Annotated in this window: 56 protein-coding genes, 1 rRNA gene and 1 pseudogene; 30 read left to right on the top strand and 28 right to left on the bottom strand. The window is 66.2% G+C overall.

Features of this window, described 5'->3' with window-relative positions; all coding sequences use genetic code 11:
- The 12 genes from VI123_RS18930 to VI123_RS18875 all read right to left on the bottom strand — a co-directional run.
- Positions 1–117, bottom strand: a 16S ribosomal RNA gene (locus VI123_RS18930); the annotation flags it as partial.
- A gap of 590 nt (positions 118–707) precedes the next feature.
- Entirely contained in the window at positions 708–1,004 is a 297-nt protein-coding gene (locus VI123_RS18925; RefSeq protein WP_049919665.1) for a translation initiation factor eIF-1A, read from the bottom strand.
- 146 nt (positions 1,005–1,150) lie between these two features.
- On the bottom strand, positions 1,151–1,387 hold the full coding sequence (locus VI123_RS18920) for a UPF0058 family protein (RefSeq protein WP_336339631.1): 237 nt from the start codon (positions 1,385–1,387) through the stop codon (positions 1,151–1,153).
- Positions 1,388–1,885: 498 nt separating this feature from the next.
- A complete protein-coding gene (locus tag VI123_RS18915; RefSeq protein WP_336339630.1) occupies positions 1,886–2,626 on the bottom strand; it encodes a DUF7289 family protein in 741 nt (246 codons plus the stop codon).
- Complete coding sequence (locus VI123_RS18910) at positions 2,623–3,084, bottom strand: DUF7266 family protein (RefSeq protein ID WP_336339629.1); 462 nt, start codon at positions 3,082–3,084, stop codon at positions 2,623–2,625. Before VI123_RS18910 ends, VI123_RS18915 begins: the two co-directional genes overlap by 4 nt.
- Entirely contained in the window at positions 3,081–3,971 is an 891-nt protein-coding gene (locus tag VI123_RS18905) for a hypothetical protein (RefSeq protein WP_336339628.1), read from the bottom strand. Before VI123_RS18905 ends, VI123_RS18910 begins: the two co-directional genes overlap by 4 nt.
- On the bottom strand, positions 3,965–4,537 hold the full coding sequence (locus VI123_RS18900; protein ID WP_336339632.1) for a DUF7288 family protein: 573 nt from the start codon (positions 4,535–4,537) through the stop codon (positions 3,965–3,967). Before VI123_RS18900 ends, VI123_RS18905 begins: the two co-directional genes overlap by 7 nt.
- Before the next feature lie 2 nt (positions 4,538–4,539).
- On the bottom strand, positions 4,540–5,058 hold the full coding sequence (locus VI123_RS18895; RefSeq protein ID WP_336339627.1) for a DUF7287 family protein: 519 nt from the start codon (positions 5,056–5,058) through the stop codon (positions 4,540–4,542).
- Positions 5,059–5,114: 56 nt separating this feature from the next.
- Positions 5,115–7,151, bottom strand: a complete 2,037-nt coding sequence (locus tag VI123_RS18890; protein ID WP_336339626.1) for a type II secretion system F family protein — start codon at positions 7,149–7,151, stop codon at positions 5,115–5,117.
- Complete coding sequence (locus VI123_RS18885) at positions 7,148–9,634, bottom strand: type II/IV secretion system ATPase subunit (protein WP_336339625.1); 2,487 nt, start codon at positions 9,632–9,634, stop codon at positions 7,148–7,150. The genes VI123_RS18890 and VI123_RS18885 overlap by 4 nt, the downstream gene beginning before the upstream one ends.
- A 137-nt stretch (positions 9,635–9,771) precedes the next feature.
- A complete protein-coding gene (locus VI123_RS18880; protein WP_336339624.1) occupies positions 9,772–10,917 on the bottom strand; it encodes a pyridoxal phosphate-dependent aminotransferase in 1,146 nt (381 codons plus the stop codon).
- On the bottom strand, positions 10,914–11,408 hold the full coding sequence (locus tag VI123_RS18875; RefSeq protein WP_336339623.1) for an Lrp/AsnC family transcriptional regulator: 495 nt from the start codon (positions 11,406–11,408) through the stop codon (positions 10,914–10,916). The genes VI123_RS18880 and VI123_RS18875 overlap by 4 nt, the downstream gene beginning before the upstream one ends.
- A gap of 116 nt (positions 11,409–11,524) precedes the next feature.
- Between VI123_RS18875 and VI123_RS18870 the strand changes: the two genes are divergently transcribed.
- From VI123_RS18870 to dhaM, 5 genes are all read left to right on the top strand, one after another.
- Positions 11,525–11,857 (top strand): hypothetical protein, encoded by a 333-nt coding sequence (locus tag VI123_RS18870; protein WP_336339622.1) that lies wholly within the window; start codon positions 11,525–11,527, stop codon positions 11,855–11,857.
- 68 nt (positions 11,858–11,925) lie between these two features.
- A complete protein-coding gene (locus VI123_RS18865; protein WP_336339621.1) occupies positions 11,926–12,516 on the top strand; it encodes a thioredoxin family protein in 591 nt (196 codons plus the stop codon).
- 137 nt (positions 12,517–12,653) lie between these two features.
- A complete protein-coding gene (dhaK, locus tag VI123_RS18860) occupies positions 12,654–13,652 on the top strand; it encodes a dihydroxyacetone kinase subunit DhaK (RefSeq protein ID WP_336339620.1) in 999 nt (332 codons plus the stop codon).
- Positions 13,649–14,356, top strand: coding sequence for a dihydroxyacetone kinase subunit DhaL (gene dhaL / locus VI123_RS18855; protein ID WP_336339619.1), 708 nt, complete (start codon positions 13,649–13,651; stop codon positions 14,354–14,356). The genes dhaK and dhaL overlap by 4 nt, the downstream gene beginning before the upstream one ends.
- Positions 14,356–14,736, top strand: coding sequence for a dihydroxyacetone kinase phosphoryl donor subunit DhaM (dhaM, locus tag VI123_RS18850; protein ID WP_336339618.1), 381 nt, complete (start codon positions 14,356–14,358; stop codon positions 14,734–14,736). Before dhaL ends, dhaM begins: the two co-directional genes overlap by 1 nt.
- A gap of 53 nt (positions 14,737–14,789) precedes the next feature.
- Here the strand turns inward: dhaM and VI123_RS18845 are convergent, their stop codons facing one another.
- On the bottom strand, positions 14,790–14,948 hold the full coding sequence (locus VI123_RS18845; RefSeq protein WP_336339617.1) for a hypothetical protein: 159 nt from the start codon (positions 14,946–14,948) through the stop codon (positions 14,790–14,792).
- Positions 14,949–15,131: 183 nt separating this feature from the next.
- On the opposite strand from VI123_RS18845, the gene VI123_RS18840 reads away from it, so the two are divergent.
- The 4 genes from VI123_RS18840 (at position 15,132) to VI123_RS18825 (ending at position 19,374) form a co-directional block, all read left to right on the top strand.
- Positions 15,132–16,175 carry a DUF7504 family protein gene (locus VI123_RS18840; protein ID WP_336339616.1) on the top strand — a complete coding sequence of 348 codons (1,044 nt, stop codon included), beginning with the start codon at positions 15,132–15,134 and terminating at the stop codon, positions 16,173–16,175.
- Between the two features lie 43 nt (positions 16,176–16,218).
- Positions 16,219–16,887, top strand: coding sequence for an O-methyltransferase (locus VI123_RS18835; protein ID WP_336339615.1), 669 nt, complete (start codon positions 16,219–16,221; stop codon positions 16,885–16,887).
- A gap of 133 nt (positions 16,888–17,020) precedes the next feature.
- Entirely contained in the window at positions 17,021–17,623 is a 603-nt protein-coding gene (locus tag VI123_RS18830; protein ID WP_336339614.1) for a chemotaxis protein CheC, read from the top strand.
- A 98-nt stretch (positions 17,624–17,721) separates the two neighbouring features.
- Positions 17,722–19,374, top strand: a complete 1,653-nt coding sequence (locus tag VI123_RS18825) for a long-chain fatty acid--CoA ligase (protein WP_336339613.1) — start codon at positions 17,722–17,724, stop codon at positions 19,372–19,374.
- A gap of 4 nt (positions 19,375–19,378) precedes the next feature.
- On the opposite strand, the gene VI123_RS18820 is transcribed toward VI123_RS18825, so the two are convergent.
- Positions 19,379–20,152 carry a hypothetical protein gene (locus VI123_RS18820; RefSeq protein WP_336339612.1) on the bottom strand — a complete coding sequence of 258 codons (774 nt, stop codon included), beginning with the start codon at positions 20,150–20,152 and terminating at the stop codon, positions 19,379–19,381.
- Between the two features lie 126 nt (positions 20,153–20,278).
- Between VI123_RS18820 and VI123_RS18815 the strand changes: the two genes are divergently transcribed.
- Positions 20,279–21,433: an acyl-CoA dehydrogenase family protein gene (locus tag VI123_RS18815; RefSeq protein WP_336339611.1), complete on the top strand. Its 1,155-nt coding sequence runs from the start codon at positions 20,279–20,281 to the stop codon at positions 21,431–21,433.
- Positions 21,434–22,139: 706 nt separating this feature from the next.
- On the opposite strand, the gene VI123_RS18810 is transcribed toward VI123_RS18815, so the two are convergent.
- Entirely contained in the window at positions 22,140–23,468 is a 1,329-nt protein-coding gene (locus VI123_RS18810) for a Cdc6/Cdc18 family protein (RefSeq protein ID WP_336339610.1), read from the bottom strand.
- Positions 23,469–24,096: 628 nt separating this feature from the next.
- On the opposite strand from VI123_RS18810, the gene VI123_RS18805 reads away from it, so the two are divergent.
- Positions 24,097–24,894 carry an N-acyl homoserine lactonase family protein gene (locus tag VI123_RS18805; protein ID WP_336339609.1) on the top strand — a complete coding sequence of 266 codons (798 nt, stop codon included), beginning with the start codon at positions 24,097–24,099 and terminating at the stop codon, positions 24,892–24,894.
- A 17-nt stretch (positions 24,895–24,911) separates the two neighbouring features.
- Here VI123_RS18805 and VI123_RS18800 read toward each other — a convergent pair whose 3' ends face one another.
- Together VI123_RS18800 and VI123_RS18795 are read right to left on the bottom strand one after the other, a co-directional pair.
- The gene (locus VI123_RS18800; protein WP_336339608.1) at positions 24,912–25,091 is read right to left on the bottom strand and encodes a hypothetical protein; all 180 of its coding nucleotides are present in this window, start codon (positions 25,089–25,091) and stop codon (positions 24,912–24,914) included.
- Positions 25,092–25,160: 69 nt separating this feature from the next.
- Positions 25,161–25,880, bottom strand: a complete 720-nt coding sequence (locus VI123_RS18795; RefSeq protein ID WP_336339607.1) for a DICT sensory domain-containing protein — start codon at positions 25,878–25,880, stop codon at positions 25,161–25,163.
- A 266-nt stretch (positions 25,881–26,146) separates the two neighbouring features.
- Here VI123_RS18795 and VI123_RS18790 point away from each other — a divergent pair, with 266 nt between their 5' ends.
- The 6 genes from VI123_RS18790 to VI123_RS18765 all read left to right on the top strand — a co-directional run bounded on the left by VI123_RS18790 (position 26,147) and on the right by VI123_RS18765 (position 33,809).
- Positions 26,147–28,045 carry a 2-oxoacid:acceptor oxidoreductase subunit alpha gene (locus VI123_RS18790; protein ID WP_336339606.1) on the top strand — a complete coding sequence of 633 codons (1,899 nt, stop codon included), beginning with the start codon at positions 26,147–26,149 and terminating at the stop codon, positions 28,043–28,045.
- A gap of 3 nt (positions 28,046–28,048) precedes the next feature.
- Positions 28,049–28,987 (top strand): thiamine pyrophosphate-dependent enzyme, encoded by a 939-nt coding sequence (locus VI123_RS18785; RefSeq protein WP_336339605.1) that lies wholly within the window; start codon positions 28,049–28,051, stop codon positions 28,985–28,987.
- 72 nt (positions 28,988–29,059) lie between these two features.
- The gene (lrpA1, locus tag VI123_RS18780; protein ID WP_336339604.1) at positions 29,060–29,488 is read left to right on the top strand and encodes an HTH-type transcriptional regulator LrpA1; all 429 of its coding nucleotides are present in this window, start codon (positions 29,060–29,062) and stop codon (positions 29,486–29,488) included.
- 35 nt (positions 29,489–29,523) lie between these two features.
- The gene (locus VI123_RS18775) at positions 29,524–31,203 is read left to right on the top strand and encodes a DHH family phosphoesterase (RefSeq protein WP_336339603.1); all 1,680 of its coding nucleotides are present in this window, start codon (positions 29,524–29,526) and stop codon (positions 31,201–31,203) included.
- Positions 31,204–31,242: 39 nt separating this feature from the next.
- Positions 31,243–32,034, top strand: coding sequence for a CBS pair associated ParBc domain-containing protein (locus tag VI123_RS18770; protein WP_336339602.1), 792 nt, complete (start codon positions 31,243–31,245; stop codon positions 32,032–32,034).
- A 71-nt stretch (positions 32,035–32,105) separates the two neighbouring features.
- Complete coding sequence (locus VI123_RS18765; protein ID WP_336339601.1) at positions 32,106–33,809, top strand: methylmalonyl-CoA mutase family protein; 1,704 nt, start codon at positions 32,106–32,108, stop codon at positions 33,807–33,809.
- 6 nt (positions 33,810–33,815) lie between these two features.
- Here the strand turns inward: VI123_RS18765 and VI123_RS18760 are convergent, their stop codons facing one another.
- The 4 genes from VI123_RS18760 to VI123_RS18745 all read right to left on the bottom strand — a co-directional run bounded on the left by VI123_RS18760 (position 33,816) and on the right by VI123_RS18745 (position 36,922).
- The gene (locus VI123_RS18760) at positions 33,816–34,085 is read right to left on the bottom strand and encodes a DUF7520 family protein (protein ID WP_336339600.1); all 270 of its coding nucleotides are present in this window, start codon (positions 34,083–34,085) and stop codon (positions 33,816–33,818) included.
- Between the two features lie 206 nt (positions 34,086–34,291).
- On the bottom strand, positions 34,292–36,073 hold the full coding sequence (gene ctaD / locus VI123_RS18755; RefSeq protein WP_336339599.1) for a cytochrome c oxidase subunit I: 1,782 nt from the start codon (positions 36,071–36,073) through the stop codon (positions 34,292–34,294).
- A 145-nt stretch (positions 36,074–36,218) separates the two neighbouring features.
- Entirely contained in the window at positions 36,219–36,470 is a 252-nt protein-coding gene (locus VI123_RS18750) for a DUF6684 family protein (RefSeq protein WP_336339598.1), read from the bottom strand.
- A 56-nt stretch (positions 36,471–36,526) separates the two neighbouring features.
- Positions 36,527–36,922 carry a DUF7541 family protein gene (locus VI123_RS18745; protein ID WP_336339597.1) on the bottom strand — a complete coding sequence of 132 codons (396 nt, stop codon included), beginning with the start codon at positions 36,920–36,922 and terminating at the stop codon, positions 36,527–36,529.
- Between the two features lie 89 nt (positions 36,923–37,011).
- On the opposite strand from VI123_RS18745, the gene VI123_RS18740 reads away from it, so the two are divergent.
- On the top strand, positions 37,012–39,459 hold the full coding sequence (locus tag VI123_RS18740) for a DUF7527 domain-containing protein (protein ID WP_336339596.1): 2,448 nt from the start codon (positions 37,012–37,014) through the stop codon (positions 39,457–39,459).
- A 9-nt stretch (positions 39,460–39,468) separates the two neighbouring features.
- On the opposite strand, the gene VI123_RS18735 is transcribed toward VI123_RS18740, so the two are convergent.
- Positions 39,469–39,774, bottom strand: a complete 306-nt coding sequence (locus VI123_RS18735) for a hypothetical protein (RefSeq protein WP_004516266.1) — start codon at positions 39,772–39,774, stop codon at positions 39,469–39,471.
- Positions 39,775–39,952: 178 nt separating this feature from the next.
- On the opposite strand from VI123_RS18735, the gene VI123_RS18730 reads away from it, so the two are divergent.
- The 3 genes from VI123_RS18730 to VI123_RS18720 all read left to right on the top strand — a co-directional run bounded on the left by VI123_RS18730 (position 39,953) and on the right by VI123_RS18720 (position 42,209).
- On the top strand, positions 39,953–41,329 hold the full coding sequence (locus VI123_RS18730) for an adenylosuccinate synthase (protein ID WP_336339595.1): 1,377 nt from the start codon (positions 39,953–39,955) through the stop codon (positions 41,327–41,329).
- A 91-nt stretch (positions 41,330–41,420) separates the two neighbouring features.
- Positions 41,421–41,615 (top strand): methytransferase partner Trm112, encoded by a 195-nt coding sequence (locus VI123_RS18725; protein ID WP_336339594.1) that lies wholly within the window; start codon positions 41,421–41,423, stop codon positions 41,613–41,615.
- Positions 41,616–41,648: 33 nt separating this feature from the next.
- The gene (locus VI123_RS18720; RefSeq protein ID WP_336339593.1) at positions 41,649–42,209 is read left to right on the top strand and encodes a DUF7524 family protein; all 561 of its coding nucleotides are present in this window, start codon (positions 41,649–41,651) and stop codon (positions 42,207–42,209) included.
- Positions 42,210–42,212: 3 nt separating this feature from the next.
- On the opposite strand, the gene VI123_RS18715 is transcribed toward VI123_RS18720, so the two are convergent.
- The 3 genes from VI123_RS18715 to VI123_RS18705 form a co-directional block, all read right to left on the bottom strand.
- Positions 42,213–43,283, bottom strand: coding sequence for a DR2241 family protein (locus tag VI123_RS18715; protein ID WP_336339592.1), 1,071 nt, complete (start codon positions 43,281–43,283; stop codon positions 42,213–42,215).
- An 85-nt stretch (positions 43,284–43,368) separates the two neighbouring features.
- Positions 43,369–44,250 carry a CbiX/SirB N-terminal domain-containing protein gene (locus VI123_RS18710; protein WP_336339591.1) on the bottom strand — a complete coding sequence of 294 codons (882 nt, stop codon included), beginning with the start codon at positions 44,248–44,250 and terminating at the stop codon, positions 43,369–43,371.
- Positions 44,251–44,363: 113 nt separating this feature from the next.
- Positions 44,364–44,522 carry a hypothetical protein gene (locus VI123_RS18705; protein WP_336339590.1) on the bottom strand — a complete coding sequence of 53 codons (159 nt, stop codon included), beginning with the start codon at positions 44,520–44,522 and terminating at the stop codon, positions 44,364–44,366.
- A 194-nt stretch (positions 44,523–44,716) separates the two neighbouring features.
- Here VI123_RS18705 and VI123_RS18700 point away from each other — a divergent pair, with 194 nt between their 5' ends.
- The 6 genes from VI123_RS18700 (at position 44,717) to corA (ending at position 49,262) form a co-directional block, all read left to right on the top strand.
- A complete protein-coding gene (locus VI123_RS18700) occupies positions 44,717–45,190 on the top strand; it encodes a DUF7523 family protein (RefSeq protein WP_336339589.1) in 474 nt (157 codons plus the stop codon).
- A 47-nt stretch (positions 45,191–45,237) separates the two neighbouring features.
- Positions 45,238–46,716: a cysteine--tRNA ligase gene (gene cysS / locus VI123_RS18695; protein WP_336339588.1), complete on the top strand. Its 1,479-nt coding sequence runs from the start codon at positions 45,238–45,240 to the stop codon at positions 46,714–46,716.
- Between the two features lie 86 nt (positions 46,717–46,802).
- Positions 46,803–47,324 carry a hypothetical protein gene (locus VI123_RS18690; RefSeq protein WP_336339587.1) on the top strand — a complete coding sequence of 174 codons (522 nt, stop codon included), beginning with the start codon at positions 46,803–46,805 and terminating at the stop codon, positions 47,322–47,324.
- Between the two features lie 66 nt (positions 47,325–47,390).
- Entirely contained in the window at positions 47,391–48,026 is a 636-nt protein-coding gene (locus VI123_RS18685; RefSeq protein ID WP_336339586.1) for a DUF6517 family protein, read from the top strand.
- A 91-nt stretch (positions 48,027–48,117) separates the two neighbouring features.
- Positions 48,118–48,288, top strand: a complete 171-nt coding sequence (locus VI123_RS18680; protein ID WP_336339585.1) for a hypothetical protein — start codon at positions 48,118–48,120, stop codon at positions 48,286–48,288.
- On the top strand, positions 48,285–49,262 hold the full coding sequence (corA, locus tag VI123_RS18675; protein WP_336339584.1) for a magnesium/cobalt transporter CorA: 978 nt from the start codon (positions 48,285–48,287) through the stop codon (positions 49,260–49,262). Before VI123_RS18680 ends, corA begins: the two co-directional genes overlap by 4 nt.
- Here corA and VI123_RS18670 read toward each other — a convergent pair.
- Entirely contained in the window at positions 49,257–50,483 is a 1,227-nt protein-coding gene (locus VI123_RS18670) for a tripartite tricarboxylate transporter permease (protein WP_336339583.1), read from the bottom strand. The two genes, corA and VI123_RS18670, sit on opposite strands and share 6 nt — an antisense overlap.
- Positions 50,484–50,535: 52 nt before the next feature.
- The gene (locus tag VI123_RS18665) at positions 50,536–50,694 is read right to left on the bottom strand and encodes a hypothetical protein (RefSeq protein ID WP_336339582.1); all 159 of its coding nucleotides are present in this window, start codon (positions 50,692–50,694) and stop codon (positions 50,536–50,538) included.
- A gap of 68 nt (positions 50,695–50,762) precedes the next feature.
- Between VI123_RS18665 and VI123_RS18660 the strand changes: the two genes are divergently transcribed.
- The 3 genes from VI123_RS18660 to VI123_RS18650 all read left to right on the top strand — a co-directional run bounded on the left by VI123_RS18660 (position 50,763) and on the right by VI123_RS18650 (position 55,178).
- A complete protein-coding gene (locus tag VI123_RS18660) occupies positions 50,763–51,977 on the top strand; it encodes a molybdopterin molybdotransferase MoeA (protein ID WP_336339581.1) in 1,215 nt (404 codons plus the stop codon).
- Complete coding sequence (locus VI123_RS18655) at positions 51,974–53,854, top strand: molybdopterin biosynthesis protein (RefSeq protein ID WP_336339580.1); 1,881 nt, start codon at positions 51,974–51,976, stop codon at positions 53,852–53,854. The genes VI123_RS18660 and VI123_RS18655 overlap by 4 nt, the downstream gene beginning before the upstream one ends.
- Positions 53,855–53,954: 100 nt before the next feature.
- Positions 53,955–55,178, top strand: a complete 1,224-nt coding sequence (locus VI123_RS18650) for an iron-containing alcohol dehydrogenase family protein (RefSeq protein ID WP_336339579.1) — start codon at positions 53,955–53,957, stop codon at positions 55,176–55,178.
- Between the two features lie 180 nt (positions 55,179–55,358).
- On the opposite strand, the pseudogene VI123_RS18645 reads toward VI123_RS18650, so the two are convergent.
- A pseudogene (locus tag VI123_RS18645) lies at positions 55,359–55,646 on the bottom strand (NAD(P)/FAD-dependent oxidoreductase); the annotation flags it as partial.

Here is a 55,646-nt window from a genome sequence, read left to right as displayed (position 1 = left end):
CTGTAGGGTAGTTTGGCCACGTGTTACTGAGCTATATGCCACGAGTCTAAACTCGTGCGACTAGCATGGCTAAATCGGACTCCGATAGCAATGGCCTCCGGCAGGATCAACCGGAATGTGCTGATATACATCAGCGGCGGAAGTGGTTGCACTCCGTCGGAAGCAAACACACTGGTTCCTACGCCAGTGTTGACTACTGCATGGGTCCGTGGGCTCACATCAGATTCCATCTTGACGGCGGACCGCAGGGGTGGAATCCTCATGGGATGAGACCTCGCCGACCCCAGAAGGGAAAGCGAGAGTCTCTCGTGGCTCGGGCCGACCCAGGTGGCCGGCCGAGCGTGTCGACCCGGGCTTGCTGCCCGGTGCGACCTTCGCATTAGTTCAGAAGACGGGGGAACATATAAATGAATCGTCTCGGACCCGCCCTGTGTAGCACACACACGACGCATACGTAACGTGATGGCGTGACACAGATAACCGCAAGACAGCGACCGACTGTCGATGAACTAACGTATAGTAGTATTCGAGTTCTGACATAGAGCTCGAACCACGAATTTCGATCAGCCATTATATATCAATCGGGAGACGTACGAGCCGCTCGGGACACGCCCGACACAGTCGGGACTACTACGCGATGACTTCCATGCGGGCCGGGAGAGAACTATCTCGCTGTCGTTGCGAACCGAACGTGTCCAGTGGTAAAATTAGGCGGTCAGCGAGTCGATGTGGCCTTCCGAACGGAGCTGGTCGGCGTCCTGCCCCTTGTAGCGCCATTCGATGTTGGCCTTCTCGTCTTGCCAGTCCCACGGTTCGGCGAGAACGATGTCGTCCTCGTTAATCCAGGTCCGGAACTTCATCCGGCCCGGAATCCGGCCGAGTCGGGTCTCGCCGTCCTCACAGCGGATACGGACGTGGTTCCCGCCAAGGTGTTCTGTTACGACTGCGAACATCTCGTCACTTGTAGGCATGCGGAGGTTCCGCCGCCCTGAATCGTCGCTCACACTGGATGTACGGCTGCCTCCCGTATAAGTCGTTTGAGAGTCGGGATAGCGTGTACCATGGACTTTCGAAAACGCCCGCCTCAGGTACGAACACGCAACTATCGGGATGGGAAACGGTGAAAAGACTGCCGACAGTACGAGTCGTCTCAGTCGGCGGTCAGCGCCTGCGGCTCGTCCGCTTCTTCGGTCATGGCACCGGTCAGTTCGGAAGCGAGGGCGAACACCGCCTCCTTGTGGTCCGTCTTCGACTTGTGAATCGATGTCGGTTTGACGCCCAGGTCGGCGTACAGGTCGTGTTCGACGGTGGCGTCCGCTTCGTGCTCGTAGTGGTGCTGTACCTGTGCGAGAAGACTGTGAAGGTGAATGAGTTCTTGCTTCTTCATTAGTGTCCGTCCTTTTGGATTGGAGGGTAATAGTACTACCTTGCCAACGGCTCACACGTAGCTATCGTTCAGTAGCGGGTCCCACCAGTCTCAAATGCGAATATAGAGCCAGATACTGCTGAATACTCGTCTCCACACTCGGTTTGGAATATCGTTCGTAAAATCCGTCACACACGTCCTAACATTAAAATGAGACCACGGTCCGAATCGTGACAGTATGCGGTCACTGTGGTCTGAGGGTGAGTCGGTACTATCGCAGGCCCGTTGACCTGCGAATCTTTCTCAATCACGAAAGACTACGATAAGATATTGGTTTTCAAACACATCATGCTCGCCGGGGACGTACGAACACCTACGATGAACTGGAAGCACCCACGGGACGAGACTGCGACGATGGCGAAACAGGGCGAAACTACCAGCGGAGCCCGGTGGTCGTTCATCGCCGCGCGTACTGACTGGCGCGTAACGGTCTCTTTTACCACTGGGGGAGACTGCCACTCAGGTGACAGTACGGACCTCGACTGTCGTATCGTGGACGACAGCGCGGCTGATGCCCGTACACTGGTAGGTGTGGGGGTCCGAGTGGTTCGACCAGCTCGACAGTTCCTGTTCGAACAAGCGGTGCCACGCGTCCGGGTACGCGGTACCGGAGACGTTGACAGAGACGGTTGTCGCGGACGGCGACCGGCCAGCTCCCGGGGAAACGAGCGTCCTGTTTCGAATCGCGGTCTCGATGGTGACGCGGCCGGACGACGCGAAGTCGGTCCGGCCGTTGAGCGCGAGGACGGCGAGGTACGCACTGTCGGGGCTACACCTGAAGCTGGGCTCTCTCGAGACGACTGACCCCTCCTGCTGGACCCGGTACACCGCGCCGCCGGTGTAGACGATGTCCGTCCCCGCGTCGGTCTCCCGGACGAACGCCCCGGTCGAGATATTCGTCGTGTGCCCGTCGACGGTCACGTTCAACGTCGACGGCCGGAGAGAGAGGCCATGGCCCTGTAGTTTCATACTGGTAGTGCGTCGCGGGGCGTCGCCGCGGATATGGTCGTCCGTGGTCTCCGCGAACCCGACCATCGACGTCTCCGCGACGTCGGTCGTCGCGCCCCGCTGGACGGCGTCGAACGCACCGAGCCCACCGAGCGACACCAGCGCGATGGTGGTGACGATGATGCTGAAGGTGAGCGTAAACGCGAGCAGGTCGGAGACGCCGCGGTCGTGGCTCCGCTGGTCGTCACTCATCCATCGGTCACCGCCATACAGTCGGCCGTCGCGTTGTACGAAACCGCTAGCGGACCGCTAGAGACGACGGAGGGACAGACGCTGGTCTCGTTTCTGAACTGCACGACGGCGTACCGATTCAGCCCGGACGCGTTCGCGTACACGTGCGTGTGCGAACTATCCGATATTACCTCGACGTTGTACGCCTGGTCGGCGATTCGCTCGGGGTACATCGCGCGGAACGACACCGTGGTGTCGAGCGTCCCGGTCTCGAACGCGTCCAGACGGACCAGGTCCCGTGCGACGCCGTCGGCGACGTTCTCCAGCGCCTCCTGGGTCACCCGTTCGCGCTGTGAGTCGACCATCTGGCTCCCGCCGATGAGGAGACCGGTCACCAACAGCGACGTGATGCCGATGGTGAGCGCCTGCGTGACGGCCGGCGAGACAGCGCGGTCGTCGCCACGGAATCGAACGCTCATTCCTCTCCCACCTCCACGAACACAGTTCGGTTGTAGCTCGCAGACGGCGTGTCGTACGTCGCGTCGATGGCAGGGATGACCGGGTACGACGCCGTGTCCCCGGCGTCATAGCTTGTACCGGGGAAGTCGCCGACGGCAGCGAACCGGTACGTACCGCGTGCGCGGTTCCCCTTCTCGATACTGACAGTGTAGGGCGCGTCCAGCGTCTCGGTGAACGACGGGAACGTGCCGGGTGTTCCGCCGATATCACAGGTTCCGGCGAAGAGGTCGACGTCGGCGTCACCGGTCCCCGAGCAGGTAGCCGTCGAGCCGGAGGGTTGAGTGACCGTCACCTCCTTGTCGCCGGGTTCTGTCACGACCATCTCCCAGGTGTCGCCGTTGTCGCCGACCACTTTGACGATGAACTCACGCCCGACCCCGGGGATGCGCGTCACGGTCAGATTGAAGACGACGACGCGGTCAACGCTCCGGGCGATGTCCCAGTCGACGTTCGACCCCGTACCACCAGGTCGAGTGAACCGAGAGGAGGTCGTCTGGTTCACTTCGGTCCCGAGCGACGCCGACTCGTTCAGCGTCGCATTCAAGTAGGACCCACCGCTGTTTGCGACGACCCGGTTGTGCGTCCGCGTGTAGTTCCGAAGGGCACGCTCGTATCGCGCCTCGAACCCGTCGACGTCGTCGCCCCGCGTTTCGGCCGCGAGCCGTCCCAGGTCCCGCTCGACGGAGGCCTCGCGGTCGGCCGACCGTTCGATAGTGTCCGCGCTCCCGGTGGTCGTGATACCGTCGGTGACAGCGAGGCTGTGGGCAAACAGGATAGTGCTGAACACGACGATGGCGACGGCGATACCGCCTATCAACAGCAGCTGCCCGCGGTCGCTGGCTACCATACGACCAGACGCACCTCCACGACGTTGTAGACGACAGAGTCCGGCGTCGCGTCGGGAGCGAAGTACCCGTCGACGGCCGAGATTGGCGGACCGGTCCCGCTGCAGTCGCCGATTCGGGCGGGCATGTCGTCGGTCAGCGTCACCGTTTCAGTGGCAACGGCCGCGGCGACCGGTCGTTCGGCGACGTTCTCGTCCGTTTGCTGCGATGCGAGCGCGGTCCGCCGCGAGTCAGAGACAGGGTCCCAGTAGCTCAGGTAGAGATTGTACTGGGTGCCCTGGCGGTCGAAGGTCCGGTTCAGCATCGACTCGAACTCGGTGGCACTCCCGGTCTGATTGCCGTTAAGCGTCGGCGTCCCGACGCTGTAACAGGCCGTCGCGTTGCGCAACGCGCCGGTCTCGGCCGCCAGCGACAGCGTGTCGCTGGCGCGGGTCTCCAGTGCTGCCGTCCGTTGCTGGGAGCCCGTCTGGAACGGGCCGGTGTCGACGGCCGACAGGCCGTAGACGGTCGCCGTCACGACGACGATGGCCGCGAGAACGCCTTCGAGCGTGTACGCCTGGCCCCGCATCGCTACCACACCCTCACGACGAGCCAGCAGACCGGGTCACACTGGTCCGTGTTCGTCAGTTTCACCACGCGGGCCGTCGACGCGACGTTCTGCTGCCCGGCGACCGACGGTCCCCAGGTGAGCGTGTCGCCGTCGTCGGCCGCTGGAGTCCGTGCCCCGGCACCGAGCGTCGACGCGTTGACTATCGTCACGTTCACGCGCGGGTTCACCCGCCGCTCCGTGGCGACGATGAGCCCGGCCCGCTCTTTGAACTCGCGGAGGTCGTCTGTATCCGAACTGAGCGACGCGTTCATCCCGCCGCTCGCGTTGTAGCGGACGTGGTTGCGCGTGCCCTGGACGGAGTAGTTCTCGACGAGGTACGTCGCCGCTCTGTCCGCAATCGGTTGGTTGCGCTGTACGTCCGGGGATTCGTACACGCCGACCGCACTGCCCTGTACGAACGCTAACACCCCGATGACCGTCACGAGCAGGACGCTCACCCCCACGGCGAAGTCCTGCGGTGTCTGTGCTCTCGTATCCATCTCCCACACACCCTGTTTGCTGTTTGTTACTCAACCGTCGAACCGCGGGCGGGTCGCTAGCCCACGGCTATCCACACCACCAGTGCAATCGTCGACAGGACGACCGCGAACTTCACGCCGGCGACGAGCTTCACTTCCCGGATGTAGCCGGCGATAAACGACGACAGCAGCGCCTGCAGCGTCACCGCGTGGAAGAACAGCATCGACAGCAGTTCCGTGTCGACGCTGCCACCGAACCCGCCGCCGGGAGCGCTCGAACTGCCCGCCCCGGAAGCCTGGGTCGCAAGCCCGGCCATCACGTCCAGGAACTGCGTCTTCAGCAGCGCCATCACGCCCAGCAGCGTCAGGTAGGTCATCAGGATGATGACCGTCTGCATCCGCGTGCGCGACTTCCGTTCCCGTTCGATATCGTCCTGGTTCTCCGAGGCCTGAGCCGCCGTCGAGAGCACGTCCTGAATCTGGCTGGAGGCCTCCTGGGCCTCCGCGATGAGCTTTATCGTCCGTGCCAGCCGCGGGACGTGGTACTTGTTGTTGAACTCCCGGAGCGCGTCCTTCAGGCTCGTCCCGTAGTTGACCTTCGCGTGGATGGTCTCGAACTCGTCGGAGAGCTTCCCAGAGGAGGTCTCCGAGACCACTTTGACCGACTCAAGCAGCGTCATCCCGGTGTCGTTGGCCGACGCGAGCTTCCGGAGGTTCTCCGAGAGCTTCCCAATAATCGCCTTCCGGGAACGCTGGTTCCACTCGTAAAAGACCATCAGCGGGACGAAGTTGAGGTACATCGGCACGTACACCCAGAAGAACGTCGAGCGGACGGGAACGGCTATCATCCCGTCGAGGGAGAGCGGTGCCCACCCGACGACGATGGCCGCGACGACGGCGAGAATCGACAGCGGGACGGTCAGCCACAGCACCAACAGCGGGTGGTCACGGAAGAACAGGTCGGGCCGTTTGAGGATGGCCAGCAGTTCGTGGGTCCCCTCCCGGCTCTTTATCCGGTCGAAGACGCTGTAGGTCCCCGTGTAGCTCTCGATGAGTCCGAGGTTGAACACGCCCACGCCCTCGTCGACGACGAGTTCCTTCTCGCCGGGACTCGAACGTAGATAGCCGTCCCCGATAGAGTCCTGCGTGACAGTCGAGACGAGGACGAGAAACCCCAGGCCGGTCAGGGGAATCAGCCCGTAGACGGTCCCGTAGATGAGCGACTTCTGGGCGTTGCCCATCATCGACATGATGACCAGGATGATGATGAGAAGCAGCGGGAACAGCGAGAGGGTCATGTACATCTCGCCGAACAGCTCCAGCGTCTCCAGCATCTTCTCCTGTTCCTGCCGGGCCGTTCGCATGTGCTTTTCCTTCTGGTCTTCGAGGAACGAGGTCATGTCACCGCCGGAGTTGATGATAGAGAGCATGTCCGTCAGGAACTGCGACAGTTCGTCCGACGGCGTCTGCAGCGCCTGGTTCCGGACGGCGGTCCGGTAATCCGTATCGAAGTACTCCGTCTCCAGCACGATGGACTGGAACTCCTTTGCCACCTCCCCGTACGTGTCTTCGGCCCGCCCCATCGACTGTAGGATTTCGAGCTGGTTCAGTCCCCCCACGGACAGCGCGTACATGAACGAAATCGAGTCGGACAGCAGGACGTTGATTTCCCGCTCGCGGGCGCTCGCCCGGAAATACGGAATCGACACCAGCGACCCGAACCCGATGCCGAACCCGATGGCTCCGAAGACGACCCCCGTCGTGAGCACGAGGAAGGGCAGTTTCAACATGTCCAGGATGGCCGAGACGTTCTCGGGGACGGGGATGCCGATGAGCGTCGGCGCTTCTCCGCCCGCAAAGAGCAACTGGACGAGCAGGTAGCCCAGGAACGTCCCGACCAGCCACAGCGCGAGGCCCGCGATGATGCCGACCGCGAGCGCGCGTGCGAGGAACATCTCCACGTTGTCGGCCATCCGGGCCTCGCCGAGCTTGTTCTCGACGCTGCTGACGAAGTCGCCCTCGTCGTCGAACACCATCTGGTACGCCGGGTAGAACGTGTCACCGAGCGCGCCGCCACTGCCCACCTGTTGCTGGCTCGGTGTGTCGAGGCTCATTCCCTGTCCGCCTCCGCCCCGGCCTTCGGAACGAACTGGCCGAACTCGATGCTGTCTTCGTCGGCGCTGTCGTCGGATTCGTCCATCAGCGCCGAGACGATGTCCGGCGTCTCACGGCTCTTGTACGTGTTAAACAGCGGCTGGGCGTTGTCGAGCACCGCCTTGGTCTCCTCGACCATCTCCGGCGGGGCGTCGGGCCGGGGCACCATCTCCTCTTTCTCCGGGTCGATATCGATTTTGACCGACTCCATCTCCCGGAGGTCCTCAAGCGACAGTTCGAGCTGGTCGTTGGCGATGAGCGTGAGGATGGTGTCGGGGTCGTTGATGAACGCCTGGATGGTCGCCGCGACCTGCGTGTAGGTGTTCAGCCCCTTCTCGATGAGGTACGCGAGGACGACCTTGCGCTTGAACAGTTCCTCGTCGAGTTTGTCCTGGGTCCACCCGCGGTCGAACTTGATTTCTTCGAGGGTGTTGGAGTTCCCCATCTGGATGTACTCGTCCGTCTCGGCGCGCCACTCGTAGACGTCCCGGACGTTGATTTCGTCGTTCTCGGCGGAGTACTCGTTGATCTCGGTCAGGGACTTGTTCCGGCGGACCTTGTTGCCGTCGACCCGGGTCTGGGTCTGAATCGAGACGAGGTCCAGCGCCGTAAACAACGTCTTCGAGACGTTAATCGGTTCGGTGGTGAACCGCTTGATGACCTCGCCGACGGAGTCGGCGTGGAAGGTGGTGTAGGTGGTGTGCCCGGTCGACATGACCTGGAACAGCGTCCGGCCCTCCTCGCCACGAATCTCACCCATGACGATGTAGTCGGGCCGCTGGCGGAGCGCGGCCTCCAGCAGGTCGAACTCGTCGACGTCGCCCTTGTCGTCCTCGCCGAAGGATGGGCGGGTGACGCTGGCCACCCAGTTTCGCTGGGGGAGTTCGACCTCCCGCGTGTCCTCGATGGAGACGATTTTCGAGTTCGATGGGATGAACAGCGAGACGGCGTTCAGGCTCGTCGTCTTCCCGGAGGCGGTACCACCGGCGAAGATGAGGCTCTTGTTGTTCTCGATGCAGAGCCAGAGAAAGGCCATCTCGTCCAGCGAGAACGTGTTCCAGTTGATGAGGTCGATAGGGGTGAACGGCACGTCCTTGAACTGACGGATGGTGTAGTTGGTCCCGTGGTCAGACACCTCCCGGCCCAGGGTCAACTGGGCACGGGACCCGTCCGGCAGCGTCGCGTCGACCTGGGGCTGGCGCTTCGAGATGCCCTTGCCCGAGCGCTGGGCGAGCTTGACGACGAAATCGTCGAGTTCGCCCTCGCCGTGTTCGACGTTCGAGATTATCTGTTCGTAGTCGGTGTGGTAGACGAACACCCGGGAGTTGTACCCGTCACAGGAGATGTCCTCGACGTTGATGTCGTGTTTGACCCCGTCGATACGGGCGTAGCCGACGAAGTCCCGCTTGAGCATGTACAGCAGTTTCTCGACCTGGTACTCGTTTAGCTTCGGCTCGTCGTCTTCAAGGATAGCCGGCTCCGGGCGGGTGGAGATGCCGACGAGCTGTCCGGTCGTCTCGCTCTCGTCCTCGTCGTCGAGGCCGAACAGCTCCTTGACCTGGTCGAGCACGCCCGCTTCGCCGCCGGAGACCGGCCCGTTGTAGAGGTCGTACCGGGAGAGGAGCTGTTCGGCTTCCCGCTGGATGACCTGGGCGCGGTCGGCGTCGGTCCCCTGGACGATGACCTCGTCCTCCGAGTACTTGATGGCGGTCTTGAGCTTGCCCGAGAGGAACTCGCGGAGGTCGAGTTCGATGTCGGTGAGGTACGGCTCGATGACGTAGTACTTCTTCTCGTTTTCCTTCCGTGAGTGGAAGATGACGACGCAGGCGTAGGGTTTGTTTACCCAGTACCGCTCCAGTTCCTTGAAGTGGGACTTCTTCGACTGGGGGACGGCCTTTTCGAGGTCGTAGCGGTTGACGACGGTCGTGTGGCCCTCCCGCGTCGAGAAGAACGCGTCCTCGTCCAGTTCGGGGTTGACGTCGACGGTGTTCTCCTCGACGTACTCGTGTAGCTCGCTGGCGATGTCTTCGGCCGCGGACAGCCTGTTCTCGGTGTGTTCGGGGTCGAACTCCAGGAACTCGCTGGCGTCGAACGGGACGACCTCGCCGTCGCCGTCGCGGGGGAGGTCGCCGTCCTCGTAGTAGTACTCCTGTTTGAAATGCTCCCAGGTGTAGATGTCCTTCGCGACTGGCGTCGTCGTCGGGTCGAGGTACTCTTCAAAGGGGGCTTGCAGTGTCTTGCCGGCGCTCGCCGCGTCTTCGAGTCGCTGGCCGAGTTCCCGTGGCTCGAAGCCGAGGTACGCGCTCCGGTCGAACCGCCCCCCGTCGTGTACCTCCCGGCGGAGGTCGTCCCAGGTGTACTCGCCGACCCGGACGGGCTTGTCGGTCAGTCGGCCCCCATCGACCCCGTCTGCCTCACCTCCCCCGGTGTCATCGATAGCCATTGTTATTCATCTCCCGTTAGGCAGGAAAAAACTTTACCCCCACCTACTGTAGTCGAAAGAGAAGGTCCGGCTGTTCGTATCACGGTCTCCTTACGGTAGTAAGTCGACCATACTGAATGTTTCGCCGTTCTTAATTATCAGTCGAGGAACGACTCTATCCGGGCCATCGCTTCCTTGAGGTCGCCGAGACCGGTCGCGTACGACACCCGCAGGTGACCGGACCCGCCCGCCCCGAAGGCGGTCCCGGGCACGACCGCGACCCGCTCTTCCTGGAGCAGGCTCTCGGCGAACTCGCTTGCGTCGTCCCAGGGGCACTCGGGGAACGCGTAGAACGCCCCGGCCGCCGGGAAACAGTCCAGCCCCATCTCCTCGAAGCGCGTGAGGACGTACTTCCGCCGGCGGTCGTACTGGGCGGCCATGTCAGTGACCTCGTCCCGGCAGTTGTCAAGCGCCTCGATGGCAGCGTGCTGGGCCGTCGTCGGGGCCGAGAGCATCGAGTACTGGTGGATGCGGTTCATCGCCTCGATTGCCGCCGGCGGGGCCATCGCGTACCCCAGCCTGAACCCCGTCATCGCGAAGGCCTTCGAGAAGCCGTTGAACACGACGGTCCGCTCGCGCATCTCGGGGAGCGTGGCGATGGACGTGTGGTCGTGTTCGTACGTGAGGTCGGCGTATATCTCGTCGGCGAACACCAGCAGGTCGTGCTCCCGGCAGAAGGCCGCGACGGCGGCCATCTCCTCGTCGGTCATCGTCGCCCCGGTCGGGTTGTTCGGGTAGCAGTACACGAGGGCGTCCGCCTCGGCCGCGCCGGACGACTCCAGCACCTCCCGGGTGAGTTTGAACTCGTCTTCCGCGCGCGTGGGAACGTCGACCACGTCGATACCGGCGAACGTCGCGCCGGGGACGTACGAGACGTAGCAGGGCTGGGCGATGGCGACGGAGTCCCCGGGGTTCAACAGCGCCCGGAAAGCCAGGTCTATGCCCTCGCTCGCGCCCGCCGTGACGAGGATTTCCTCGTCGGGGTCGTACTGCAGGCCGTGTGTCGCCGCCTCGTAGTCGGCGATACGCTCCCGGAGCTCCCGTTTCCCCCGATTGGCGGTGTAGGAGGTCTGGCCGCGTTCGAGCGACGCGATGGCGGCTTCGCGGGCCGCCCACGGGGCCGAGAAGTCCGGTTCGCCGACGCCGAGCGAGATGATGTCGTCCATCTCCTCGGCCAGTTCGAAGAACCGACGGATACCGGAGGGCGGCACGCTGTCGACCCTGTCTGCCGGTTCGAACGTCATGGTGAGACGGACAGCCGGTCGTCGTCGTCGTGGTCGTCGAACTCCATCCCCTGTTCCTTGTACGACTCCATGATGTAGTGGGTGACCGTCTGCGTGATTTCGGGAATCGGCGCGATTTTGTCGCTGATGAAATGCGACACCTCGCGCATCGAATCGCCCTGGACCTCCAGGTCGAAGTCGTAGTCACCGCTGACGAGGCGCAGCGAGGTCACCTCCGGGAACTTTGCGATGCGGTCCGAGATGTCGTCGTAGCTGGTCTCCCGGTCCAGCGTGACGTTGAGTTCGACGGTGGCGCGGACCCGCTCCTCGTCGCTCTCGACCGCGTTCCAGTCGACGACTGCCTGATAGCCGCGGATGATACCCGCCTCCTCGAACTCCTCGATAATCTCGGCTACCTCGCTCTCGGAGTAGTCGGTCAACCGAGCGATGTCCTCGGTCGTGTAGCGGGCGTTCTCCCGTAGCAGGTCGAGTATCTCGCGGCGACTGCTCATACAGTGGCAGGAGAGTGACGCGGACAAAAGCCTTGCTCAATAGTGGGAGAGGGTCACACCGTCCGCGGACGGGTCACCGGGCAGTTTTAATATCGTTGCGAGTTAGGCTTCGGGTAATGTTCGAAGAGGGTGGTCAGCGCTCGGGGTCCGACACGGGATGGGCACACGTGGCGAACCACGACAAGGCGGCGACGGTCATCGACACGATACTCCGGCTCGACGCGGACGAGACGTACACCAAGACGGCCCTGAGCGAGGCGGCCGGCGTGCCGCTGAAGACGCTGTACCTCGACGGGACGCTCGAAGAACTAGTGACGGTCGGTCTGCTGGAAAAACACGAAGCAGAGGGGCAGGAGACGCTGTTCTCGGTCGACGACGGGAGCGCGGCCTTCGAGGCCGCGAAAGCCTTCGACGCCGCGGCCGCGACGCGCGAGGACGCAAGCGAGTAAGACGGCCGTCACAGCGAGTCGTTCCGGCGTCCGTGGACTTTTAGCGCCGACAACCCTACTGTGTGTCGATGGTCTCAATCGATTCGGAGTCCGACGTACTCGGGCGTGGGGACGAAGCACCGACGTTCGAACTACCGGGGGCGGACGGGGACGCCCACTCACTGTCGGATTTCGCGGACAGGGAGGCACTGCTCGTCGTGTTTACCTGCAACCACTGTCCGTACGCGAAGGCGAAGGTAGACGAACTGAACCGCCTCGCGGCGGCGTACGACGACCTGGCCGTCGTCGGCATCAACGCCAACGACCCCGAGGAGTACCCCGACGACTCCTTCGAGCGGATGCAGGAACTCGTCGACCGCGGTGAGATACAGTACGACGCGTACCTGTTCGACGAGTCTCAGGCGGTCGCGGCCGCGTACGGCGCTCGCTGTACTCCCGACCCGTTCCTGTTCCGGAACGACGGCGGCACGTTCAAACTGGCCTACCACGGCCGCTTGGACGACGCGCCGAACCCGGACGACGAACCGAGCGAGCGGGAGATGGCCGCCCACGTCGAGACGCTACTGGACGGGGGCCAGGTCACGGCCGCCGAGAAGCCGTCCCGGGGCTGCTCGATAAAGTGGAAGCCCGGCAACGAACCGGCGTACTGGAACGCCTGATTCCGACGGCGGGGGAAGGCTCGCGAGCCGTATCGCTGGCGCGGTGGCCCGTGAACGCGGACGGACGTGTTTTTCGGCCAGACAGTCGGCTCTACGAGTACTTTTATGCGACGGTGAGTCATTCGTCAACATGGACCATGAAGAAGCTCATCAACGACGCGGAGACGGTGGTCGACGAGATGCTCGACGGGATGGTCGCGGCGTACCCGGACACGGTTCGTCGGTTGCCCGGCACGCAGGTGCTGGTCCGGGACGACGCGCCAGTCGACGGTGAGGTCGCCGTCGTCAGTGGCGGGGGCAGCGGCCACGAGCCGACACACGCCGGCTACCTCGGCGAGGGGATGCTCGACGGCGCGGCGGCCGGGGAAGTGTTCACCTCCCCGACGGCCGACGAACTCGAAGCGATGATAGACGCCTGCGACAGCGGCGCGGGCGTCCTGCTGGTCGTCAAGAACTACGAGGGCGACGTGATGAACTTCGAGACGGCTGGGGAGATGGCCGAGATGGAGGGCACGGCGGTGGCCGAGGTGGTAGTCGACGACGACGTGGCCGTCGAGGACTCGCTGTACACGAGCGGCCGCCGCGGCGTCTGCGGGACGATTCTCGTCCACAAGGCCGCCGGTGCGAAGGCCGCCGAAGGAGCGAGCCTGGACGAAGTCCAGCGGGTCGCACAGAAGGTCGTCGACAACGTCGGAACCATGGGGATGGCCCTCACCTCCTGTGTCACCCCCGAGAAGGGCGAGCCCACGTTCGACCTGGGCGACGACGAGATAGAGCTCGGCATCGGCATCCACGGCGAGCCGGGCGTCGAGCGGACGGGGACGATGTCGGCCGACGAGATTACCGACGAACTCACCGACGCCGTCTTCGAAGACCTCGAACTAGACTCCGGGCAGGCGGTCGTCACCATCGTCAACGGGATGGGCGGGACGCCACAGATGGAGCTGTTCGTCGTCAACCGACGCCTGCAGGAGCGCCTCGGCGAGCGCGATATCGAGACGTGGGACGCGTGGGTGGGGGACTACATGACCTCGCTGGACATGGCGGGCTGTTCGATTACGGTCTGTGCGGTCGACGACGAACTGAAGGAACTGCTGAGTGCGCCGGCCGAGACGCCGGCCCTGACAGTCCGATGAGTCCGGACAGCGACGCGGAAGCCGCCGTGACGGCCGTCGAGAACGTCGCGGAGCGTATCGAGGCCGAGCGCGAGCGGCTCACCGACCTCGACTCCGCCATCGGCGACGCCGACCACGGCGGGAACATGGCCCGCGGGTGGCAGGCGGCGGCCGAGGCGGTCGCAGACCTCGAAGACCCCGACATCGAGACAGTGGTCAAGACCGCCGGCAAGACACTGCTGTCGGAGGTCGGCGGGGCGTCGGGGCCGCTGTACGGCGGCTCGCTGGTGTTCGCCAGCGCGGAACTGACCGACGGTCTCACCGCCGAATCGGCCGTCGCCTTCGCGGAGACGTACCTGGAGAAGGTACAGGACCGCGGCGACGCCAGGGTCGGCGACAAGACGATGGTCGACGCGCTCGTCCCGGCGGTCCACACGTTCAAGAAGTCCGTCGAGACGGACGACCTGCCCCCGCTCGACGCGCTCGCGAAGGCCGTCGCGGCGGCCGAACGGGGCGTGGCGTTCACCGTCCCAATCCGGGCGTCGAAGGGGCGGGCGTCGTATCTCGGCTGGCGGTCGGTCGGTCACCAGGACCCGGGGGCGACGAGTACGCTGTACGTCATGGAGGAACTGCTGGCGACGGCGACGGCCCACCTCGACAGGGAAGCTCCGTCGGCCGACGCCAGTTCCCCGACGGTGCCCGACGCGGAGGCGAGCGAGGAGTAATGGTGGGGCTCGTCGTCGTGTCCCACAGCCACACTGCCGCGACGGGAATCGCCGAGGTCGCCGCGGAGATGGCGGGGGAGACGAACATCGAACCGGTCGGTGGTGACGGTGACGGCGGAATCGGGACCGTTCCCGACGACATCGAGGCGGCCCTCGCCGTCGCGGACGACGGGGACGGCGTCGTCGTCCTGGTCGACCTGGGCAGCGCCGTCATGAACGCCGAGGTGGCTATCGAACTGAGCGATATTGAGGCCGTGATAGCGGACGCGCCCGTCCTGGAGGGGGCGGTCAACGCGGCAGTGGCCGCGACCGGCCCGGACGCAACGCTCGAGGCCGTGCGCGACCAGGCCGAGGCGGCCCGGGACGTCGACAAGCTCTGAGGCGCGCCGCCGGGAGCACGTCCCGCCGGGGGCGACGGCCGCGCTCCGGACGGCTACACCTCGTCGAGCGAGTCGAACCCGCTCCAGCACTCGCAGTCGAGGTCGTCGATGGAGGTGACCTCGTCGGGGAACGAGCTTATCGGCATCCCGTCGTCGAACTCGTCGCACTCTGCGACGTGGATAGAGAAGTCGCCACTCGACATGATAGGCATGGTCGGCGCTTCGCCGTAACCTCGCAAAAAGCCTCGGACTCGGGATTGAGACGCGCACCGAGTACCACGGGTGCGCGGCCGTGGGCCGTCGTGGCGTCACGCCCCACTGTCGCACGATGCTGAACACTAAGGCAACCCTTATTTGTTGGTAGCTTTATGGTTCCTGATACGATACAATACGCAATGAACTCCGGGAGCGGGACTGGGGACCGGCCTCTCGGCGAGGCCGGGTCCGTGCTGATGCTGGCGCCCGATTCGAGCGACGCCGAACGGGAAGGGTGTGCCGGATTCTTTACCGATCAGGGCGTCAGTGAGTCGAAAGCCATCTGTGTCACGGTGTCGGAGTCGCCCGATTCCCGCCTCTCGCTGTGGCAACAGCACCTCGACGACGAGATGCCCGAGGAGGCGATAATCGTCGACGCCGGCAGCTCGCTCCCGGCGAACTCGCAGGCGGCGGCCTCGGGCGCGTTCCCCTCGCTGACGCTCGACACCCTCCCCGAGACCGTCGAGCCCATAGACATCGGCGCGACCGTCTCGCGCCACCTCGGCCGGCTGGAGGGGGCAGACACCCCGCTGCTTCTGTGCCTGCACTCGCTGACCGGGCTGCTGGAGTGTTGGGAGCGCGACCGCGTCATCACGCTGGTGACCGCGCTGAACCGGCAGTGCGCCGAGATGGACGTCAAGAGCCACCACCACATGGACCCGGAGGCCCACACGGAGGAGACGGTCGAGATGTTCCGGCCGCTGTACGACGTGGTGTACGAGTACCTCCCGGACCACGGCTGGACCGTCACGGCCGCGGCGAACGCCGACGAGGGGGAGACGCCGACGTTCCGGAACACCGTCACCCCGCCCGGCGGCGTCGGCAAGGGCGACCCGGAACAGCCCGAGACGATTCCGATTCCCTACTCGTTCGACCAGGTGCTCGAACTGATTTCCGCCCCGCGGCGGCGCAGCCTCCTGTATCACCTGAAAGACCGGTCGGAAAACGAGATGACGCTGGACGAACTCGTCGAGCGCGTCTACGAACGCGAGAAGGCCATCCCGGCCAGGGAGACGCCCCAGTCGCGCGACCAGGTGGGCGTGTCGCTGGCGCACAATCACCTGCCCCGACTGGACGACCTCGGGATTCTCTCCTACGAGTCGGCGGACAACACCGTCGAGTACTACCCCAATCCCGCCCTGGAGTCGGTCATCCGGTACGTCGAGCGCCTCGAACTCGGGTAGTCGCGCCCGACCATTTATGTGGCCGCTGTCGGCATAGCCTGGCATGGACGAGACGCCGCTCCCGGCGATCACAGAGCAGTTCGCCCGCACGATAGCGCCGGAAAGCGACCCGGTCATCGAGGAGATGGACGCCAAGGCCGACCTGGAGGGGTTCCCGACGGTCGGTCCCGCCGTCGGCGGCTGGCTCCGCCTCGTCGCCCGGATGGTCGACGCCGACCGGGTCTTCGAGTTCGGGTCGGGCTTTGGCTACTCGGCGTACTGGATGGCCCCCGCCGTCGGCGACGACGGACAGCTAGTCCTGACCGAAGTCGACGCCGACGAACTGGACGAGGCCCGCGAGTTCCTCGACCGCGGCGGGTTCGCCGACCGGGCCACCTTCGAACACGGGGACGCAATCGAGACCGTCGACCGCTACGACGGCCCGTTCGACGTGGTGCTCATCGACAACGAGAAACACCGGTACGTCGAGGCCTTCGAGGCGGTCCGGTCGAAGGTGCCGGTCGGCGGGGCCGTCGTCGCCGACAACATGATAGCGGCCGGGCCGCTGGAGTTCGAGGACGTGCGGGCGCTGCTTGCCGGCGACGACGTCGATGCCAACGAGACGAGCCGCGGCATCGCCGCGTATCTCGACCGCGTCGGCGGCGACCCGGCGTTCGAGACCGGGCTGTTGCCCCTCGGCGAGGGCGTCGCCGTGAGCGTCCGCGTCGAGTGATTCACCGTCGACGAGTGTGGCATCGACACGCCCGAACAGTTCCGCGGACCGCTCCGATTCTCGCTGACGAAAATGCGGGTGCATAGCTTATGTGGGAGGCCCCACAACTGAGCGCTAACGCTGGTCCTAACGAATGAGTCTGATGATAGATATTCGGAAGCTCGGGTTGTTCAATCAGATGGCTAAACAGGGCGGTAACACGGTCGCGAACCACCTCAGCCAGATGACGGGGATGGAGACGGAGATGGAGATAACGAAAATCAACTTCATCGACATTCCGGATATCAAGACACACGTCGGCGACGAGAAGCAAATCGGTATCAGTATCGAGATGGTCGAGAAGCCCCACGGGCACATCCTGTTCCTGTTCAACGCCGAAAGCGCGAAGGACCTCGCCACCGGGATGATAGGCGACATGGGCGAGACTGACCCCAACGCCAGCGGCTTCACCGACATGGAGCGGTCGGCGATTCAGGAAATCGGGAACATCATGACCAGCGGCTTCATCGACGGCTGGGCGAACGTCCTCGATACGACCATCGACATCTCGACGCCGAGCTTCACCTTCGGCCCCGGGAGTGGAATGGTCGACCAGCTCGTCGGCGACCGGGACAACGAGATGGCGCTGATGTTCGACTCCCGCGTCCACGCCCTGGAGTCCGACATCAACGTGAAGGTGTACACGTTCCCGGAACTGGAGGAGCTTGTCGACCTGATGCAGGAAATCGAAGTGTAGGACAGCCGACGAGACCGGACGGACGGCGCGGATGAACTGCTTTTCCTTCATCAAAGATTTAACAGAGTTTCTTGTACCGGGGGCCCTTGCGTGGTGGTATGCCAGGAGGAAGCCCGCAGACGCTCCGACCGTTCCTGTGGCGTGCAGAGACACTGTATCCCGACACAGAGGTCGTCTCACGCACTCACGAAGGAGTCGTCCGGCACGACTACGCCGAGTACGCCGAACGGACGGCACAGCTGGCGAACGCGCTCGACGAGGCCGGCTACGGCGACGGCGAACGGCTCGGGACGTTCTGCTGGAACCACAGCCGGCACTTCGAGACGTACTTCGGCGTCCCCGGAATCGGTGCGCAGCTCCACACCATCAATCCGCTCCTGCCCGACGAACACATCCAGTACATCGTCGACAACGCGCAGGACCGGCTCGTCTTCGTCGACGAGTCGCTCCTGCCGAAACTGGAGGGGGCCGCCGCCGACGACCCAGACTCCTTCGACTCGGTGGAGCGGTTCGTCGTGATGAGCGAATCCGTTCCCGAGACGGACCTCGACGCCGTCGCCTACGAGTCGTTCATCGCCGACCAGCCGACGGAGTACGACTGGCCCGAACTCGAGGAGGAGCGGCCGGCGGGCCTCTGCTACACGTCCGGCACGACCGGCCGCCCGAAGGGCGTCGAGTACACCCAGCAGATGCTCTGGAGCCACACGATGGCGATTCAGTCGCCGCAGGGGATTCCCCTCGACGACGACGACGTCGTGATGCCGGTCGTCCCGATGTTCCACGTCAACGCGTGGGGGCTCCCGTTCTCGGCGACCGCCGGCGGGGCCAAGCACGTCTACCCCGGCCCACAGCCCGAGCCGGCGGACCTCGCGACGCTCATCGAGGAGGAGAACGTCACTGTCACCGCCGGCGTCCCGACCGTCTGGCTGGGGCTGATGGAGTACATCAAGGAATACGACGTGGACCTCTCCTCGCTCGAACGCCTCATCGTGGGCGGCAGTGCCGCGCCCGAGGCGATGATTCGCTTCTTCGACGACCACGGCGTGGAGCTCGTCCACGCCTGGGGGATGACCGAGACGACCCCTGTCGGCGCGGTGGCGACCCTGCGCAGCGACCTGCAGGACGCCGACTACCAGACCCAGCTGGACAAGCGTGCGAAACAGGGACTCATCTCGCCGGGCCTCGAGTTCCGCGTCGTCGACGACAACGGCAACGAGGTCCCGCACAACGGCGAGGACTTCGGCGAACTGTGCGTCCGCGGCCCGTGGGTGACCACGGAGTACTTCAAGCGGCCCGAGGCGAACGAGCAGGAGTTCGAGGACGGCTACCTGAAGACCGGTGACGTGGTGTCCGTCGACGAGGACGGCTACATCAAGATAGTCGACCGCGCGAAAGACGTCATCAAGAGCGGCGGGGAGTGGATATCCTCGCTCGAACTGGAAAACGAGCTGATAGCCCACGACGGCGTCAACGAGGCGGCGGTCATCGGCGTCCCACACGAGCGCTGGCAGGAGCGGCCGCTGGCGATGATTGTGCCGGCGGCCGACGCCGACGAAGACGCGCTGGCCGCGGAACTCCGGGACCACATCCTCGACTCCTACCCCAAGTGGTGGGTACCGGACAACTTCATCACCATCGACGAGGTCCCGAAGACGGCGACCGGGAAGTTCGACAAGAAGGCGCTTCGGGACGAGTACGCCGACGAGTCGCTCGTCGAGGGGCGCGTCCCCGACGACGCCGCCCCGGAGTGACCGGTCACTGGACGCCGGTGACCAGGTCCCGGACTTCGGAGCGGTAGGTGTCCGGCTCCAGGCCGAGGTCGACGTTGACGGTGACCGTGATGCCGTCGCTCAGGGAGTTCTCGACGGCCTGTTCGAAGTCCTGTGCCGGGTACGCGCCCCCGGAGATGAGAACGAAGTCGCCGTGGTGCCAGACGGCGAACATCGCCGAGATGTCGATGTCGCTCGCGGGTATCTCGACGGCCTCCGATTCGGTCACGTCGAAGGAAATCCCCTCGAACGGGTAGACGGCCGACAGTTCCACTGTCTCGGCCGTCTCGCCGGTGTCGATGTCGACGGTTCCCTCGCCGGTCTTCTCGATGTCGGTCAGGCCCTGGGCTTCCATCTGCTGTTCGAAGCTATCGCGGGCGTTCGTCCGGACTTCCGTCAGCAGTTCCTCGCGGCCCACGCCGCCGGGGAGGTTGTCCAGATTCGGACTGAAGTCCACTCGCGTGGCGAAAAATACGGAGAGGGCGGTCTGGACCTGGTCGAGGGTCCGGTCCGCGACGCGCTCCCGTAGCTGTTCGTCGGCGTACTGGACCGTACTGGAGACGGCCTCGACCGACACCGGGCCGTAGCTGCGGTCGAACACCGTCTCCGAGGACTGGTTCGTCTGCGTCCAGCCGCCCTCCTCGAGGCGCTGTGTCGGAACGTCCGGCGGCGGTGTTTCGGCCGCGGCGAGAAACGAACAGCCCGCGAGCCCGGCGGTTCCGAGGCTGGCTCCGGCGAGCAGGTAGTCTCGGCGGTTCATGTCCGTGGAAGGCCACAGTCACCAAAAAGCGTGCTGGCCGATTATCAGGATTTTATCGGAAACAACTACAACGGGGTTTGGCAGAGTTCCACGGAGTATATGAGTACACAAACCATGACAGTTCCCATGGACCTACTGTCGGAGAAGCTCGTTCCGGAGCACGCACGCGAGGTCAAGGCGGACGCCCGGGAGTTCGCCGCGGAGCACATCGAGCCGGTCGCCGGCGAGTACTACGCGTCCGGGGAGTACCCCTGGGAGGTACTCGAAGCGGCCACGGAGGCCGGCCTCGTCGCTCAAGACATCGGCGAGGAGTGGGGCGGGAGCGGCTACGACCTCCAGCAGATGCTGGCGATGGCCGAAGAGCTGTACAGGGCCGACGCGGGCATCGCGCTGACGCTCCAGCTGGCCAGTTTCGGCGCGGAAATCGTCGAGGACCACGGCGACGAGTGGCAGAAAGAGGAGTTCCTCCGGCCCGTCGCCGCGGGCGAGCAGCTCACTGGCCTGGCCGTCTCCGAACCGGAGACCGGGAGCGACCTCGCCGGGATGACCACGGCCGCCGAGAAGGACGGCGACGAGTGGGTCATCAACGGCGAGAAGTACTGGATAGGCAACGGCGTCGAGGCCGACTGGGTGACGCTGTACGCGAAGACCGGCGACGACCCGAACGACCGCTACGGGAACTACTCGATGTTCATCGTCCCGACGGACGCCGACGGCTACCACGCCGAGCACATCCCCGAGAAGATGGGCTTCCGGGCGTCCAAGCAGGCACACATCGTGCTCGACGACTGCCGGATTCCGGAGGAGAACCTCGTCGGCGTCGAGGGGGCCGGCTTCTACATGCTCGCGGAGTTCTTCAACCACGGGCGCGTCGTCGTCGGCGGCCACGGCATCGGTCTCGCCGCGGCGGCCATCGAGGAGGCCTGGGAGTTCGTCCACGACCGCGAGGCCTTCGGGAGGACCGTCGACGAGTTCCAGGCGGTCCAGCACAAGCTGGCCGACATGCAACTGGGCCTCCAGTCGGCCCGGACGCTCACCTGGCACGCCGCCGAACGCGTCGCCAATCAGGAGAACGCCGGCTACTGGGCCGCGCTGGCGAAGACGAAAGCGACCGAGGCCGCCATGGACTGCGCGGAGAAGGGGATGCAACTCCACGGCGGCCGGTCCGTGCTGACGGAGAACCGGATTTCCCGCGTGTACCGGGACGTCCGGATTCCGGTCATCTACGAGGGCGCAAACGACATCCAGCGGAACCTCATCTACAACCAGGCGCCGAAATAACGACGCGGTCCCCTCGGGTCCGTTCCCCACCCGGGCTACAGGCCGGTTTTTCGGGGGAACACCACCCTGCGAGTGTTCTTCGGGCCGAACGGGTCGACCACGGCGACGGGGCCGAGACCGGACTGCCTGCACAGGCCGGCGGGACAGCCGCCACGGAGTCCCGGCGTTCCCGGGGTCGGGACACCACCGTACGAGTGTTCTCTCACCACCCTGCGAGTGTTCCGGGTTCGGCTGCAGTCGGCCCAGAACGGTGTACGCGTGTTCAGACACCACCCTACAAGTGTTCGCGTGCGGCCAGAGCGCCCGGGATCACCGTGCTACGGACATCTCACAGCGCGACTCGGCTGGCTGGTGTCTCACACACCGCCCTGCAAGTGTTTCACGAACGGGGTTCACACCACCCTGCAAGTGTTCCGAGCGCGCGTGCTGGGCGTTTTCACCGTCGAATCGGCGTCGACACCACCCTGCAAGTGTTTTCGAAGCGGGGTGTCCGGCCGCCGAGACCGGACGGGTACACCGGTCTGCAAGTGTTCTCCGCGCCATACGTGGTGGACCCGGCGTGACCGTCCGCTGTTGCCCCGTCTCTGCGACCGTTCATGGGTACACACCACCCTGCAACTGTTCTGGACCGCGCGAGGGAGCACTCGTCGCTGGACACACACACACCACCGTGCAAGTGTTCTCGGGGTTCGCGGGGGAGGGGTGGCTACGTGAACTGCCAGAGGTTCTGTTGCTCGTCGTCGGTGGTGTCCGGGGCCTCGAACTCGGTCGCCTCGTCCTCGAGATAGTGTTCGAGAATCCCGTTGACGTTGCTCGGCACGGCGTCGCTGTAGGAGGACTGCAGCGCGGCGTTGATGATGTCCGTCGGGTCGTCCGTGACCTCGTAGATGTACTTGCGCCCCCCTTTCCGGCCGAGGTTCCGCTCGGCAGAGCGGACCAGCCCCTGCATCGAGAGCTGGTCGAGGAACTCGTATATCTTGCGCTCGGATTTCACCCGGCGGCCGCTGGACTCCGCAATCGAGGAGTAGAGGTTGTAGATTCGCTTCGTCGAGGCCTCGTGTTTCGGTTCGATGAGCGCCAGCGTCGTCGCGAGATACGTCAGCGCCTGCTGTGAACTCAGGTCGTGTTCGAAGTAATCGAGGAGTTCGTCGGTCTCGATAGTGTCCGTCGCTCGCCGCGTGTGTGCCTCCGTCACGCCGTCTGCCCCCTCCATCCGCGCGTACTCCCCGGCCTTTTCGAGAATGCGGAGCCCCTGGCGAACGTCGCCGCGTTCCTGCGCCGAGAAGGCCGCCGCCAGCGGGACGACGTCTTCGCCGAGAACGTCCTCCCGGAAGGCGATGTCCGCGTAGTAGCCCAGAATATCGCGGAGTTCGGTCGCGTCGTACGGGCCGAACTTGATTTCCCGCTCCCCAAGCGTCGATTTCACCTTCGGCTCCAGCACGTCGACGAACTTGAGGTCGTTCGAGATGCCGATGAGCCCGACCTTCGCGTCGGTGATGGGCGTGTTCTCGTTGGCTTCGGCCCGCGGCAGTTCGTAGAGGAAGTCGTTCCGTGCGTCCGCTGGGATGTTGTCGATTTCGTCCAGGATGATAAGCACGTTCCCGCCGACGGCTTCGATTTCCTCGTAGAGGAACTCGAAGACGCTGTCGGTGCTGTAGCCGCTCTCCGGGAGCTGGTTCTCCGGGTCACGGAACTCGTTGACGAGCGTGTTGACCAGCGCATACGCCGACCGGTAGTTCCGGCAGTTAATCGGCCCGATGACGGTGAGGGGGATGTCCTCGGCCTCGGCCTTCTCTTCGAGCTTGTCCCGGACCCACTTCGTAACGGCGGTCTTCCCGACACCGGTCGGACCGTACACGAAGACGTTGTTCGGGTCGTGGCCGACGATGACGTCCTGAAGGGCGTTGATGTAGAACTCGATTTCCTCGTCGCGGTGGAAGATAGTGTCCGGCGTGAACGTGTCCTTCTTCAGTGGCTGCTTGCGTTCGAAGATCGCGTCAGTCCCGTCGAACGGGTTCTCGTTCACGTCGACCATCGTACCCCCACCTTTCGAGTGACCGTATATAAAACCAGTGACCACCGTGCAAGTGTTTCAAGTGTTTTCGCGCCGTGCAGTCACACACCACCCTGCAAGTGTTTCTCGAACCGCTCCGGAGAACGGGCACGAGCGGGCCGCTACAGCTAATCCTGAGTTATACCACTTCAGTCCTGTGATTTCGTCCCGTCCGTTTTGACTCGACTGTCAATCTAGATTTTGTTTTTATATTTTATGGTATATGAACTTATTGCTGCTAGTCACCGAACCGTGATGAGCTCTATTATCAGGTCTAGCCGCATCTATTCGTCTTTTCACCGCTCTAAGCCCATATCTACTCCACTGAGAGGCAGTTCCTCTCCACCAGTGTCCGTTCATTTAAGTTCGCTCTGGGGAAAGTGCCCCTCCCCACCCCCTCCCCCGAGAACGCCCAGAACACTTGCAGGGTGGTGTGTGTGGGTGCACCGCTATTCCTGCTGGCTCCAATATAAAGGGAATCGCCGCTGACCCGGGACGAGACCCGCGTTACCGTGGCAACCGGCTGTAGGTCCACTACAACACGAAGGGAAGCACGTCGAGGGCGCGGTTCGGCACCGTTCTTTACCTTCGCACGGCCCGTAGCTATCGCATGGACGACCTCACAGTGACACTGCTCGACCGTGGCCGCGTACGGGCCGACCGGAACTTCGTCGTCGACGGCCACAGCGTCGCGACGGCGTCCGACCGCGACCCGGAACACGACTACGAGACCTACGTCGTCTGGAACCTCGTCGTGGAGACGCCGGACCTGACTGTCCTCTGGGACACCGGCTCCCATCCGGAGGCCGGGGACGGGTACTGGCCGACGCCGCTGTACGAAGCGTTCGCACACGTCGACGCCGCCGACCACGCCCTGTCGACCGACCTCGAAGCGGCGGGCTACAGCGTCGACGACGTCGACGCCGTCGTGATGAGCCACCTGCACCTGGACCACGCCGGCGGCCTGCACAACTTCGCGGGAACGGACGTTCCAATCTACGTCCACCGCAAAGAACTCCCGTACGCGTACTACAGCGCGAACACGGACGAGGGCTCTATCGCCTATCTGGCCAGCGACTTCGACCGCGACCTGAACTGGGAAATCGTCCACGGCGACAGCTACCACCTCGCAGACGGCATCGAACTGCTGCACCTCCCCGGACACACGCCGGGTCTCATGGGCGCCTTCATCGACCGCCCGGAACAGCCGCTGCTGGTCGTCGGCGACGAAGCGTACGTCGAGGCGAACTACGCCGGCCAGCCGATGGCGACGAGCCTCCTGTGGAACAACGGTGCCTGGAAGGAGAGCCTGGAGCGGTGCCGAGACCGCCAGCGCGCCACGGGGGCCGAGGTGCTGCTGGGCCACGACCCCGCAGTGTTCGAGAACGTGGCTGGAACCGGAGCCTGATTCGCGGTCCGCTGCGTTCAGTCGGAGACTGCGACGAGCGTCCGGCGCTCGCCGTCGTCGGTGGCCACGACCCACCGGTCCTCGCCGCGCTCGACGACGGCCCAGACGCCGAAAAACAGGTGCAACTCCAGTTCGAGACCGTTGACCCGCGCTCCGGTCTCCTCGATACGGAACTGTCGGGGTTCGCTGGAGGACATGTCGTTACTTGGGAGCGACCGGGACGCGAACCGTCGTCGGGGCCGCGAGAGCCGGGTCGGAGGGAGCGTTCACTGTTCGAGGTAGCCGTACGTCTCCTCCAGATAGTCGACAATCCAGTCGACCGTCGACTCGTCGTAGGTCCAGAAGCCGTAGAACTCGCGTGGCTCGCGCTCTTCCGCCAGCAGGGCGCACTTCTGGGTCGGGTCGCCGCCGCCGTCGAACACGACGAACCACGAGTCGGCGATTTCGTCGGACCGCTCCAGGTGCAGCGAGAAGGTGCTGTGCTCGGGCGGTTCGATGTCGGGGACGGCGTAGGCGTGGACGTCCACGTCGGTCTCGCCCAGCCGCTCGTAGAGGTCGAGTTCGCCCTGCAGGGTCGAGAGCGTCTGGAAGCCAGCGTGGAGGGCCCCCTGGCCCACCCGCCACGCGCGGTCCTCTATCTCGCGCGACGCGGCGGTCATCCGCTGGATGGACCACGAGGTGAACATCGTCTCGTCGAGGTGGTCGAGAATCGACGCGTACGGGCTGTTCTCCCTCGTGATGTACTGTCGTCCCTCGTCGAGCGAGTCGGTAAACGAGTCGAGGCTCGCGGCCGCGATGACCTCCCCGTCGTCGCTGAGAGTGATGAACTCCCCCGGCCGCCCGCTCTCGGTCTGCTCGGTCTGGACGCGGACGTTGCGGTCCGCGAAGCGCTCGCGGAGGTCTTCGGCCGCTTTCGGCCCGGCGTTGAAGATAGTCAGCGTCTTTCGGTGGTCCTCGACGCCGGCGATGAGTTCCGTTAACGACATCCTCGACTGTACATCGGTAGTCACTGTGTTAGTCGTTGCGGGCGGGGGAACACGTGCGGGGAATCGACGGCGACACGTGTCATCGTGATATATAACACAGCCGTCAGAATACGTGCAAATAGCGACGATTCGTCAGTTCGAAAACGGCAACCTGAGGTCCTGAGGCGAAAGATAACGATTAATGAGTGGTGATATAGTGGAAAATCTTTAGTCATGGCCCCCCAACGGACTGGTACGGCACCAGAGCTGGGGCCGAGGATTTCACAATGACAGACAACGAACTAATCTGGCGAATCGCCGGAGGTTCCGGTGACGGAATCGACTCGACAAGCCAGAACTTCGCGAAGGCCTTGATGTGGTCGGGGCTGAACGTGTTCACACATCGTCACTACCCGTCGCGTATCCGTGGCGGCCACACGTACGTCGAGGTACGTGCGAAAGACGAGCCGGTACAGTCCCGCGGGGACGGCTACAACTTCCTGCTTGCCCTGGGTGACTCCTTCGCCCGGAACCCACAGGAAGAGGCCTACTACGGCAAAGAGGAGCTGAAACCGCTGTACGAGAACTTCGACGACCTCCGCGAGGGCGGCGTCCTGCTGTACGACGAGGGGCTGCTCGACGACGAGGACGTCGACGAAATCGGTCTCGAGGAGGCCGCCGAGGAGAACGACTGGCACGTCGTCCCGATGGACCTCCGCGGCATCGCCAAGGAGCACGGTCGCGAGATTATGCGGAATACGGCCGGTATCGGCGCGACCGCGGCCATCCTCGACATCAGCACCGACGAGTTCGAGAAGCTCATCAAGCAGAACATGAGCGGCGACATGCAGGAGGCGAACCTCAACGTCCTGCACGACGCCTACGAAGCCGCGAGCGAACTCGACATCGACCACGACATCGAGGTCCCCGAGGGCTCCCACGACGAGGAGCAGGTCATCCTCTCGGGCTCGAACGCCATCTCCTACGGCGCAATCGACGAGGGCTGTCGCTTCATCTCGGGGTATCCCATGACACCGTGGACCGACGTGTTCACCATCATGTCCCAACACCTGCCCGAGTTCGGCGGCATCTCCGAGCAGGTCGAGGACGAAATCGCGGCCGCCGCGCTGGCGCTCGGTGCGTCCCACGCCGGCGTGAAGGCCATGTCCGGGTCCTCCGGCGGTGGCTTCGCGCTGATGTCCGAACCGCTCGGACTGGCGGAGATGACCGAGACGCCTATCGTGCTGGTCGAAGCGATGCGGGCCGGCCCCTCGACGGGGATGCCGACCAAGCCCGAGCAGGCCGACCTCGAACACGTCCTGTACACGTCACAGGGCGACTCCGCCCGCGTCGTGTTCGCGCCGGCGAACATCCGCGAGTGTTACACCCAGACCCGCTCAGCGTTCCGCATCGCCTACGAGTACCAGATTCCGGCCATCGTCATCTACGACCAGAAGATACAGGGCGAGCTCCGGAACCTCCCGGCAAGCCACTTCGACGAGGAACCAAACGCCGACCCCGGGTCGGTCCTCACCGAAGCGGAGATTCAGGACGCGGCACACCACTCCTCCGGGAAGTTCCAGCGGTTCCTCCACGAGCCGGAGGACGGCTCGAACGTCAGCCCGCGCTCCGTGCCGGGCCAGAAGGACGGTCGCTTCCTCGCGACGGGCAACGAGCACAACCCGTCGGGCCACATCAGCGAGGACCCCGAGAACCGCATCGCCCAGATGAACCGTCGGCTGAACAAGCTCGACGACATCCGGGCCGACCTGGACGAGAACACGTCCCACCAGACTTACCACGGACCCGAGGACGCCGACCACGGCATCCTCGTGTGGGGCAGCCAGCAGGGGACCGTCTTCGAGGCCGTCGACCGCCTCAACGAGAACGGCCACTCCGTGAAGGCGCTCGGCGTCTCCGACATGGCACCGTACCCGAAGGAGGAAGTCTCCGAGTGGCTCGAATCAGTCGACGAAGCGCTCGTCGTCGAGATGAACGCCACGGCGCAGTTCCGCGGCCTGACCCAGAAGGAACTCGGCAAGTACGGCGACAAGATGTCGAGTCTCCTGAAGTACAACGGCAACCCCTTCGAGCCCGCCGAAATCGTCGACGGGTTCGAGTCCAGCATCGACGGCGAGGAACTCGCCGCGAGCAACATGAAGTACGTACCTGCGGCAGGTGACTAACCTATGAGTGCATTCAGCGCAATCGGCGAGGAACGAGAGATAGACCGAGACGAGTTCACACCCGGCATCGAACCGCAGGCGACCTGGTGTCCGGGCTGTGGCGACTTCGGCGTCCTCAAGGCGCTCAAGCAGGCCATGCCGGAAGTCGGCAAGAACCCCGACGAGGTCGCGCTGTTCACCGGCATCGGCTGTTCGGGCAAGCTCAACAGCTACTTCAACAGCTACGGCTTCCACACCATCCACGGCCGCTCGCTGCCCGTCGCCCGGGCCGCGAAGCTCGCCAACCCCAACCTCGAAGTCATCGCGGCCGGCGGGGACGGCGACGGCTACGGTATCGGCGGGAACCACACCATCCACACGGCCCGTGAGAACCACGACATGACCTACATCGTGTTCAACAACGAGATTTTCGGGCTGACCAAGGGCCAGACGTCGCCGACGTCGCCGAAGGGCCACAAGTCCAAGACACAGCCCCACGGGTCGGCGAAGTCGCCGATTCGGCCCCTGTCCCAGCAGCTCAACGCCGGCGCGACCTACATCGCCCGAACCGCCGCCGTGAACCCGAACCAGGCCAAGGAAATCATCGCCGAGGCCATCGAACACGACGGCTTCGCGCACATCGACTTCCTGACCCAGTGTCCGACCTGGAACAAGGACGCGAAACACTACGTCCCGTACACGGACGTCCAGCAGTCCGACGAGTTCGACTTCGACGTCTCGGACCGGGCGGAAGCCGCCGAGATGATGCGAAAGACCGAGGAGCGCCTCTACGAGGGCGAAGTGCTGACCGGCCGGATGTACGTCGAGGACGAGCGCCCCTCCTACGGACAGGAGAAACGCGCCATCGGCGAGATGCCCGAGGAACCGCTCGCGGAGCGGTACTTCGACGAGGACGCCGAGTGGGAGCGGACCTACGACAACCTCCTCGAACACCACAAGTAACTCCGCGGATACCCCCCGAACGTGGGTTTCTGGTTCGGAAGATATTTTTTCATGCACCGAAAAGAATAGTCCATGAGTGCCGAGTCCACGGAGCGTCGAATCCTGTCGGTCCTCGAAGAGGACGCACAGGCCTCGTACGCAGAAATCGCGGAGCGTGCCGACGTATCGAAACCGACGGTTCGGAAGTACATCCAGAAGCTCGAAGAGGAGGGCGTCATCGTCGGCTACTCGGCCGACGTCGACCCGAAGAAGCTTGCGGGGCAGTCGATTGCCCTCGTCGGCATCGACGTGGCGAGCGACTGCTACGTCGAGGCCACCCGGAACCTCAAGGACATCCCGGAGATGGAGGAACTGTACACGTCGAGCGGCGACCACATGCTGATGGCGGAGGTCCGGGCGATAGACGGGGACTCGCTGGCCGACGTCATCGAGGACAAGATTCTCGCGCTCGACGGCGTTACCGCCGCGCATCCGTCGTTTCTGCAGGAACGGCTGAAGTGACGGGTTTTTAGACGCTCCAGCGCTGACTCCACGGTATGCTTTCTCGGCTGGTGCTCGGACTCGGCCCGACCGCCGCGGACCTTCTCGACGCGATTAGCGACGACCGCGGCGACCTGGCGGTCGTGACACAGGACGAGCACCGCGCCGAAACGCTCCGGGCGGACGGCATCAACGTCTTCGAGGCCGACCAGACCGACCCGGCCGTCCTCGGCGGGCTGGACGTTCGCCCCGAGAGCGTCGTCGTCGCCAGCGAGGACCCCGAGCGAAACGCCGAGGCGGCGACGGCCGCACGCGAGTGTTTTCCCGACGCGTTCCTGCTCGCCTACGCCGGCCGCGGCGCGACGGCCGACCAGCGCGCGCGACTCGACACCGCGGCGGACCGGCTGGTCACGCCGGAGGCAGTCGTCACGGACCACGTCGTCCAGGCGGTCGGCGACGAGGGGACGCGGGCCAGACAGCTACACCAGGTCCTTCGGGACATCGACGGCCACCTCGCCGTCGTCACGCACGACAACCCCGACCCGGACGCCATTGCCAGCGCCGTCGCCCTCGGCGCGCTGGCGGAGCGAGCCGGCTGTGAGGTGACCGTCTGCTACTACGGGGAGATTTCCCACCAGGAGAACCGGGCGTTCGTCAACCTCCTCGAGTTCGACCTCCGGAACCTCGACGCCGACTCGCCGGCGGAACTGGCCGAGTTCGACGGGTTCGCGCTGGTCGACCACTCCAGGGCCGGCGTCAACGACCAGCTCCCCCCCGAGACCGAAATCGACATCGTCATCGACCACCACCCGCCCCGCGTCCCGATAGAGGCCCGGTTCGTCGACCTCCGGAGCGGCGTCGGGGCGACGAGTACGCTGCTCGTCGACTACCTCCAGCGGTACGACGTCAAGCTTTCGACCCCCATCGCGACCGGTCTGCTGTTCGGCATCCAGGTCGACACGAAGGACTTCCGCCGGGAGGTCTCGGTCGCGGACTTCGAGGCCGCCGCACACCTCGTCACCGACGCCGACATGGCGACGCTCCAGCGCATCGAGGACCCGAGCGTGAGTCCGGAGACGCTGTCGGTCATCGGCCGCGCGATTGCGAACCGCGACCAGGAGGGGTCGGTGCTCCTGACCGGCGTCGGCGAAATCAGCGACCGGGACGCGCTGGCGCAGGCGGCCGACAGGCTGCTCGACCTCGAAGGCGTCCAGACGACGATGGTCTACGGCGTCGTCGACGGGACCATTTACGCGTCCGCGCGGGCTCGCGGGGCCGACATCGACCTCGGCGAGGTGCTGCGGGACGCCTTCGGGCAGATAGGCTCAGCCGGCGGCCACGCCGACATGGCGGGCGCACAGATAGACCTGGGCGTGATGGACACCGTCGACGAACGCGAGGAGTCGCTGGAGGAAATCGTCCGCTCCATCGTCTCGGACCGGTTCCTCGAAGCCATCCAGTCGCGGTCCCACCGCCTGCTCGGACGCGTCTACGCACGCTCTGACTACGACGTGGCCGCGTTCACCGAGTCGACGGCCATCAGCGAAGGTAGCGAGGACCCCGCGGAGTCGACCGACGGCATCACGGGGGACTGGAACGGCGACGTGACGGGACTGGAAAACGGCGACGACGAGCCGGAGGGGGCAGCCGACGGGGACGAACAGACAGACGGCGAGGCACAGGCGACAGACAGCCCGGAGCCGCTCGTCGAATCCGACGACAGCGAGCCGTCGTAGGGGGAGCCTTTTTTGCCGTCGGTCGAGAATTCAGTGCCGATGGAGGAATCGAGTCGACCGACGGTCGGAGACTACATGACACGCGAGGTTGTCACCGTCGAACTCGACGACACTGTCGGGGAGGTCGCCCGACGTATCGCCGACAACGACCACTTCAGCGGGTTTCCGGTGACTGACGGCCGCCGCGTCGAAGGGTTCGTCAGCGCGCGCGACCTGCTCCTGGCGGAAGACCACGAGCCGATGTTCCGCGTGATGACTGACGACATCCTCGTGGCCCATCCCGACATGGCCGTTCAGGACACAGCGCGCGTTATCCTGCGGTCGGGCATCCAGAAGCTCCCGGTCGTCGACGACGCCGGCCACCTCGTCGGTATCATCTCGAACGCCGACGTCATCCGCTCACAGATCGAGCGGGCGACGCCGGGCAAGGTGGACAAGCTTAGCCGGACGCTCGAAAACATCCACGGCATCACGACACACGAAGACCGCCGCGAGGTGGAGCTTGCCAATCTGACGCCGACACAGACGACGGTGTACGCCGACGAACTCGAAGGCCGAGTGTACGAGCTGGAACACGGGCTGGCGGAACCGCTCGTCGTCATCGACAACGGCGGGGACCTCCTGCTTGCTGACGGCCACCACCGCGTCAAAGCCGCCGCGCGGCTCGACATCGACGAGATGGACGCCTACGTCATCGTCCTCGACGAGACGGTCGAACTCGGGATGGCCGAGACGGCCGCCGACTCTGACCTGGAGTCGATAGACGACATCGAGGTCGTCGACTACGCACATCACCCGCTCGTCCAGACGACGGAACGGCTGCAGGACTAGCTCCGGGCCGCGTGACCGCCGCACGCGACACCGCCCGAACCTTCTTGCTAAATGATGACAAATACGGGAGTATGTTCGACGAGTCGGACCTCCAACGCATCCGCGAGCGGAAAGACGAGTGGGAGTCGGAGACGCTGGACCCCGCTCTTGACGCCTACGGCGAGCGCAGGTCGCAGTTCTCGACGGTGTCGAACCTCGACGTCGACCGGCTGTACACGCCGCTCGACGTCGCCGATATCGACTACGACGAGGACATCGGCTTCCCCGGCGAGGAGCCGTTCACACGCGGCGTCTACCCGACGATGTACCGCGGCCGGCAGTGGACGATGCGGCAGTTCGCCGGCTTCGGAACCGCCGACGAGACCAACGAGCGGTTCCACTACCTCATCGACGAGGGCCAGACCGGGCTGTCGACGGCCTTCGACATGCCGACGCTGATGGGCATCGACTCCGACGACGTGATGGCCGACGGCGAGGTCGGCAAGGAGGGCGTCGCCGTCGACACGCTGGCGGACATGGAGCGACTGTTCGACGGCATCGACCTCGACGAGGTCTCGACCTCGTTCACCATCAACCCCAGCGCGCCGGTCGTCTACGCCATGTACATCGCGCTGGCCGACCAGCAGGGCGTCCCGCGCGAGGAGGTCCGCGGGACCCTCCAGAACGACATGTTCAAGGAGTTCATCGCACAGAAGGAGTGGGTCATCCCCCCGGAGCCGTCGCTGAAGCTGGTCACCGACGTCATCGAGTTCGCCAGCCAGGAGACGCCGAAGTTCAAGCCCGTCTCGGTGTCGGGGTACCACATCCGGGAGGCCGGTTCGACCGCCGTACAGGAACTGGCGTTCACGCTCGCGGACGGGTTCGCCTACGTCGAGGACTGCCTGGAGCGGGGCCTGGACGTCGACGACTTCGCCCCACAGCTGTCCTTTTTCTTCAACTCCCACAACTCCATCTTCGAGGAGATAGCGAAGTTCCGCGCGGCCCGGCGCATCTACGCCCGCGTGATGGACGACTGGTACGGCGCAGAGGCCACGGCGAGCAAGCAACTGAAGTTCCACACCCAGACCGCCGGGCAGTCGCTGACCGCCCAGCAACCGCTGAACAACGTCGTCCGCGTGACGATACAGGCCCTCGCGGGCGTGCTCGGCGGCACCCAGAGCCTCCACACGAACAGTTTCGACGAGGCGCTGGCCCTCCCCTCCGAGCAAGCGGTGCGGGTCGCCCTGCGGACCCAGCAGATAATCGCCGAGGAGTCGGGGGCCGCCGACATCGTCGACCCGATGGGCGGCAGTTTCGCAATCGAATCCCTGACCGACGAGATAGAGGAGCAGGCGATGGCGTACATCACCCACGTGCGGGACGAACTCGGCGACGGCTCCGTTCGGGACGGCGTACTCAGGGGGATTCGGGACGGCTACTTCCAGCGCGAGATTCAGGACGCCGCCTACGAGTACCAGCAACGCGTCGAGAGCGAGGCCGAGGTCATGGTCGGCGTCAACAAGTACACCGTCGCGGAGGACACCGAACCCGAGATTCTGACCGTCGACGAGGACGTCCAGGAGCGCCAGCGCGACAGGCTCGCGGCGGTCAAGGCCGACCGCGACGACGAGGCCGTCGAGGCGGCCCTCGCCGACCTCCGGGCGGTACTCGACGACGGCGGGAACGTGATGCCGGTCATCGTCGACGCGGTGAAGGCCTACGCCACGATGGGCGAAATCATGGCCGTCTTCGAGGCGGAATACGGGAGCTATCAGGAGACGGCGAGCGTCGCGTGACCGCTATCAGGACCCGGCCGTGTCGTCAATTCGGCCAGAGACGTACACGACGAGCCCGAGCAACGCGCCGAGCACGACGGCGATGGTGACGAACCCGTAGACGGCCACGCCGACCGGGGTCGGCGGCAGCGCGATGACGCCGAACAGTTCCGGCTGGAGGTCCTCCGGCCGGATGCTCCCAAGCACGAACCCCATCACGCCGGCGAGAATCACGATAGCGACGTACAGCCGAAGGACGATTTGCTGTCCGGACCTAGCCTCGGCTCGGTTGCTCATGTCCTGACAACGGCTCGGAGACGATTAGCCTTTTTCACTTCCGCGCCGTAGCGACCCTATGTCACAGAAGGAACTCCTGTTTCTCGTCCTCACCGGAATCGCACTCATGATGTTCGTCACGGCGATGGTGCTCGTCTCCGGCGCGAGCTAAGAGCCGGATGGCGAGTCGGAGAACGAACGCAGAAACAGACTGACCGAAACGGGAGTTACGAGCCGTCTTCTTCCTGCCCGCCGTCGGCGAGCAGCGACGGGTCCTTCTCGGGCTCCTCGGCTTCGAGCTGTTCGTCGAACCACTGGAACTCACGGTCGAGCATGCCGTCGCGTTCCAGGTTCCACGGGTCGCCGTCCTCGACTTTCGGGCCTTCGAGCCAGGACTGGACGATGTTCCAGACGAAGAACAGCTGGCCGACGAACAGGATGACCGCGCCGACGGTGGCCACCTGGTGGAACGTCGCCACCTGCGTCAGCGGCGCGATAGCACCGTCGAACTGGTAGGTCGCGTAGCGCCGGGGCATCCCCAGGTAGCCCAGCGCGAGCATCGCGAAGAACGTGACGTTGGTCCCGACCATCGAGAGCCAGAAGTGGGCCTTTCCGAGAGTGCGCTGGTACATCCGGCCGGTGAACACCGGGAACCAGTAGTAGATGCCGGCGAAGGCCGCGAAGCCGATAGCGCCCATCACGATGTAGTGGAAGTGGCCCACGACGTAGTAGGTGTCGTGGAGGATGAGGTCCACGGGGATGGAGGCGAGGAACACGCCGGTGACGCCCCCGATGATGAAGTTCGAGACGAAGCCGATACAGAACAGCATCGGCGTCGTCAGGCGCAGGCGGCCGTTCCACATCGTCGTTATCCAGTTGAATGTCTTGACCGCGCTCGGTATCGCAATCGCGAGCGAGACGGCCATGAACGACGCCCGGAGCCGCGGGTCCATGCCCGTCGAGAACATGTGGTGGGCCCAGACGCCGAAGGAGAGGACACCGATGGCCAGCGTCGAGTAGACGACGAACTTGAAGCCGAACAGCTTCCGGCCGGAGAACTTCGGCAGGATGAGGCTGACCAGTCCCATCGGCGGCAGGACGAGGATGTACACCTCGGGGTGGCCGAAGAACCAGAACAGGTGCTGCCACAGCAGCGGGCCACCGCCCTCGACGGCGAAGAACGTCGTCTGGAGGTTCCGGTCGAGCAGCAGCATCACGATGGCGCTGCCAAGCAGCGGGAAGGCAAACAGGATGAGCGCGGACTGGGTGAGGATGGTCCACGAGAAGATGTCGAGGTTCGCCCAGTCTACCTCGCCGTCGCGCTCGGTGAAGATGGTCGCGATGAAGTTAATCGCCCCCATCGTCGCGCCGATACCGGAGAGGTGCAGCCCCAGCAGCATCAGGTCGACGCCGGGGTTGGACTGCTCGACCGACAGCGGCGTGTACATCGTCCAGGCCGTGCGGGCCGGCTCGATCATGTTCTCCGTCACCGGAGCGAGGAAGAACCCGGCCCAGATGAGCAACGCGGCGGGCGGGAGTATCCAGAACGCGATGGCGTTGATACGCGGGAACGCCATGTCGTCGGCCCCGATGAGCAGCGGGATGAAGTAGTTCGCGAACGCCGCGATGATGGGCGTCCCGAACAGGAACAGCATCGTGATGCCGTGACTCGTCAGGATGGAGTTGTAGGCGTTGTTGCCCAGGATGGCTCCGGCGGGCGTGACCAGCTGAATGCGGATGAGCATCGCCATGATGCCACCGACGGCCAGGGCGATGACCGCGTACACCCCGTACAACAGCCCGATGTCTTTGTGGTCGACGGTTGTTAGCCAGCGAATGATACCTGCGGGCTTCTCACGGTTGATGACGGTCGTCTCGTCACCCGTGACGGCCCCGCCACCCGCGAGCGGCGTGTACGACCGCCAGTTCTCGACACGGGTGAGAAGCGCGGCGACGCCGACGAGGAGGACGGCCATCAGCCCCGTCAGCACAATATCTCCTGCTACCATAGTCGCCTTTCAGGACTCGGCCATTATCAAAGGGTCGATTCCTGCGGCGGCGTCGAGGCGAGACGGCTCCCGGTAGGCATTGAAACCCTAAGAAACCCTGAAAAAAGCTACACTGTCGCCGGTCGCGAGCGGCGACGCGTCCGTCTCAGTCCTCGTGGCCGAGTTCGCCCTTTTCCTTCTCGGCGTTCTCGACGGCCTTCCCCGCGTAGTAGGTCAGGACCGCGAGCAGCAGGAACATCGAGATTATCAGCGCGAACTGCATCCCGGAGAAGACGGGGTCGGTCCCGAACGCCGGAAACGCGGCGAACGCGACGATGAAGAAGAAGAGAATCCCGAGCGGGATGACGTTCACAGTGAGGTCGAGCAGGGTCTCTTTTTCGAACCCGAACAGTGCCATACCTGCCCGTTAGAACAGGCCAGTAAATAGAGTGTTGGTTTCCGAGTCGAACGGACTCAGGCCGCAGTCTGTTCCATTATCGAGGCGACGCCGCCCATCGCAATCATCACGGCACCGGCAGCGGCGACGGCCACCAGCCGTGTGAGCAAGGGCCCGGTCCCGACGTTCGAGAGCGCGATGTCGGCGGCCGGGACTTGCCAGACTGTAAATGCAGCAGCGAGAACGACGAGGACGACCCCGATGCCGAGCAGGGTCGGCCACGGCCGTTCGGCGTACCCGGACTCCGTGAGAATGCCGGCGATGCTGCCGCCGAACAGTATCAGGCCGAAGACGGCCACCGGAAAGAGCCCGACGAACACGCCGATTTCAGACAGTGTCAGTCCCAGTGCGACGAACAGCGGCCACGGACTCGCGGTCGGATACTGGTCGCTTAGTCCCGGCTCCTCTGCCATACAATGGCTTGCGGCCGAATCGTGATATGTCCATCGGACCGCGCCCGTGGGCACAAACTATTTGTTCACCATCCGGCTTGGTGAGGGTAATGAGTACACGCACGGTCGAACGGGTCGACGGCTGGGAGTCGGTTCCGTTCGACGGCGGGTTCGCGGGCCTGCAGGACCTCGCCGGACAGGAGTTCTCCGGCGCGGTCATCGCGGGTCCGACGCGCCTGTTCATGTTGAACGGGACCGTCGTCGGCGTCCTCGACGGCACCATCGAGGACTTCGAGGACGCGTCGGGCACGGCCAAGCGGTCGCCACACGAGGCCCTACCGCTGCTCGCGGTGATGCAGGAGCGCGCCGACGAGGTCAAGGCACAGTACTACACCGAAGACACGGCGCTCGCGGAGGTCGACAGGACGCTGTCGGATGGCAACTTCACCGGCTTCATCGAGCTCTCCGAAAACGTCCTCTCGGGCGATTACTACACCGTCTACCACCAGGGCCGCTCGATGAGCGTCGCCTGGGTCGGCAACTCCGACAAACTGCTCACCGACGACGAGGCCTTCGAGACGGCCGACGACGAGGTCGGCATCTACGAGGTCATGCCGGTCGACATAGAGCCCGTCGAGATTCCGGAACCGCCGGAGACGGACACGGACGAGCAGTCGGCCGACGCGGCGGCCGCCGGCGTCGACCCGCTCGACGCTGCCGACGCTGACGCCGTCGCCGACGAACCGGCTGACGCCGGTGTGACCGACGCCACAGACGCGACGGCGTCGGACGAACCACAGGACGACCCCCCCACTGACGACCCGGTGGAACCGTCCCCCGAACCGGCCGAGGCCGCCGGAACCGACGACAGCGAGGGACCCCGGACGACGGCGGAAGCGACGCCGGACCGCGGCCCCGCGGCTGGCGGCCCGCCGGGCTCGAAAGCCGCCGGTGCGGCCCCGGGCCGGTCCGGTCGAGGCTCCGAGCCGGACGACCAACCGAGCGCGGACCGCCAGCCGGACGCCGAGGCGACCGAGCCGACGGCGGCGACGGACACGGACGCCGAGACACGGTCGGAACCAGACCGTAGCGCCGCCGAGCGGGAGACCACCGAGCGCGACGCCGCCGCGAAGGCCGAGAGCCCGGCGACGGACCCGCCACAGACCCAGGACACGCGACAGGCCAGTGCCCGGAGCGCCCCGGCTCGGAGCGAGGACGCGCCCGACCGCCGGGCAGAACGGCCCGATTCGGAGCCGAGCGGAAGCACCGAGGCACGCCCCTCCCAGGGGTCCGCGGCGACGCCGGAGTCCGGGTCGGATAGTTCCGGGACGGACCTCGAAACCCGCTCGGTCCCGTCGCTGGACCCGGGCAAGTCCGGCGACGGCGGTGAGACTGCGAGCGTGACGGCCGCGCAGACCGCGCCGACGGGGACCCAGCAATCGACGCCACGGCGCGACCAGCCGGCACAGGACGACCCGGCGCCGTCGCCCGAAACCGGCACACGGGAGCCGTCGTCGCCCCAGGAGCCCCGTCCTACGGCCGAACCGGCACCGCAAGACGCGTCGCCGACGGCGGACCGGCCACCCGCGCCTGCCGGCGACGAGTCGGCACCGCCTGAGAGCGAGCGCGTCGCCGAACTCGAATCCGAACTGGAGCAGCGGGCCGAGACGGTGTCGGAACTCGAATCCGACCTCGCGGACCTGGAGGCCACGAACCAGGACCTCCGGGACGAGCGCGACCGCCTGGAGTCGGAACTCGCTGACGCGCGGGCCGAAATCGAACGGCTGGAGGAACGACTCGACGAACAGACCGACACCGCCAGCGACGGGACCCGAATAAGCGCCGGCGAGGCGATAAACGGGACGAACCTCTTCGTCAGGTACGACTCGAAGGGCAAGGCGACGCTGGAGGAGGCCAGGGACGGCGAGGCGAGCCGCGACGATGTCGAGGCGAACCTCAGGCTGGAGTACCACACGCAGTTCGAAGCCGAGGGCGCGACTGTCGACGGGACGCCCTTCGAGGAGTTCCTCGAGGACAGCATCCAGTACCGCTTCGTCAACTGGCTCATCCGGAACCTCCTCTACGAAATCCGGGACACCGGGCACGCGGGTGCGATGAAAGACCTCTACGAGGCTCTCCCGGCCGTCGACCGCGCCGAACTGAACGGGAGCGTCACGGTCACCTACACGGAAGACGGCCAGGAGAACCGCTCTCAGGAGCGGTTCGACGTGGTCGTCCGCGACCGGATGGGGAACCCCCTCGTCGTCGCGAACATCAACGACTCGCGCGAACCGGCCTCCGAGGGGCAGATGTCGGACCTCGTTCGAAACGCCGAGCGGGTCGGCAACGCCTCCAAGTCCTTCGCCTCGGCGTTTCTCGTCACGAGCAGTTTCTTCGAGCCGGGGGCGCTCGAGACCGCCGAGGAAGCCACTTCCAGCGGACTGTTCAACCGCGACAAGCGGAAGAGCTTCGTGAACCTCTCGCGCAAGGAGGGGTTTCACCTCTGTCTGTTAGAAGCGAGAAACCAGGAGTTCCACCTGGCAGTCCCGGAACTCTGAAAGAGAAGCTTAGCCTTCGATTTCGGCCGCGTCTTCGATCTTCATACCTTCGAGCTTGTCGATGATTTCGTCGACTTTCTCGTCGAGGTCGTCGACGAACTCACCGGTCTGTTCGGTGGTGATGGCACCCTGGCTGGAGGGCTCGATGAGGTTCTCCTCTTCGAGAACCCGCAGCGAGTAGCGCACCTTGTGGTGCGGGTAGCCGGTCTCGTTGGACATCTTCACGATACCGATAGGCTCGTTCTCGATAACCATGCGAAGCACCTGCAAGTGGCGCTCCAGCATGTCAACTTCCTTCTCAAGCCTGTCTATCATGGCAATTGTTAACTTGTGGTTGTGGTATTTAAATGTTCTCCCTCGGCCGGCCGCTACAACGTTGACACGTTCGAACAGGGGTGTCTTAAAACCGTCGTAACGGTTCACATGGGTACTGGTCACGAGCGTGACGTGCGGACCGTAATCTGTTTATCACGGTGGCTGGAAGGTGCGTGCGATGACCGTAACCATCGTCGGCTCACAGCTCGGCGACGAAGGGAAGGGCGGCATCGTCGACCTGTACGGCGACGACGTGGACGTCGTCGCGCGTTATCAGGGCGGCGACAACGCCGGCCACACCGTCGTCCACGAGGGCGAGGAGTACAAGCTCTCGCTGGTTCCGAGCGGAGCCATCCGCGGCAAGGTCGGCGTACTCGGAAACGGGTGCGTCGTCAATCCGCGAACGCTGTTCGACGAGATAGACACGCTCCAGGAACGCGGCCTCGACCCGGACGTCCGCATCGCCGAACGAGCACACGTCATTCTCCCCTTCCACCGCGTGCTCGACGGCATCGAGGAAGAGGTAAAGAGCGAGACGGACCAGGAAGTCGGGACGACGGGCCGGGGCATCGGCCCGACCTACGAGGACAAGGCCGGCCGGCGCGGCGTCCGCGTCGGCGACCTGCTCGACCCGGACGTGCTCCGGGAGCGCCTCGACTACGTCGTCCCCCAGAAGCGGGCCGTCGTCGAGGACGTCTACGGCCTCGACGTCGAGGACCTGGAAGACCCCGACGCCTTCGACGTCGACGCTATCTTCGAGGAGTTCCGCGAGTTCGGCCGCCGCTTCGAGGCCGAGGACATGACGGTCAACGCGGGTGCCTTCCTCAGCGCGACCATCGACGAGGGCCAAAACGTCATGCTGGAGGGCGCGCAGGGGACGATAATCGACATCGACCACGGGAACTACCCCTACGTCACCTCCTCGAACCCGACCGCTGGCGGCGCGGCGACCGGGACCGGCCTCAGCCCCGGCGTCGTCGGCGGCGGCGAAGTCGTCGGCATCGTCAAGGCCTACCTCACCCGCGTCGGTAGCGGGCCGCTCCCGACCGAACTCGGCGGCGTCGTCGGCGACACGCCCGGCTACGACGAGCAGGGCGAGGGCGACGACGAGGAGCTGGCGAACTACATCCGCGAGGAGGGCGGCGAGTACGGCACGGTCACCGGACGGCCGCGCCGAGTCGGCTGGCTTGACCTGCCGATGCTCCGGCACTCGACCCGTGTCTCCGGCTTCACCGGCATCGCCATCAACCACCTCGACGTGCTCGCCGGCCTCGACGAAGTGAAGGTCGGCCACACCTACACGCTCGACGGCGAGGAACTGGCGTCGATGCCCGCGACCACCGAGCAGTGGGCGCGCTGCGAGGCGAACGTCCGGTCGTTCGACGGCTGGCCCGAAGCCGACTGGGGCACCGTCGCCGACGAGGGCTACGACGCACTTCCCGAGAACGCGAAGGCCTACATCGAGTACATCGAGGACGAACTCGACACGCCGGCCTACGCCATCGGCGTCGGCCCCGGTCGCGGCGAGACCATCGTCCGCGAACAGCCGTTCTGACGGGCGCTCGTTCCCCTGGCTTCTCCCTCGAACGGACTATAGCTACGGCAAGAGCGGCAGACTTTTGCGACCGCCGGTCCTGGCCGAACGTATGAAAGAGGACCTGATGGAGATTATCTGCTGCCCTCTGGACAAACACGACCTCAACCTCGAAGTGACGGAGCGCGACGACGGCGAGATAATCTCGGGCGAGCTCGTCTGTACCGAGTGTGGCGAGACGTTCCCCATCGAGGACGGCATCCCGAACCTGCTCCCGCCGGACATGCGCGACGAAGCGCCGGCCTGAACCTTTTTTTCCTCGCCCCGCGGAGTCACGTCCGTGCCTGACTCCCTGCCCGTTCACCTCAACCGGACGGACATCCATAGCCTCGAAGTACCGACGGAGTTCGACGCGACAGGGAGTTTCGACGTACAGCTACACAACCACGGCGAGGCGCTGCACGTCCATCTCCACCTCGACGACGCGCTGTCGTCGGTCGCATCCCTCGACGCCACGAACCACCACGTACGGGCCGAGACCGACCGGCTGGTCAGAGTGACCGTCCACGGCGACGGGCCGGTCCGTGGCAAGCTCAAGGTGGTGACGGCCTACGGTGCTCAGACGCGGTACGTCGACGTGCATATTCCGGAGGGTGGAACGGACAACGACCCAGTCATCGTCGACGAGGAACTCTCGAAACCACAGCCGAAGCCGACGGCGTCGGAGCCCGCCTTCGACGACCTGTTCCCGGGACCGATACTGGCGGCCGGCGGCTTCACGGCCCTGATAGCGGGGCTAATCGCGCTGGTGCTCACCGAGAACGTGCTCCTGGCCGTCGGCGCGGTCCTCGCGGTCACGGTCGTGCTGGGGCTGTTTGTCGTCGCCGCCCGTTCGTCCTGAGCGTTACTCCGTCTCGACGCCGCCGAGGTTCCCCTCGTCGTCGAACAGTTTCGCCCGCAGGAATCGTGCGCGATACCGGTTGGCCCCCTCGTAGATGTCCGCCTCGCGGATATCCTCGGCCTCGCCGTCGGCCACGGCGTCGATGATGTCCTCTAGCTGCTCTTTCTCGCTCGGCGTGAGTTCGAACTCGTAGGTCCGGGACTGCTCGCCTTCGAGTTTCGTCCACTTGCGCGCGCCGGCGATGACCAGCGAGCAGGGCTCCCGGCAGGGGAACGCCCCGGAGCCCCCGTCGACGTCGAGGTCGGTCTCGTCGTCGTACTGCCACTCCCGGCGCTTGAGACACTGGGAGTCGTCACAGCAGGCCTCGGCGACCCAGTTGACGTGTTCGTGGCCGTCGCCGCGGTCCCAGGTCCTGACGACGCCGTAAATCCCGGTCTGGCGGTCGACGGTCTCCCGCCAGTGAGTCACGTCGAGGTCGCCCTCCCGCTCTCGGTGCCAGTTCGCGATGGTCGCCGGGTAGAACGCGTCGACCGTCGTGACGAACTCGCTCGCCGATAGCTCGGGGAACGCCCAGCCGGTCCGGAGCGACGGTGCGGTCTTGAGTGGTCGGTAGTCGCCGTCGTCGTCGTGTTTCGCTATCTCGCGCGCGTCGAGGGGGTCGTCGTACGTGTCGAGCGCGCTGGTTCCGACGTCCGCGTCGGCGCGGTGCCGGACGCCGTAGGTCCGCTCCCCGTCGGAGCGGGAGACGGTCAGATGGAGTTCCCCCCAGGTCGCGGCGATGCCGTCGGCGAGCGCGTCGTAGCGCTCGGCCACGTCCCGCTGCTGTGCGCCTTCGAGCCACCGGAGGAACGCCCAGCGGTCCGCCTTCTGTGGGGCGGTGGCGTGCCAGAAGTACCAGTTCCGGGCGTACGGCGACGCCGCCACCGTCCGGAGCGTCTCCTCGTCGATGCCGCTGCGGTCCACGTCCGGCGTCCGGAACGTGTACCCGTCGCTCCCGTGGGTCACGTGGAGGTCGTCGAAGGCGATGCCATCGGGGGCGGTTGCCACCAGCGCGTCCACGTACTCGCCGTCCATACCGGAAGACGGTACTCGGTCGGCAAAAGTCGGCTGGTTCCGGCCAGCCAGCGGCGGCCTCGTCGGTTTCGGCCCGGCGGCGACTTCAGTCCCCGGTCGCGGGCTTCGCGCCGCCGGTCTCCTCGCGTACCTGTGCGATGGCGGCGCTCACGTCCGCGCCCGCGTCGGCGGCCCGTTCGAGCACCACGTCGGCCATCAGCGGCTCCGTCCCGACTGCGCCGGCGTACCAGATGTCGTGGCCCTCGACGGTGGTCGGCACGTCGTAGCCGGTCCGGTAGTCGTCGGTCAGCCCCATGTCCTCGGGAATGTCCTCCTGGGTGTGGAAGCCGTCGGCGATGAACAGCGGGACGACGACGACGTCGTCGCTCTCGAAGTAGTCGGCCACGTCGTCGACCTTGGGGTCCTCGTCCATGAACAGCGACTGCACCTCGTCGAAGCGGCCCCGCTCGCGGATGCGGTCGGCGTGGTACTGGATGGCCTTCGCGGAGTTCTCGTTGCGCTCGGTGCCGTGGCCGACGACCGCGAGACCGAACCCCTCGCCCACGTCGGGGTCGCCAGTGACGGACTCGGCGCGCTGCACGATGACGTCGCTCATCGCGTCGTGGGTACCCGCCGGGCCGCAGTAGTGGACCGTCTGGCCCGTGTCCGCGGCGGAAAGCGTCGCGTGCGTGGCGCTCGTCCCGTCGGAGTCCCACAGCTCCGGATCCCAGTCGTCGAGACGGAACTCTCGGGGGATGACCTGCTCGGTGAAATAGCCCTCCGAGATGAACAGCGGGACCAGGTACACCTCGTCGGCGTCGACGGTCCGCAGGGCCTCCCGGAACGACGGTTCCTCCTTCCAGAAGGACTCGCGGACCTCGGCGAACGCGCCGGTCGCCCGGATGGTGTCCGCGTGGTCGTAGGTCGGCGTACTCGACTCGGCGTTCAGGTGGGAGCCGTGGGCCGCGATAACGAGGGCTTCGTCCATACGGGTCAGTTGGTGCGAACCGTCCTTATGGCCTTCGTTGGCCCGTCCGGATAGCCGACGGGCTGGTCGGCGTCGAACTCGGAGACCGTGTGGTTGCCACCCGATTCATCCGGTCACAGCCCGAACAGGAGTACGTAGAACAACAGTCCGGCGGCCACAAGCAGTGCGGCGTGTCCCAGCGCGCCGGCAGCGACGACGATGCCGCCGACGACACGCTCCGCTGCTCCCAGGGGCTGTCCGAACGTCTGCCGCTCTCGTTGTGCAATCGCCATTGTCCTTCCCTCGTGTAGAGAGTGGGCGTCGAGGGTGACAAACCCCTCCCCCTGTTCTCACTCGCTGGGAGTGGGCCCGTAGTTCTGAGGGGGGAGCGCGCCTGTCCGGCGAGTATAGCCGGACGGCGCGGCGCCGCTACCCACGCCGTCACCGATGGAACGACTTTTGCCCGCGCCGGGCGTGGTCGACGCCAATGTCACTCGCCGCCGCGACCAGGGACGCCGTCCGCGAGCGCCCGTTCCTCTACGACGCGCTCCGGGCCGGCGTCGTCAACTACACGGCCGCCGCGCGGACGCTCGACGTCGACGGCGACGCGGAGGCCGTCGCGACCGCCCTCCGACGGTTCGCCGAGGAACTGGACGACCACCCGGCCCACGACAGCGACGCTCGCGTCTCGATGCAGAGCGGGCTGGGACGGGCCGAGACGACCGACGCCGTCCTTCAGGTCGGGGACGCCGCCTTCGCAGAGGGCGCTGGCTCCCTGACGGGTATCGTCGCCACCGGCGACCTCTCGCCGCCGGCGCTGGCCGAGGTGCTGGGTCGCCTGCGAGCAGCGGACGTCGCGGTCGACGCCGCCGGCGTCACCGGGGACGCGCTCGTCGTGGTCGTGCGTCGCCGTGCGGGGCCGGACGCGCTCCGGGTGGTCGAGGCGGTGGTGCAGGGGTGAGTCGCCTTCCGACGGCTTAAAGCGGGCGGACGCAGTTCCCCCCGATAATGACGCTTCGCGTGACGAACACGTTGACCGGTGAGAAAGAGCCCTTCGAGCCGCGCGACCCCGACTCCGTGTTGCTGTACTACTGCGGGCTGACGACCTCCGACCCGCCCCACCTCGGCCACGCGCGCGGTTGGGTCCACGTCGACGTGATGGCCCGCTGGCTCGACCACCTGGGCTACGAGGTCCACCACGTGGAGAACTTCACCGACGTCAACGAGAAGATCGTCGCCCGCGTCGGCGAGGACGGCGACAGCGAGGCCGACGTGGCCCGCCACTACGTCCGGCAGGTCATCGAGGACATGCGGTCGCTCAACCTCGGCCGGGCGGAGGTGTACCCCCGCGTCTCCGAGCACGTCCCCGAAATCATCGACCTCGTCGAGCGCCTCGTCGAGGGCGGCCACGCCTACGAGGCCAACGGCTCGGTCTACTTCGACGTGACGAGCTTCGAGGACTACGGCAAGCTCTCGAACCAGTCCGTCGAGGACATCGAATCCCAGGGCGAGGAGAGCGAGGGCGAGAAGCGCCACCCCGCCGACTTCGCGCTCTGGAAGGCCGGCGGCGTCGCCCCCGAGGACATCGCCGAGCACCAGCACCCCGAGGCCGCACCGGCCGAGGAGGCCTGCCGGACCGCCCAGACGTGGGACTCGCCGTGGGGCGAAGGCCGACCGGGCTGGCACATCGAGTGCTCGGCCATGTCGATGACGCACTTGGACGAGTCCATCGACATCCACGTCGGCGGGCAGGACCTCGTGTTCCCTCACCACGAGAACGAGGTGGCCCAGAGCGAGGCCGCGACCGGCGAGCAGTTCGCGAACTACTGGCTCCACGTCCGCCTGCTGGAGACCGACGACGAGAAGATGTCCTCGTCGCTTGGCAACTACTTCACCGTCGCGGACGCCGTCGACGAGTTCGGCCCCGACGTGCTCCGGACCTTCCTGCTGTCGACGGCCTACACCTCGCGGGCGACCTACAGCGACGAGACCGTCGCGGAGGCCGAGGAGCGCTGGGACCGCCTCTCGCGGGGCTACGAGCGCGCGGTGGCGGCCTGCGACGCCGTGGAGGCCTACGCGAAGGTGACCGACGAGGCGCTCCGGGACGCCGTCGACGCCACCCGAGACGACTTCGAGGCCGCGATGAACGACGACTTCAACACGCGGGAGGCGACGACCGCACTGCTGGACCTGACCGCCGCGGTCAACACGCACGTCGACGGCCGCGACGAGTACGACTACCGGGCGCTCCGACGGGCCGTCGAGACGTTCGAGGAACTGGGCGGCGGCATCCTCGGACTGTCCTTCGGCGACGACGACAGCGGCGACGTGTCGCTGGCCGGCGACGTGGTCGACCTGGTCTTGCGCGTCCGCGAGCAGGAGCGCGACGCCGGGAACTACGAGCGGGCCGACGAACTCCGGGACGAACTCGAAGCCCTCGGCGTCGAGGTCCAGGACACCGACGACGGGCCGACCTATCGTATCTGACACTTCTTCGTCAGAAAGCTGACTAAGGCCGTTCTAGCACGCCTCACTACGTCTTTATATACTATTCGAACGTTTAGATATTCGTTATGAAATACGTACCAACTACTGCCGCTCTCACTCGGGTGGTCCTCTCCCTCGTCCTCGTCGTCGCCGCGGCCGGTGCGGTCGCAACCCCCGTCGCCGCACAGAGCGACCAGCCCGACTGGGCGGTCGATATGTTCGACCGGATGGGACCGATGGTCGAGACGTACAACGCGAACGTCGACCCGGAGGACTTCGGCTTCATAGCTGGTCAGTTGCAAGGCGAGAAGGTGAACCTCGTGGTGGACGACCCCGCGAACGGAACCGAAGCGTCCGTGTCGTTCAGCATGAACGACGAGCTTCAGATGCAGGAACTGACGCTGGGCACCCGTGACGATGCGACCATCCAGATGAACACGGACAAGGCGACGATGGACCGAGTCATCGGGTCGAACAACCCCACTGTAGAGTTCAAGAATGCCGTCACCGCGGGCCAAATCAGCGTCTCCGGTCTCGGCTTCGTCGGCAGCGTCAAGTGGTACGCGATTAACGTGGTCGCCGACGTCGTCCGGGGCATCTTCGGCTGACGCCCCCGACGGATCTGCCCCGCGGCCACAAAACGTTTTCCCGTACCGGACAGTTCGTGGGAGTAGATGGTACGCCGCTTGCTCCCCGTCGCCGTGGCTTTCCTTCTCGTGACATCCGGCTGTGTCGGGCTCATCACCGGTGAGACGGTCACCTTCGAGGCCTCGCCCGCGACCGTCTCGGACAGTACGCTCGACTCGACCGGCTACGAACTCCAGAACGCGACGCAGACGAACGTGACCCGCGACGTGAGCGTCGCCGGGCAGGACCGGACGGTGCGGCTCGTGACCGAGCGCAGACAGTACACCCGGAGCGGCTCCCTCCTGGGCGTCGAAGTGGTGGAGCTGTCGCGGTTCGTCGTCGTCTCGATTCCGAGCGCGACCGTCGCCGGCCAGACGCTCAACCCCGCCTCCGACTGGGCGAACCGCCGAGTCCTCGAAGCGGTCCGGGGTCAGACCGGTAGCATCGACGACGTCGAACTGGCCGGGAACCGGACGGTCCGGGCGCTGGGTGCGGACCGCCGGGTCAGCGAGTACACCGGCACGACCGAGGTGGCGGGCCAGTCACTCGACGTCCGCATTCACCTCGTTAGCTTCCAGCACGAGGGCGACATCGTCATCGGCGTCGCCGTCCACCCTGAGACCGTCGACGAGGCCGACGCCGTCGACGACCTGCTGTCCGGCCTCCGGCACGGCGGCGACTGACCGTCGCTTCGCTCCGCGGTGGGGCGGTCCGGCCTCGGACACCGTCGGCCTCGGCCATACGCTTTTTATCGGGCGCGGCGATTGCTGGGCCATGAACACCGTCCTGGCGCTGGGTCTGGGGCTCACCGTCGCCGGCCTGGCGGGCTACGCCGCGGGCGTCGCGGTGCCGTACCCCGGCCGTGCGTTCTCGGTGACCGCGCTGCTCGCCGGGATGACCCTGCTGGCCGTCGGCCGCTCGGACGAGACGGAGGGCGGGGCGTGATATCCGCGCTCGTCTACGCCGACGAGACGGCCGAGCCCTACGACGACCTCGGGGCCGCCCGCGAAGCCGCGGGGACGACGTGGGTCCACGCCGCAGAGGCGACCGACGAGGAGATACGCGCCGTCCAGTCGGCCTTCGACCTCCACCCGCTCGCCATCGACGACCTCCGTGGGGACGCTCGGGCCAAGACCGAGGAGTACCGCGACTACACCTTCGTCCTGCTGAAGACGATACGGCTCACCCCCGGCGAGACCACCTTCGAGAAGGAGGTGACGACCAGCCCGGTCGGCGTGTTCGTCGGCCACGACTGGGTCGTCTCGCTGGGCCTGGACGAGGCCCGCCCGGTCCAGCGCGTGATGGACGCCGCCCGCAGGGGGGACGAGCGCCTGCTCCAGCACGGCCCGGACTTCACCGCCTACCGCGTCGTCGACGTCATCGTCGACGCCTACTTCGACCTGCTCGACGACATCGAGACGGATATCGAGGAGATAGAGGAGGAGGTCACCGTCTCCACCGACAGCGCGACCATCGAGAAGATAAACGACGTTCGACGGGACCTGCTGTCGTTCCGCAAGCAGGCCTGGCCCGCGCGCGAGGCCGTCGGCAGCCTCGCTCGTGGCGACCCAAAGCAGATACAGCCACAGACGGAGAAGTACTTCCGGGACGTCTACGACCACCTCGTCCAGATTGTGGACCTGACCGAGACCTACCGCGACCTGGTTTCGGGCGCGCGGGACATCTACCTGAACACGGTGTCCCAGTCGACAAACGAGGTCATGAAGGTGCTGACCGTCGTCGCGACGATTTTCATCCCGCTAACCTTTGTCGTCGGCGTCTACGGGATGAACTTCGCCGACAGCCCGTACAACATGCCGGAACTGGGCTGGACGTTCGCCTACCCCGCGGTGATGGTCGGCATGGCCCTCATCGTCGTGATACTGCTCGGCCACTTCCGACAGCGGGGCTACCTATAGCGCCAGCGGGACGAGCAACACCCCCATCAGCGTCGCCCGGCGGGACCCGAACCGCGGCGGGAGGTGCCCGACCAGCGTGGCCGCCCCGAACGCGCCGACGCCCACGGGGCCGGCAAAGAGCGCCGAGAGGCCGACGAGGACCGCGACCACCGACAGCGAGAGGGCCGTCTGGTCCACCCGACCGACGGCCCGGAGGTAGCGGTCACCCAGTGTTGGGACGAGTATCGCACCAGCGACGGCGGCGACGGCGACCGCAGCGAGCAGCGCCGGGAGCACGAGCGGCACCTCGGCCCGGTCGAGCGCGACGAGGACGCCGGTTCGGGGCGTCCCGAGCGAGACGAGCGCGAACAGCGCGAACACCGCCGTCGCCGTGTTGACGCCGCTCGTCGTGACGACGAACGCCCGCGGCCCCCGGTCGGCGACGAGGCCCAGCGCCAGCGTAGCCGCGATGGCGCTGGAAACCCCGGGGATGTAGCCCACAGCGCCGCCACAGAGCGTCCCGACGCCCGCGAGAACTGCGACGGTTCGGGGCGGCGTCGTCACCGCCGCGTCGGCCTGTGGCGGGACCCCTTCCCCCTCGATGGCGGCCAGGAGCACCGGCGCGCCGAACAGCCCCGAAAACAGCGGGACCAACACGTCCGAGACGGGCAACGCTCCGGCCACCGGCGCGTCGAGGAAGGCGACGCCGAGCAGCCCGCTCCCGGCGAGCGAACACGCCGCACCGACCCGCTGTCGGCGGCCGCGTTCCGTGCCCACGAGCAGGACGGCGACGACCGCGAGCACCACCGGGAGCCGCGGCCGGAGCAGCGGGTACGCCCGCTCCATCACCAGCGTGAGCGGGACCGCGAGGGGGGCCGCGAACACCACGGCCAGCCCGCTCCCCAGCGCCGACAGACGAAGCGCCTCCCGGCCCCGCCCCTCGATGACTAGCTGGTGGCTCGGGAGCGCGCTGGCCGCCATCGCCGGGTCGGGCACGCCGAGCGCCAGCGCCGGGACCACGTCGAGGAAGGTGTGTGTTACCCCGGCCGCAAGCATCGCCGCGCCGACGTAGAGTCGAGGCCCGGGCAGACTGCTCGCCGCCGCGGCGAGCAAAAGTGCGAACGTGTTGGCGTGCAACCCCGGAACAAGCCCGCTGAGCGTGCCCAGTCCGACTCCGGCCCCGACCGCGCCGAGCAGCGCGAGCGTCGCCATCGGGTCGAGGGCGGGCGTCCCCGGGAACATACCGGGGCGTGGTCCCGTCCCCGCACTTGAACCTCCGTGGCGGCGGGCCGCGTCAGTCTTCCACGGCGTGGTGTGGCCCCACGGGACCGTGCTCGGGACAGGTGCCGGCGATAGGGGTGGCGTTGAGACAGCAGTGGCGGCTGTCGGTGGCGACCAGGCCCGTGGCGAGTTCCCGGCCACAGAGGCGACAGCGCAGGTCCGGCTCGGCCATACGGTCCCTTCCGGCCGGAGCCCCCTGAACCTGGCGAGCTTTTTGGTGTGCCGCCCATTCGTACCGACATGAGCAACGAGTCCCGAAAGTCGGCCGGGTTCAAGGACCGGACGCCGGTGACGACAGCCAGGGAGACGCTGCTGGAGGCAGTGTCCCCACACGAACGGACCGAGCGCGTCCCGCTCGGCGACGCCGACGAGCGCGTCGTCGCGGGGGCAATCACTGCCGAGCGAGCGGTACCCCACTATCGACGGGCAGCGATGGACGGCTTCGCCGTCAGGGCCGAGGACACCTTCGGCGCGAGCCAGCGGTCGCCGGCGTCACTCCGGGTCGACGAGGCGGTGACCGCCGGCACGGCGACCCGCGTGCACACGGGCAGCGAACTCCCGGCGGGGGCCGATGCCGTCGTGATGGTCGAGGAGACCGAGGTGACCGGCGACAGCGTCACCGTCTTCGACGCGGTCGCGGGCGGGGAGAACGTCGCGCCCGTCGGCGAGGACGTCGCCGAGGGCCAGACGCTGTACGCGGACGGCCACCGGCTCCGCCCGTCGGACCTCGGGCTGTTGAAATCGGTCGGGAACGACGCCGTCGAGGTGTACGAGCGGCCCACGGTCAGCGTGATTCCGACCGGGGAGGAGCTGGTACAGGACGACCCGGAACCGGGGGAGGTCATCGAGACGAACGGCCAGACCGTCTCCCAGTACGTCGAGCGCTGGGGCGGGGACGCGACCTACCGGGACATCGTCACCGACGACGCCGACGCGCTCCGGGCGGCCATCAGCGACGACCTGGACCACGACCTCGTGGTGACGACCGGCGGCTCCTCCGTCGGCGAGCGGGACCTGCTCCCGGAGGTCGTCGACGACCTCGGCGAGGTGCTGGTCCACGGCGTCGCGCTGAAGCCGGGCCACCCGGTCGCGCTGGGCGTGGTCGAGGGGACGCCGGTTCTCATGCTCCCGGGGTACCCGGTCGCCTGCATCGTCAACGCCGTCCAGTTCCTCCGGCCGGCGCTCCGCCGTGCCGGCCACCTCCCGGCGACCGGCCCGCCGACGACCGCGGCCGAACTCACGCGGAAGATAGCCAGCGAGCCGGGGACCCGGACCTACGCGCGGGTGGAACTGCACGAGGGGGACGGCCCGACCGCGACGCCGACGCGGGCCAGCGGGTCGGGCGTCCTCTCCAGCGTCGCGCTCGCCGACGGCTGGGTCGTCGTGCCAGAGTCCGTGGAGGGCTACGACGCCGGCGACACCGTGACCGTCGAGGACTGGGAGTGGTCGCAGTGAGCGACCGCCGCGAGTTCCGCGACCTCGCCTCGCCGGAGGAGGCCCACGAGGTCGTCGCGGGCCTGGAGGTCGACCCCGACCCCGAGACGGTCCCGCTGGCCGACGCCCGCGACCGCGTCCTCGCCCAGCGGGTCGACGCCGACATCGACGTGCCCGGCTTCGACCGCGCGAGCATGGACGGCTACGCGGTCCGGGCCAGGGACACCTTCGGCGCGGACGAGGCCGACCCCGTGACCCTGTCGGTCGCCGGCGAGGTCCACGCGGGCGAGGAGCCCGACGTGACCGTCGAGCCGGGCGCGGTCGCCGAAATATCCACCGGGGCGGTGATGCCGCCCGGGGCCGACGCCGTCGTGATGGTCGAGCGGACGACCGAGATTGACGACGGCGTCGAGATACGCACGTCCGTCGCGCCCGGTGACAACGTGATGCTCGCCGGTGCGGACATCGCGGCCGGGGCGCGCGCGCTCGGCCCGGGAACGCGAATCACACCGCGGGAAATCGGCCTCCTGTCGGCGCTGGGCGTCGACGAGGTGCCGGTGCGTGGCCGACCACAGGTCGGCATCCTCTCGACGGGCGACGAACTCGTCCGGCCCGGGGACCCGCTCGACAGCGCCGCCGGCCAGATTTACGACGTGAACAGCTACACGCTGGCCGGCGCGGTCGCGGAGGCCGGCGGCGAGCCGGTGCTGTACCCCCACGCCGGCGACGACTACGCGGAGATGGAGCGGCTGCTCCACGAGGCGGCCGACGAGTGCGACCTCGTCCTCTCCTCGGGGTCGACCAGCGCCAGCGCGGTCGACGTCATCTACCGCGTCATCGAGGAGCGGGGCGAACTCCGCCTCCACGGCGTCGCGGTCAAGCCCGGCAAGCCGATGCTCGTCGGCACCATCGGCGACTCGGCGTACGTCGGCCTCCCGGGGTACCCGGTGTCGGCGCTGACCATCTTCCAGACGTTCGTCGCGCCGGCGGTTCGGGACGCCGCCGGACGGGACCCGCCACAGACCGCGACGGTGTCCGGGACGATGGCGGTCCAGGAACGCTACGGCGAGGGGCGCAGACGCCTCATGCCGGCCGGGCTGGTCGAGGACGGGGCGGGGTCGCTGCTGGTCTACCCCGTCGACAAGGGCAGCGGCGCGACGACGAGCCTCGTCGACGCCGACGGCTTCGTCGACGTGCCGCCGGGGACCGACTACCTCGCTGAGGGGGAGACGGTCGACGTGACGCTGTTCTCCCCCGCGGTCAGGCCGCCGACGCTGCTCGGCATGGGCGAGGACGACCCGCTCCTCTCGCGCCTGCTCGACACAATCGACCGGCCGCGGTATCTCCCGCTCGGGTCGACGGAGGGGGTCCGCCGCCTCGGCAACGGCGTGCCCGACGTCGCCGTCGTCGCGGGTCCGACCGACGCCGACCACGAGGCGACCGACATCGGCGGCTGGCGGCGCGAGTGGGGGCTGGTCGTCGACGCCGAGACCGACATCTCCGACCTCGACGACCTCGTCGACGGCGACTACCGTTTCGTCAACCGCGACACCGCCTCTGGACTCCGCCGGAGCTTCGACGACGCGCTCGACGCCGTCGGCGAGGAACGGGGCCTCGGTCGCGCCGACGTCGCCGACGCCATCGACGGCTACGAACTCACGACGAAGGCCCACGAGAGCCCCGCCCGGAAGGTCCTGGCGGGCGACGCGGACGCGGGCCTCGGTCTCCGCGCAACAGCGGCGAAACTCGACCTCGGGTTCGTCTCGCTCGGAACCCAGCCGGTTCGTGTTCTCGCCAACCCGGACCGACGGGGGAAAGACAGCGTCGGCGCGCTCGCCGAGGCGCTCGACGACCTCGACCCGCTTATTGACGGGATGGCCGGCATGGAGTCCCAGTAGCGGGCCGGACCGAGAGCGGGCTCCCGGCCCGATTACCGTCGAACGGCGGCGCTGGCGACCTGAAGGCCTAAAGACGAGCGGGGCCGAACGTGTCACAACGATGGCCGACACACCGGTCGCCGGCGACCTCGATGCCCCGTTTCGGTTCGAGTACGACCCCGCGACGCTCCGGTACGCCCCCGACGCCGCACGGTCGCTGGGTGCGGAACTGGACGCGCAGGGGTACGACCGTGCGCTGGTCGTCTGTGGCGAAACCGTCGGTGCGACGCCGGCCGTGATGGAGCCCGTTCGGGAGGGCCTCGGTGACCGACTGGCGGGCGTCTTCGCCGAGACGACGCCGGAAAAGCGGCTCGGCACCGCCTACGACGGGCTCGATCGGTTCCGTGAGGTCGACGCCGATTGTCTCGTCGCCGTCGGCGGCGGGAGCAGTCTCGACGTTGCGAAGACGATAAGCATCCTCGCGGCCGCCGACCGCGACCCCGCCGCCGTCGGCCGGGCCCTCGTCGATGCCGGCACGATAGCCGTCCCCGAAGCGGACCTGCCGGCGATTGTGGCCGTCCCGACGACGCTGGCGGGGGCTGACCTCTCTATCGTCGCCGGGGTAACGGCCCATCCCGACACCTGTCCCGTTGACGAACCGGCCAGCGGCGGCGTCGGCGACCCGGACCTGATGCCCACAGCGGTCTGTTACGACCCCGACCTGATTGCGACGACGCCCCGGTCGGTTCTCGCCGCGTCGGCGATGAACGGCTTCGACAAGGGCATCGAGACGCTGTACGCGGCCACCGCGACGCCGATAACCGACGCGACAGCGTCGCACGGACTCGGCCGCTTCGCCACGGGGCTGCGTGCGTTCGGCGACGGCGACGACGACCCGTGGGTGTATCAGTCACTGGCGCAGGGCGTCATGCTCGTCCAGTACGGCATCGCGCGGGCCGACGGGACGACACTCTCCGTGCTCCACGCATTCGGTCACGGGCTGACCCGGACCTACGAGGTTCAGCAGGGCGCGGCCCATGCAGTCGTCGCCCCCCACGTGCTCTCGTATCTCTTCGAGCAGGTCGACGGGCGGCGGGACTTACTCGCCGATGCGCTCGGCGTCGGTGACGCCGACGACCCCGCTGGTGCGGTCGTCGACCAGGTCGGTGACGTGGTGACGGCGCTGGGACTCCCCACGCGGCTCCGGGACGTCGCCGGCCCCGACCGCGAGGCGTTCCCCGAGGTCGCCGACGCCGTCCTCGAAGACTCGTTCATGGCGAACGCCCCGCCGAAGCTGGACCCCACCCGCGACGATATCGTCGGCGTGCTGGAATCGGCCTGGTAGCGCCCCACAGGAAGCCGTTCGGCGGTGCGGTAGAGCCGGCATACCACTCGCCGACGGCAAGCGGTTTCACTTCTCGCGACCAGCGGGAGCGAGAAGGTCGGTTTTAGCGTAGGGTTTTGCGAACCCGCTCCCCACAGCGGTGCGAAGCGCCGCGAGGAGAGGGAGTGACCTAAGAAGGCCCTACATGTCGGGCCAGGCCTTCGCGGCCCGACCCACCCCGGTCACGTCGTTAATCCACCGGGCGGCGATGGCTTTCTTCAGCAGCTTCGCCGGCAGTCCGCCGAAGGTTTCGATGGGCACGTTCATCACGTCGTGGGCGACCGCTTTCTCTCCGACGGACACGACCGTCCCCTTGTCCTTGTGCGTCCACGTCTTCAGCGGCTGGCCGCGCACCGCGCGAGCCAGGTTCTCGCCGGCGACTTCGGCGGCTTGCCAGGCGGCCTGGGCCGTCGGCGGCGCGGGCTGGTC

Source organism: Haloarcula sp. DT43, assembly GCF_037078405.1.
GTDB classification, from domain to species: domain Archaea; phylum Halobacteriota; class Halobacteria; order Halobacteriales; family Haloarculaceae; genus Haloarcula; species Haloarcula brevis.
This window is presented reverse-complemented; position numbering and strand designations above follow the sequence as displayed.

What these genes read in the sequence shown, in the direction of transcription:
- VI123_RS18920 (WP_336339631.1), bottom strand. Translation starts at nt 1,387, where the DNA reads ATGAAGAAGCAAGAACTCATTCACCTTCACAGTCTTCTCGCACAGGTA.
- VI123_RS18915 (WP_336339630.1), bottom strand. Translation starts at nt 2,626, where the DNA reads ATGAGTGACGACCAGCGGAGCCACGACCGCGGCGTCTCCGACCTGCTC.
- VI123_RS18910 (WP_336339629.1), bottom strand. Translation starts at nt 3,084, where the DNA reads ATGAGCGTTCGATTCCGTGGCGACGACCGCGCTGTCTCGCCGGCCGTC.
- VI123_RS18905 (WP_336339628.1), bottom strand. Translation starts at nt 3,971, where the DNA reads ATGGTAGCCAGCGACCGCGGGCAGCTGCTGTTGATAGGCGGTATCGCC.
- VI123_RS18900 (WP_336339632.1), bottom strand. Translation starts at nt 4,537, where the DNA reads ATGCGGGGCCAGGCGTACACGCTCGAAGGCGTTCTCGCGGCCATCGTC.
- VI123_RS18895 (WP_336339627.1), bottom strand. Translation starts at nt 5,058, where the DNA reads ATGGATACGAGAGCACAGACACCGCAGGACTTCGCCGTGGGGGTGAGC.
- VI123_RS18890 (WP_336339626.1), bottom strand. Translation starts at nt 7,151, where the DNA reads ATGAGCCTCGACACACCGAGCCAGCAACAGGTGGGCAGTGGCGGCGCG.
- VI123_RS18885 (WP_336339625.1), bottom strand. Translation starts at nt 9,634, where the DNA reads ATGGCTATCGATGACACCGGGGGAGGTGAGGCAGACGGGGTCGATGGG.
- VI123_RS18880 (WP_336339624.1), bottom strand. Translation starts at nt 10,917, where the DNA reads ATGACGTTCGAACCGGCAGACAGGGTCGACAGCGTGCCGCCCTCCGGT.
- VI123_RS18875 (WP_336339623.1), bottom strand. Translation starts at nt 11,408, where the DNA reads ATGAGCAGTCGCCGCGAGATACTCGACCTGCTACGGGAGAACGCCCGC.
- VI123_RS18870 (WP_336339622.1), top strand. Translation starts at nt 11,525, where the DNA reads ATGTTCGAAGAGGGTGGTCAGCGCTCGGGGTCCGACACGGGATGGGCA.
- VI123_RS18865 (WP_336339621.1), top strand. Translation starts at nt 11,926, where the DNA reads ATGGTCTCAATCGATTCGGAGTCCGACGTACTCGGGCGTGGGGACGAA.
- dhaK (WP_336339620.1), top strand. Translation starts at nt 12,654, where the DNA reads ATGAAGAAGCTCATCAACGACGCGGAGACGGTGGTCGACGAGATGCTC.
- dhaL (WP_336339619.1), top strand. Translation starts at nt 13,649, where the DNA reads ATGAGTCCGGACAGCGACGCGGAAGCCGCCGTGACGGCCGTCGAGAAC.
- dhaM (WP_336339618.1), top strand. Translation starts at nt 14,356, where the DNA reads ATGGTGGGGCTCGTCGTCGTGTCCCACAGCCACACTGCCGCGACGGGA.
- VI123_RS18845 (WP_336339617.1), bottom strand. Translation starts at nt 14,948, where the DNA reads ATGCCTATCATGTCGAGTGGCGACTTCTCTATCCACGTCGCAGAGTGC.
- VI123_RS18840 (WP_336339616.1), top strand. Translation starts at nt 15,132, where the DNA reads ATGAACTCCGGGAGCGGGACTGGGGACCGGCCTCTCGGCGAGGCCGGG.
- VI123_RS18835 (WP_336339615.1), top strand. Translation starts at nt 16,219, where the DNA reads ATGGACGAGACGCCGCTCCCGGCGATCACAGAGCAGTTCGCCCGCACG.
- VI123_RS18830 (WP_336339614.1), top strand. Translation starts at nt 17,021, where the DNA reads ATGAGTCTGATGATAGATATTCGGAAGCTCGGGTTGTTCAATCAGATG.
- VI123_RS18825 (WP_336339613.1), top strand. Translation starts at nt 17,722, where the DNA reads ATGCCAGGAGGAAGCCCGCAGACGCTCCGACCGTTCCTGTGGCGTGCA.
- VI123_RS18820 (WP_336339612.1), bottom strand. Translation starts at nt 20,152, where the DNA reads ATGAACCGCCGAGACTACCTGCTCGCCGGAGCCAGCCTCGGAACCGCC.
- VI123_RS18815 (WP_336339611.1), top strand. Translation starts at nt 20,279, where the DNA reads ATGGACCTACTGTCGGAGAAGCTCGTTCCGGAGCACGCACGCGAGGTC.
- VI123_RS18810 (WP_336339610.1), bottom strand. Translation starts at nt 23,468, where the DNA reads ATGGTCGACGTGAACGAGAACCCGTTCGACGGGACTGACGCGATCTTC.
- VI123_RS18805 (WP_336339609.1), top strand. Translation starts at nt 24,097, where the DNA reads ATGGACGACCTCACAGTGACACTGCTCGACCGTGGCCGCGTACGGGCC.
- VI123_RS18800 (WP_336339608.1), bottom strand. Translation starts at nt 25,091, where the DNA reads ATGTCCTCCAGCGAACCCCGACAGTTCCGTATCGAGGAGACCGGAGCG.
- VI123_RS18795 (WP_336339607.1), bottom strand. Translation starts at nt 25,880, where the DNA reads ATGTCGTTAACGGAACTCATCGCCGGCGTCGAGGACCACCGAAAGACG.
- VI123_RS18790 (WP_336339606.1), top strand. Translation starts at nt 26,147, where the DNA reads ATGACAGACAACGAACTAATCTGGCGAATCGCCGGAGGTTCCGGTGAC.
- VI123_RS18785 (WP_336339605.1), top strand. Translation starts at nt 28,049, where the DNA reads ATGAGTGCATTCAGCGCAATCGGCGAGGAACGAGAGATAGACCGAGAC.
- lrpA1 (WP_336339604.1), top strand. Translation starts at nt 29,060, where the DNA reads ATGAGTGCCGAGTCCACGGAGCGTCGAATCCTGTCGGTCCTCGAAGAG.
- VI123_RS18775 (WP_336339603.1), top strand. Translation starts at nt 29,524, where the DNA reads ATGCTTTCTCGGCTGGTGCTCGGACTCGGCCCGACCGCCGCGGACCTT.
- VI123_RS18770 (WP_336339602.1), top strand. Translation starts at nt 31,243, where the DNA reads ATGGAGGAATCGAGTCGACCGACGGTCGGAGACTACATGACACGCGAG.
- VI123_RS18765 (WP_336339601.1), top strand. Translation starts at nt 32,106, where the DNA reads ATGTTCGACGAGTCGGACCTCCAACGCATCCGCGAGCGGAAAGACGAG.
- VI123_RS18760 (WP_336339600.1), bottom strand. Translation starts at nt 34,085, where the DNA reads ATGAGCAACCGAGCCGAGGCTAGGTCCGGACAGCAAATCGTCCTTCGG.
- ctaD (WP_336339599.1), bottom strand. Translation starts at nt 36,073, where the DNA reads ATGGTAGCAGGAGATATTGTGCTGACGGGGCTGATGGCCGTCCTCCTC.
- VI123_RS18750 (WP_336339598.1), bottom strand. Translation starts at nt 36,470, where the DNA reads ATGGCACTGTTCGGGTTCGAAAAAGAGACCCTGCTCGACCTCACTGTG.
- VI123_RS18745 (WP_336339597.1), bottom strand. Translation starts at nt 36,922, where the DNA reads ATGGCAGAGGAGCCGGGACTAAGCGACCAGTATCCGACCGCGAGTCCG.
- VI123_RS18740 (WP_336339596.1), top strand. Translation starts at nt 37,012, where the DNA reads ATGAGTACACGCACGGTCGAACGGGTCGACGGCTGGGAGTCGGTTCCG.
- VI123_RS18735 (WP_004516266.1), bottom strand. Translation starts at nt 39,774, where the DNA reads ATGATAGACAGGCTTGAGAAGGAAGTTGACATGCTGGAGCGCCACTTG.
- VI123_RS18730 (WP_336339595.1), top strand. Translation starts at nt 39,953, where the DNA reads ATGACCGTAACCATCGTCGGCTCACAGCTCGGCGACGAAGGGAAGGGC.
- VI123_RS18725 (WP_336339594.1), top strand. Translation starts at nt 41,421, where the DNA reads ATGAAAGAGGACCTGATGGAGATTATCTGCTGCCCTCTGGACAAACAC.
- VI123_RS18715 (WP_336339592.1), bottom strand. Translation starts at nt 43,283, where the DNA reads ATGGACGGCGAGTACGTGGACGCGCTGGTGGCAACCGCCCCCGATGGC.
- VI123_RS18710 (WP_336339591.1), bottom strand. Translation starts at nt 44,250, where the DNA reads ATGGACGAAGCCCTCGTTATCGCGGCCCACGGCTCCCACCTGAACGCC.
- VI123_RS18705 (WP_336339590.1), bottom strand. Translation starts at nt 44,522, where the DNA reads ATGGCGATTGCACAACGAGAGCGGCAGACGTTCGGACAGCCCCTGGGA.
- VI123_RS18700 (WP_336339589.1), top strand. Translation starts at nt 44,717, where the DNA reads ATGTCACTCGCCGCCGCGACCAGGGACGCCGTCCGCGAGCGCCCGTTC.
- cysS (WP_336339588.1), top strand. Translation starts at nt 45,238, where the DNA reads ATGACGCTTCGCGTGACGAACACGTTGACCGGTGAGAAAGAGCCCTTC.
- VI123_RS18690 (WP_336339587.1), top strand. Translation starts at nt 46,803, where the DNA reads ATGAAATACGTACCAACTACTGCCGCTCTCACTCGGGTGGTCCTCTCC.
- VI123_RS18685 (WP_336339586.1), top strand. Translation starts at nt 47,391, where the DNA reads ATGGTACGCCGCTTGCTCCCCGTCGCCGTGGCTTTCCTTCTCGTGACA.
- VI123_RS18680 (WP_336339585.1), top strand. Translation starts at nt 48,118, where the DNA reads ATGAACACCGTCCTGGCGCTGGGTCTGGGGCTCACCGTCGCCGGCCTG.
- VI123_RS18670 (WP_336339583.1), bottom strand. Translation starts at nt 50,483, where the DNA reads ATGTTCCCGGGGACGCCCGCCCTCGACCCGATGGCGACGCTCGCGCTG.
- VI123_RS18665 (WP_336339582.1), bottom strand. Translation starts at nt 50,694, where the DNA reads ATGGCCGAGCCGGACCTGCGCTGTCGCCTCTGTGGCCGGGAACTCGCC.
- VI123_RS18660 (WP_336339581.1), top strand. Translation starts at nt 50,763, where the DNA reads ATGAGCAACGAGTCCCGAAAGTCGGCCGGGTTCAAGGACCGGACGCCG.
- VI123_RS18650 (WP_336339579.1), top strand. Translation starts at nt 53,955, where the DNA reads ATGGCCGACACACCGGTCGCCGGCGACCTCGATGCCCCGTTTCGGTTC.